Origin of the sequence: Niallia laureatilytica (assembly GCF_046613985.1) — a bacterium.
Taxonomy (GTDB): domain Bacteria; phylum Bacillota; class Bacilli; order Bacillales; family Cytobacillaceae; genus Niallia.
The window spans coordinates 1-57,671 of sequence record NZ_JBKKHP010000012.1 but is presented as its reverse complement, the minus strand read 5'-3'; the positions used below and the strand labels follow the sequence as shown (position 1 = coordinate 57,671).

Sequence of the window (57,671 nt, the reverse complement as noted above, 5' to 3'; positions counted from 1 at the left end):
TTAACATGAGTACAGCAGCAAAAAGTGCAGCTTCTAAAGAAACGAATATTGGAATAACTGGAATGACTTGTGCAGCGTGCGCAACCCGAATTGAAAAAGGGTTAAACAAATTAGAAGGTGTTGAACAAGCAACAGTCAACCTAGCTCTAGAAAAATCAATAATAAAATATGATGCGTCAAAACTAAGTGAAGCAGATTTTGAAAAGAAGATAGAAGCACTTGGCTACGGTGTTGTTAAGCAAAAGGCAGAATTTAATATCACCGGCATGACTTGTGCAGCATGTGCAACGCGTATCGAAAAAGGGATTAATAAAATCCAAGGGGTTGCAAATGCGAACGTCAATTTAGCACTTGAAAAGGCAATGATTGAATTTAATCCTGCAGAAGTATCGGTTGGAGACATTATTACGAAAGTAGAGAAGCTAGGTTACGGTGCACTCCAGCAACAAGATGAAACAGAACAGGTTGATTACCGTGAAAAGCATATTAAAGATCAACAGCGTAAATTCATTATTTCAGCTTTAATATCGTTGCCATTGTTATGGACAATGGTCGCACATTTTTCGTTTACCTCGTTTCTATATGTACCAGACCTTTTAATGAATCCGTGGATTCAATTGATATTGGCAACGCCGGTTCAATTTATTATTGGCAAGCAGTTCTATGTTGGAGCTTATAAAGCGCTTCGTAATGGGAGTGCAAATATGGATGTGCTTGTTGTCATGGGTACATCAGCAGCGTATTTTTACAGTTTATATCAAGCAATTGTAACTGCTGGAACACATCACGGACCGCATTTATATTTTGAAACAAGTGCAGTATTAATAACACTTATCCTTTTAGGTAAATTATTTGAAGCAAAAGCAAAGGGCCGTTCATCCGAAGCAATTAAAAAATTAATGGGACTTCAAGCTAAAACAGCAATTGTTATACGAGATGGCTCTGAAAAAGAGATACCCGTAGAAGAAGTAGTGATTGGTGACATTGTCTTAGTGAAACCTGGTGAAAAAATCCCCGTTGATGGAGAGGTATTAGACGGGACAACGGCTGTCGATGAATCTATGTTAACAGGTGAAAGTCTGCCAGTGGATAAAAAAGCTGGGGATATGTTGTACGGTTCGACCATTAACAAAAATGGTTTCATTAAAATGACAGCAACAAAAGTTGGCCGTAACACGGCACTAGCCCAAATCATTAAAGTCGTCGAAAATGCACAAGGTTCAAAAGCGCCGATTCAACGTTTGGCTGATCAAATTTCAGGTATTTTCGTACCAATCGTAGTCGGAATTGCAATCATCACTTTCTTAGTCTGGTTTATTTGGGTACACCCAGGTGAGTTTACACCTGCACTAGAGGTATTAATTGCCGTACTTGTCATAGCTTGTCCATGTGCACTTGGCTTAGCTACACCAACTTCCATTATGGCAGGGTCAGGTCGAGCAGCAGAGCTTGGTATCTTATTCAAGGGTGGCGAGCATTTAGAACAAACACAAGGCATTGACACCGTTGTACTCGATAAAACAGGTACAGTTACTCATGGTAAACCAGTATTAACAGATGTTCTAATAGCAGACGGACAAGATGAAGATGAAATTTTAGGACTGATTGGTGCTGCTGAAAAGCAGTCAGAGCACCCATTAGCAGAAGCTATCGTACAAGGAATCAAGGATAAAGGCATAGCCCTTGGTAAGGTTCAATCATTCGAAGCTATACCAGGTTTTGGCGTTCAAGCAACTGTATCTGGTCAAGGTGTTGTCATAGGCACACGGAAACTCATGCAGCAATATGGGATTGATATACAATCCGTTCTACCAGCAATGGAGAAACTAGAGAAGAACGGTAAAACAGCGATGCTTGTTGGAATTAATGGGCAATATGCAGGCTTAGTTGCTGTGGCCGATACAATTAAAGATACATCCAGAGAGGCTGTTCAACGCTTAAAGCAAATAGGCATTACAGTCATTATGATGACAGGAGACAACGAGCGTACAGCACAAGCAATTGGTAAGGAGGTCGGTGTTGACGCTGTTATTGCCGAAGTACTTCCAGAAGGTAAAGCTGAGGAAGTGAAAAAACTACAAAAACAAGGCAAGAAGGTTGCAATGGTCGGAGACGGAATTAATGACGCGCCAGCATTAGCCACTGCTGATATAGGGATGGCTATTGGTACAGGTACTGATGTTGCCATGGAAGCAGCAGATATTACCCTTATTCGTGGTGACCTCAACAGCATTGCGGATGCAATAGTAATGAGTAAAAAAACGATGCGTAATATTAAACAAAACTTATTCTGGGCTTTTGCGTATAACACTATTGGAATTCCCATTGCTGCTGTTGGATTACTGGCACCTTGGGTTGCAGGTGCTGCGATGGCGTTTAGCTCTGTGAGTGTGGTTTTGAATGCATTGCGGTTACAACGAGTTAAGTTGGATAAATAAAAAAGTTGTGATTCTTCTTTATGATATACAGCAGTTTAGGGGTTACGTTCTTTAGAGCGGAATATCAATATGAATGAAGATATTCCGTTGTCTTTATAAACCTTATAATCATATAATTGTGTAAAAAGGATGCGTACCATGCCTATAAATTCTTTTGAAAACTACCCGATGAGCTGGAAACCATCAATCGATAAGAGAGACAAGCCTATCTACCAAACACTGGCAAGACAATTAGAACAGGACGTATTGGACGGAGTGTTACTTCCTGGAACGAAACTGCCTCCACAGCGGGAACTGGCCGATTATTTAGATTTAAACTTAAGTACTATTTCCAAAGCTTTTAAAGTATGTGAGCTTAAAGGACTGGTAAGTGCGTCTGTGGGAAGCGGCACATTTGTATCATATGATGCGTTATCCAATGCCTATTTATTAGAAGATACAAAGCCGAAGCATTTAATTGAAATGGGAGCAACCTTACCAGATGATGCTTCTTACGAGCCGCTGATGCTCCAGCTTAAGACGATGCTGCAAGAATCTGACTATGAAAGATGGTTCGGTTATGGAAGAGCAGGCGAAAGCTTATGGCAGAAGGATGCTGCTGTAAAGCTGATGAGAAGAGGTGGGTTTGAAACAACGGTAGATCATATCTTATTTGCCAATGGCGGTCAAAATGCGATAGCTGCTGCATTGGCAAGTTTGTGCAAGCCTGGTGACCGGATTGGTGTGGATCACCATACATATCCGGGCTTAAAAACAGTTGCAGCAATGCTTAGTGTGCAAATAGTGCCAATTAGATCGGAGTACTATCAACTAAGCCCAGAATCGTTTGAACATGCGTGTAAAAATGAAAATATTAAAGGGATTTATATCATTCCTGATTATCATAATCCGACTGCTTCTTTTATGTCTGTTGAAAACCGGGAAAAGATTGCAGCAATAGCCAAAAAGTACAACCAGTTTGTAATAGAAGATGCATCTTACCATCTGCTCAGCAACAACCCGCTGCCTGCTGTAGCATCTTTTGCTCCAGATCAGGTCATCTACATTTCTAGTCTATCTAAATCATTTGCTCCAGGACTTCGATTGGCTTATGTTGCAGTGCCAAAGCAGTTCAAAGAGCCATTATCTAAGGCGCTTTATAATTTAAATATAACGGTGTCACCGCTGTTAGCAGAATTGACGGCAAGAATGATAGTATCTAATCAATTTGAAACTTTGGTTGAGAGCCACCGCGAGCAAAACATTCGCAGGAACAAACTCGCAGATGAATATTTGTCTGACTATACTTGTGTTGGTGACGAAACAGGCATCTTTCGTTGGCTGCTGTTACCAGGGAAGCTAACTGGAGCTGAATTCGAAGCATTAGCCGCACAGAATGGAGTACAAGTATATGCGGCTGAACGCTTTGTTGTTGGCAATAGTTGCCCTGACAGAGCAGTAAGAATTTCAGTCTGTGCCCCTGAATCAATGGAAGAGCTAAAATTAGGCTTGGTTATTTTGAAGCGGTTGTTAGAAACTCCTATATAAATATTGTTCGCCATACAATTATGTTATTGTATGGCTTTTTTAGGGCGTGTTATGATGACTTAAAATCAAGGTATGAATTCATTTGAAAGGCAGGTTAGTTCATGTGACGGATGTTCAATCAGACAAGCTGCAAAGTTACATAACTTCATCAGAAAACTTAAAGTCATTATACAAACGCACTTTAATTATTGTAAGCATTTCGCAAATTTTTGGCGGTGCAGGACTGGCTGCAGGTGTTACGGTAGGAGCACTTCTTGCTCAGCAAATGCTTGGTACAGACGCCTTTGCTGGATTGCCAACGGCTTTATTTACGTTAGGATCCGCAGGAGCAGCATTATTTGTCGGGAGACTATCTCAACGTTTTGGGCGCCGAACCGGTCTTACAGCGGGTTTTATTATTGGCGGGCTTGGAGCAATCGGGGTTATTATTTCAGCTATATTAAATAGCATTATTTTATTATTCCTCTCTCTGCTTATATATGGTGCAGGAACAGCAACGAATTTGCAAGCCAGATATGCAGGAACCGATTTAGCAAATAGTAAACAGCGCGCAAAAGCGGTTAGTATTACCATGGTATTTACAACATTTGGTGCAGTTGCGGGGCCCAATTTAGTAAACGTGATGGGAGATTTCGCCTTATCTAATGGTATTCCGTCACTTGCTGGTCCTTTCATTTTAGCAGCCGTCGCATATATTTTAGCAGGACTAGTTCTGTTTATAATGCTCCGTCCTGATCCATTGCTAACAGCAAGAACAATAGATGCTACTAACCAAATATCTAAAGATAATGTCCAACTAACAGCAGAAAATACAGAGAATAAACGAGGAATTATTGTTGGTGCAACAATTATGGTACTTACGCAAATTGTTATGATTGCGATTATGACGATGACACCAGTTCATATGAAGCATAATGGTCATGGGCTTGGTTCTGTAGGTTTAGTTATCGGGTTTCATATTGGGGCCATGTATCTGCCCTCCCTGATTACAGGTGTCCTTGTTGATAAATTAGGCCGACCTGTAATGGCGATGGCTTCTGGTATTACGCTGCTTTTGGCAGGTTTAATTTCAGCATTTGCACCAGGAGATTCTATGGTTTTATTAGTTATTGCTCTTTGCTTACTTGGGTTAGGATGGAATTTTGGATTAATAAGCGGGACAGCTTTGATTATTGACTCGACTAAAACTTCCACAAGAGCAAAAACGCAAGGTGCAGTTGATGTTTTGATTGCCTTGTCAGGAGCTGCTGGCGGAGCAATGTCTGGAATGATTGTAGCTGGTTCCAATTATGCAACATTATCATTTGCAGGAGGAATTTTATCCTTAGTTTTAATTCCAGTAGTAATCTGGGCTCTTAAAGAGAAAAAATAAACTTGTTTGAGATAGGTGTATAAGACAATGAATAATCCTCCCTTTATTATCAATAATAAAAAGGGGAGGGAATAGTGTGAAGGAAGAACAAAGACTGTTGTTGGAAGAAATTAGAAAAGCAGAAATTGCCCAAAGTGACCGATGGTTAAGCTATTGGCAACAGTACTCTAATATGGATACATGGCAATTTTGGGTGGTATTAATGATGTTTTTACTGCCACTTCTCGTATTAGTTCTTTTTATAGACCGAAAAAAGGTTTTTCAACTTGGCTTTTACGGATACGGTATTCATTTATTTTTTGCAATTATTGATTCTTTTGGAGTGATAAAAGGATTATGGATATATCCTTATAAGTTACTTCCTGGGTTGCCAGCAAGTATTGCCCTTGATTCCTCCTTTGTTCCTGTAACGTATATACTTCTATATCAATATATCCTTAATAATAAGAAGAATTATTATATTTGGATGTTAATGCTGTGCTTAGTTTTTGCCTTTTTTCTAAAACCATTAATGGTGGGGCTAGGTTTGTTCCGCTTCGGTGGCAGAGAGAACTTCTTAATGCTTTTTTGGGGATATGTGGCTGTAGCACTAATACCTAAATGGATTACTGATTTTTTTATGTACTTACTAAACAATAATCGCTTTAGTTTACACAATAAATTGAGGAACTTAAAATAGAGCTGCTTATTTGCGGCTTGTTTTTTGTTGGATTAAAAGTAGGGCACAGACATCACAGCAAGTTAATTTTGGTCACCTAGGCTGGGACATAGGTATGTAAATCTGTATAAAAACCGAACTATTAATCATCTATTGATTAATAGTTCGGTTTTCGTGCTTTTAGTTTTAATACAATAATTAAAAAACTTAGAGGAATGGAGCGGAGGACACTCGACTCCTGCGGGAAATAGAGGATGCTTTAGACCCCGCAGGCGAAGAGACGAGGAGGCTCAAGCTTTGCCCGCTGGAAAGCGAGTGGACGAGAGCGCAATGAACGAACTTATTTTAAAGCCATATTCTATTTAGTCACAAACTTCATTTTTCAAATTTAGATGTAATTTTATTAGTCGTGTATAGATAGGTTATCTTTTGTTTTGTCCAACCTCTTTATAGTTGTCTTTAAATGGTCAAATCAGTAAGAGCAGTAACCAGCTCAAGCTTATAATAAATGCTGGAATAAACCGGTCACATAGGATAGCCCTTTTACACTGAAAGATTTAAACCAATTAACTTTACCTGGTTTTAAATCGGGATCTTTTATATAAGATTCGTCCTGCGCAACCTTTAAGCTCTTTTTAACATACTGATTCATTTCCTTCTCCAGATTGCTGGTGAACTCAACGCTATCAATAACTACCATCGATTCAGTATTTAAGAAGGCCGACCTTGAGTCCATATTGAATGCACCAATGGCACTTAATTGATCGTCAAATATAAATGTTTTAGCATGGATAGAGTCAGGCCCCTGATATTCATATATATTTACGCCTCTTTTTACCATTCCGTTAATATGCTTAATATGCCCTGAATAGGCTACTACATTGGCTGTCGAAGCTAATGAATTCGTTAATATGGTAGTCTTTTCTGCGGGAATATCTATCTTCTCCATATAAGGAAGCATAGGCTTTGTCGGAATAACATACGGGCTTTGAATAACTAAGGACTTTTTAGAATTTTTCATGAGATTCGTTAAGTCATACCAAACCCAAGGTTCTTTATTAAATCTTTGGATAGGGTTATGGATAAAAGTTACTTTTTTAGTAGCTACCGACATTTCTAACCAATCATAATAGTTATTGAATAATTTTTTATCTGTATTACGCAAATCGTCTAGTTTTTTCTTTAGCTGCTGATCGGCTTCTTTAGCTTTTTTTTGTTGACGGGAAGAAAGCTTATGATAAGGATATTTTGTGATAGGATGGTCCCAGACCTCATTAAAATATCCTTCCATTGAGTTCAGAACACTGCCCTCTTTTGTCTCCGTATTTGTATTAATAATCAAAACATCGCGGTCATTTGTTGGGGCCTTTTCACCTTCCTGAACGAAATAACGATTGCCTATATTTCTGCCCCCAATAACGGCATATTTATTATCGATAATAAGTAGTTTATCATGTAAGCGATTATTCCATGTCCAAGGGAGAAAAGGCTTGAATGGTTCATAAAATTTAACTTCAATATTAGGGTGATTAACTAAGGCAAATAAATCATCTTTTAGACTGAATCTAAGACCATGGGAAATCCCATCTAAAAGAATCCTTACCTTGACACCCCGATCTGCAGCATCTAAAATCATCCCTAATATTAAATCGGTAATATATCCTTTATGAATCGCATAATAGGCGACATCTATTGTTTCTTTTGCATTTTCCATTAAGTTAACACGAGCGTAGCCTGAAAACGTCTTTTCTTCCAACAAAATCACACGATCCTGTGACGTCTCCGTTCCATAAAATCTTTCCACTTTATTTTGTTCCTTATAGGAGTTATTTACTTGCGGAGGTTTTTCTTTAAAGATGACAATGCCGAATACGATAATATAAAGCAAATAAAAAATAAGAATAATCATTACGCCACTCCTAATCTTTTTTATGGAATTTCTCTCCTTTCAAGGCCGTAACTAATGATTATAGTTTGTGCAACATTTTTTAGAATATGAAATAACAAATAGAAAAACATTGAAGGACATGTGCTTTCTGATAAGGGGCTGAAGAATGAACGGTTCGTGTTGGTTGGAATTAAAGCCATAAAAAAAATACCGCCAGCGACGGTATTATTTTATTCGATTAATTATGTCATCGTATTTTGTCAAAATTACAGCTTTCGTTTTTGGATCTTGAATTTCTAACAAACCGTTTTCATAGTCAAAAAAAACAAAATGGATTTTACCCTGATAGATTACTTTTTGACCGAATTCTATATGACATCATCCTCAATATTATTCAAAAAAACAATATTTGATTAATACAGAAAGAGATGCGTAACTGTAAGAAATAATATCATTTTAAAGTAGTTTCAGAATAGCACAGTTCGAATTAGTATGTATATTTAAGTGCTTTAAACAGTGCTGGAAAGTTTTGGGTGATTTTTTCAGGGAATAAATAGATATCTTTGTTTCAATTTGATAAAAGAGGGTAGAAGGTTAAGTAAATCTGTAAAAAAAAGGGGAGTTACTATGAATAAAAGCTATATACTCCTTGATATCGAAAAATTAAATAAAGAGCTATGTAATAATAGGGCAAGATCGTTAAAAATAATAAAAAGACTCCAGAAAGATCCAACTAATTTAATGTTAAAAAGAAGGTTGAAGCGTCTAAAATTAGATAATGAAAATGTATACCAGAAACAGAAGGATTTATGGGCTCTTTATAAGCGGACATAATTCTTCACATATTTCCGCAAATAATTTTATTTTTACATAGTAGGAAGTATATCCATAAAAATTTGAAGTTTTTTTGCAGGTAAATAGTAGTATCTAATGAACAAATAATTTGTTTTCTAAATAAAGGGCGATGAGTCAGTATTGACTTCATCGCCCTTTAAATTTGTCCTTGAAGTAGGTTAAGCTAGGTTCTTATTTTATCCCACTGCAAAAATAAAAGGAGAACAATACATCATTTCACTAAATGGCCAAATCCATTGGAATGCTAAGGAGTGGTTGTCTAAAAAAATAGAATAAACAATTCATAGGAGTTGAAAATAAGAAGACCCTAGAATTGAAGAAAGGACGTTCTCTGTATGGTTTTTAATCCTCCAGATAAAATAAAAAAATTAATTGACGCAAAATATATAGTATTAGAGCATGCCCATGATGATTTAAGAGAAATTTGGATAGATCATATTTTATTTTCCTTCGGTTGGTGGACTTCATTATTGATGACAATCATTCCATGGATAGTATGGTTTGTCTTTAGAAAAAAGGAAAGCAGCACTAGGTTACTGTTAGGAGGACTTTGGGCTATGTTCATTTCTACATGGTTAGACTATGTGGGGGTAACAATGGGTTTGTGGAGATACTATAATAAGTTAGTCCCTTTAATGCCTGATTTTATACCATGGGATTTTGGATTAATGCCGATTACAGTCATGTTTTTTCTCCAAATTAAGCCTAAAGTCCATGCACTCATTAAAGCTTCTATTTTTGCTGGCATGACAGCATTCTTAGCAGAACCTTTATTTATAAAATTAGGTTATACAAAATATCCAGGGTGGAGTCCGGTTCTTTCCTTTCCTATTTTTATCATTATCTATTTAGTAGCTCATTTTTTGGTTCATAGTAAGGCTACTAAACCACTTAGATGAAGTGGAATTATTTTACCTGCTTGAAAGCAGCTGTCTTTACCTTCTTCGCCAAAACTACTTAAAAGAACTTTATTATGTCCGATATAGTTAGTAGTTATTACTAGAAAGGGGCATACAATGCATAACACACTACAATCTTTGGTTTATTTAGGACCAATAATGAAAGAAACAATTGGTCATACTACTGCGATTATGATCACTGATTTACAAAATATCATCTATTTTTCACCTTCAACTAGTCTTCCATTAAATATAAAAGTCGGGGACCCTGCTTTTGTTCCAGGAAATGAGCTTTTAATGCGTGCATTAAAGGAAGGGAAAGTAGAACAATACGTCCCAAAAGAAGCATATGGTATTCCATTTTTCTCCACTGTAACACCGATAAAGGATCCGGAAACAGGGGAAGTTATCGGGTTGTTCTCTATATCTAAGACATTAGAAATTGAGGAAAAGCTGGATCGAGAGTTAAGTGAGTTAAATGCTATCATTAGCAGACTTCATGAAAAAGTCCAAATAGTTGCTGCTCAATCAGAAGAATTATCAGCTACAAGTAATGAAATTACATCACAAGCAGTTAAAGCCAATGATAATACACAGCAAATCGGAAAATTAGTGACTATCATTGAAGGAATTTCTACACAAACAAACCTGTTAGGACTAAACGCGGCAATTGAAGCAGCTAGATCTGGAGAGGCAGGCAAAGGCTTTGGAGTAGTTGCAACAGAAATAAGAAAACTTTCTGAACACACAAAACAAGCAGTTGGAACAATTGGCGGATCTTTATCAGAGATCAAAAGTAGTATAGAGAATTTAAAAGTAAGCATCGAGGAAGTAAGTGCCTCATCTGAAGAGCAGTCCACTGTAATGGTAGATTTCTTAGAGGAAATGCAAAAATTAGATAAACAAAGCAACGATGTGTTTGCATATATGAAAGAATTAGTTAAATAGTCAGTTTACCTTAAAAGCGAAACGAAACTAATCAATATCTTTATTTCAAAATATTACAATTTAGTGGATTATCTTTAATGTTGGACACTAGTTAAATTTTGCGGTAATTGAAATAAAAAGGACATTTTTCCAAGCAGGATTAATGTCCTTTTTTTATGAGTGATATTTATGGATAGTCTCTAGGCTAGATTTGGTTAGCAGGTATATAACCTGCTTTACTTAACTGGTTATCCCATGTTATGGTAAAGATAATAAAAATTATATTATTTGGGGTCCTACCAGACTTTTATTAGTCACCTTCCCTTTATAATGGGAAAGGGGGACACTAAATGTCTTTAGACCATACAAAAGAGATGCTGAATACATTAAGGCAGTATCATACATCTGAGATTAACATGATTTTCAATGGCAATGATGGCGCGCCAATACTTGTGATAAGTTATATAGATGGTTGTTATGAACTAAAAAGTTTAAATACCTCCGTTATAGAAATTTGTGACGATATAGAATCGGCAATTCGTTCCATTAATAAATTAATGAATGTCATATAATAAAACTAAATGATATGCTCCCTTAGCGGTAAAATCTGTTTGCGTTAGGTGGAGTTTTTTTGTGCAATTGTTTTTAAAAAACACCTTATTTAGAAACAAATAGACATTAAAAATGAAGGGTTGCCCATTATGATGTTATTTCAAGTATAATAAAAGGATATGCATGTTTCGCATATACTATCTCTTCAGAGAGAATCCTATACATAAATCAAATAATACAAAAAATGAGGTTATTTTTATGAGTGAAAAAGGTTTTGACCACTTTAATTTAAGTGATGAAATAACAAGGGCATTATCTGTTTTAAAATACGAGACTCCTACAGAAGTTCAGACGAAAGTCATCCCGTTAGCGTTGGAGAATCTCGATCTTGTCGTAAAATCGCAAACAGGTAGCGGCAAGACAGCATCCTTTGGTATACCAATTTGTGAAATGGTTAAATGGGAGGAAAAACTGCCTCAGGCGTTAATTCTTACACCGACTCGGGAGCTTGCTGCTCAAGTTCGTGAGGATATCACGAATATAGGAAGATTTAAACGAATTAAAGCAACGGCCGTTTACGGAAAAGAACCTTTTTCTAAGCAAAAAGAGGAACTAAAGCAAAAAACGCATGTAGTGGTTGGGACACCAGGACGTGTCATGGATCATATTGAAAGAGGAACGCTAGTACTGGATCAGGTGAAATATCTGATTATTGATGAAACAGATGAAATGCTAAATATGGGTTTTATTGACGATGTAGAAACAATTATAAACAAGCTACCTTTAGATAGAGTTACAATGGTATTCTCGGCCACATTGCCTAAAGATGTGGAAAGTCTTTGTCATAAATATATGAAAAACCCTGTTAATATTGAGATTGCTTCTCAAGGGGTTACAACAAGTACGATTGAACACCATGTAATGGAAGTCAAGGAAGCTGATAAGCTTTCCATGCTAAAAGCAGTAACCGTTATAGAAAATCCAGATAGCTGTATTATTTTCTGCAATACGAAAGAACATGTAGATACTGTGTTTGCTGAGTTAGAAGAATCCAATTATTCGTGTGAAAAAATCCATGGAGGATTAGAGCAAGAAGATCGTTTTGCTGTGATGGATGGTTTTAAGATGGGGAATTTTCGTTATCTTGTTGCTACTGACGTCGCTGCAAGAGGAATTGATGTGGATAATGTAACACTAGTCATTAATTATGACGTACCAATGGAAAAAGAGAGCTATGTTCACCGAACAGGAAGAACTGGTCGTGCCGGCAATAAAGGTAAAGCAATTACGTTCACAACATCTTACGGGAGCAAATACTTAAAAGCAATTGAAAGATATATTGGCTTTGAGTTGCTTGAAATGGAAGCTCCAACAACACAGGAAGTGGCTAAAGGCCAGGCTGCCTTTGAAGAAAAAATCAGCGGACGCCGTGTCGTTAGAAATAATAAAACAGCCAGAATAAATCAAGGCATCACTAAACTTCATTTCAACGGAGGTAAAAAGAAAAAGATTCGTCCAGTAGATTTTGTTGGTACAATCGCCAAAATTCCAGGTGTAACAGCAGATGATATTGGAATTATCACTATCCATGAAAGTATGTCATATGTTGACATTCTTAACGGTAAGGGGGCACTGGTCCTACAAGCAATGGAGAATGCAACTATTAAAGGTAAAAAGCTGAGGGTCAGCAAAGCAATTAAATAACATTCCGTATTAATAAGCATAAGAAATAGACGTTAAATAGAAGTTAGAAAAAAAGCAAGCAACAATAAATGAAGAAGCCTATACTCCTCTGAGTATAGGCTTTTCAACGTTTACGTTAATCTGTTGCTAATCTAGAATACAGATTTTTAATCAATAAATGTCTCTTTTGATTTTTCGGATTTTCTTAATGTACCTTCAAATTGAAAATTCAACTTTTCTAAAAGTCTAATTGAATTAGTATTTGCAGGTTCCACTTTTTAAATAAACTAGGTGAGTCTGAGACACTCATTTTTTTAATAGTAATCTGTCTGTTCGTAGCTCTGTAATCAATATTTTTACCGCCATATGTGTGTAATGCAGGGGAAGATATTGATATCTGCGCATAGTTCTTCCTTCAACTAATATCTTAATATACAATTAATGGGATTTTATCATATTAGTTCAATCTAGGCGAGAAACAAGAACCAAATACAGGGATAAATTTACAGAAGACCAAGATTCCTCATTTTGGTATAATAATTCCATTAATTCAAATAATTTTGGATGGTGAACAATGGAAGATCGGTTGGGAAAGAAAGATGACTATGTGACAGACGAAGAAAGATTTCGTGTGTTAGTAGAGCATGTAAGTGATTGGATATGGGAAGTAAATGAAAATGGTATTTATACGTATGCTAGTCCGCAGATTAAGGATATATTAGGATATTCGCCTTCAGAGGTAATCGGCAAAACGCCCTTTGATTTAATGGAGCCAATGGAAGCGAAGCGTATTGCACCAGTTTTTGAATACCATCTAGCCAATACTTTGCCTATTAAAAGCTTAGAAAACATTAATCTTCATCGTGATGGACATGAAGTAATATTAGAAACTAGTGGTTCTCCCATAATAAATTTAGAAGGAAAATGTATCGGTTATAGAGGAATAGACAGAGATATTACGTTAAGAAAACAGGCTGAGCGCAGGCAGCAGCAGCTATTAGATATTATCGAGGCTTCTCCGGACTTTATTGCAACCTTAGACAAGAATGGCAATAGTCTGTATTATAATCCTGCTGCCCGAAGAATGCTTGGAGACAATAGCGGAAGTGGGGAAGCAAATCAAAGCTGGTTGACGGATGTTATTAAGCTAGAGGGGATACCTACTGCGATAGAAAAGGGCCATTGGAAAGGAGAAACAACAATCCTTCAAGAGGATGGAGAAGCAATACCTGTTTCTCAAATAATTGTGGCACATAAATCTGAACACGGTGAGGTTGAGTTCTTATCTACCATTGCCCACGATATTACGGAAAGAAAGGAACTTGAAAAAGTAGTATATCACCAAGCTCATTATGATTCCTTAACTAATTTGCCAAATAGGAGATTACTCCACTATAAATTATCACAATTAATTGAAAACCCAGCAGATCATGAAAGATTTGCGGTGTTGTTTATGGATTTAGATAATTTTAAGGAAATTAATGATAATCTCGGTCATGAAATAGGAGATCAATTACTTATAATGATGGCAGCTCTCCTAAAAAACTGTGTGGAGGAAACGGACTTTGTTTGCCGATATGGCGGAGATGAGTTTATCATCATGCTGGAAAATATCCGCACCGAAGAGGAAGCGAAAGTAAAAGCAGGGCGGATCTTAGAAGCATTAACAGAACCTTTTCAACTAGACGGATATTCATTAAATGTGACTGGAAGCATTGGTATTAGTATGTATCCGAATGATGGTTCAGATTTTGCGGCATTGATTAAAAAAGCAGACAATGCGATGTATCGGATAAAACGAACCGGAAAGAACAATTTTTTAAGAGACAATTAAAAAAGCCATTAGCAGTTGAGCAAGCTTTATGTTAATGAAAATATCATAAATTAAACGTCAAAGCCATAGTGCTGCACTCCAAAAGTTAGAGTTAAAATCTAACTTTTGGGGTGTCTTTTTATGGCTAAATATAGTGGGAATTTCATATATATTTACTAGAAAAGAGCACAATTTAACTTCACAAGGCTTTTTTTATGTATGTTTTAGTTATTTCATCGATGCTGGTCTACAAGGATTTGATTTCCGTCTGGATCTTCAATGAAAAAATGTGCTGGTCCATTCGTTGCTTCATCTGCTTCATTCTGAAAGTTTATTCCTTCCGCCTTAAGCTGTTTTTGAATGTCCCGAATATCTGTAAACGCTTCAAGGTTTTCAGCATTTTCATTCCAGCCTGGATTAAAGGTTAGGATGTTTTTATCAAACATTCCTTGAAATAACCCAATAATGCAGTTTCCATTTTTCAAAACCAGCCAATTTTGAGTTATGTCACCACCAAATGATTGAAACCCTAGTTTTTCATAGAAGGACTTAGATACAGCAATGTCTTTTACGTTTAAGCTTACAGAAAATGCACCTAGTTTCATTTGTTCTTCTCCTCTTTTTAAAAAATTTGGAAAAAACTTTATCTTATTTTACTATAAAACAGTGCTTGAAAACCAGCGACTATCGAAGTTAGCAGATGTAGGAGGAATGATTAATGGAGTCGTCTCAATGGCTGCAAGGAGGTCCTTTCCTTGAAGTCAGTTTCTTGTTGGAAATTAAAAAAGAAAAGAAGCAAACGATACAAGATATAATAAATGAATTATCTAAGCTGTCAGTTAAGGTGGACATTGTAGATCAAAATATAGATGAAATAATTAATGCTTTTGAAAGTGGTTATGCCTTTAATGAAGAAGACCCACAAATGGTAAAATTACACTCATTAAGATTAAATTTATATGTATATTTATCAAGGAAACGAAAGTCAACCTTACAAATAGACCAGGTTTCATCAAATGCGCTTTTGGTTAATTTTTGGTTTTATGGAGCTGAATATGATGCACCAGAATGGGATCAAATAGGTATTAAAAAAGAGGAGTGTCCATGCTTTACAGAATTTCTTCAAAGTTTGTATTTACAATATGATTTTAAAATGGGTGGCATTGCATTTGAACAAGATGTACTTGAGTTATTTAGGATTGACGAAGCATACCCTAACGAATGCTATCGTTATGAGAACTTGTCTCCTTATAATTTTCTTAAAGAGCCATCTGGTTTTATCAAGATAATTTGGAATGTTAAATGAGAAAAAAGGCTGATAAGAGATGGAACAGAAGCAGTCAGCCTGGGCCTGAATTGAGCGGCTAACGGACTATCCAGCAACATATTTATCTTGAAAATTAACTTAACAATTATTAGGGAATATCTAGATTATTCTGAAACTAAAACCCTTGTTGAACGTATTTATTAATACCAAAATTGCTTTATAAGGGGGAACCTAATGAATCGGATAATGTCTGCTTTATCGTTAGTTTTTTTACTGATTATATCCGGCTGCAGCAGTAGTTCCGATGCTTTTACTTTCACTGGGGAGTCAGACAATTGGACTGCAGAATTAAAGGTTACGCAAACAACCGATGATAATGAAAAACAGCATATGACCCTCCAGTATAAGGGAGAAAATGCAAAAAATATGGAGGGATTTTCGTATACAGTAGAAACAAACGCAGGTGGATTTAGTGCTGGTGATGTAGTACTGGGGGAAAATGGTGTTTATGAAGATACTGCTGAAGCTAATACGACAAACGCCAAAGTTAATAAAAATTCCGAGGTAAAAGTGATTGTTGAATGGGATAATCACACGGAAAACATGATTTTAAAGAAAGAATAGTCTTATGGATAACATTTTGTTAGGATACAAGCTGAACGACAGCTTGTATCCTTTTTGTGTAATCATTTCTACATTTTGTTATCCTTATATCGCACTAAATCCTTCGCCAAAGACATCTCTGACATCATGAATCGTAATAAAAGCTTCGTTATCTATTTGTTTAATAATCTTCTTTAATTTAATAATCTCTTGATTGCTAATCACTATATACAGAACTTCTTTATTTTCTTTCGTGTAATATCCATGTCCAGAAATGACGGTAATCCCGCGCTCCATTCTAGTGCTAACCTCATAAGCTATAGCATTAGAATGAGCAGAAATGATAGTAACCGCTTTTTGCCGGTTAGCTCCTTCAATAATGAATTCCATCGTTTTCGTTCCCACATAAAGCATGACAACCGTCAGCATAACCCCTTCGATACCAATAATAAAATAGGAGAAGAACACGACTATTAAATCTAAAATTAATAAGCTATAGCTTACACTCCAGCCTAAATATTTGTTGATGATTTTCGCTAGTATAGTAGTACCAGCAGTAGTGCCTCCCACTCTGATGATTAAGCCAAGACCTACACCAGTAAGCACACCACCAAACAGAGCATGGACCATAATTTCCCCAGTTGGAATAGACCATGATTCAGTCATATGTAAAAACAATGAATTAAAACAAACAGCAATAATAGTATAAATAGCAGTCTGTTTACTGAAGAATTTCAGTCCAACTGCGATTATGACAGCATTTAACAAGAAACTTACAATACTGGGTGACCAATTAAATAAATAATAACTAATAATCGTAAGCCCAGTTACCCCACCTTCTCCTAAATCATTTGGGATGACAAATACATTTACTGCGATAGCAAAAAGAAGTGCTCCTAGCGCAAGGAAAAGGATATCTATTAAGTATTTCTTCATGACGTTTCTCCTTATCTATATAGTTAAAATTATATTGTAAGAGTAAATTATACCAGACGAAGAGGAGGAATCTAATCATTATAGGAAAAAATAATCCAGGTATAAAGAGTTTGGTTATAAAACTATTTGACAATGAGGATGAAAAACAAAAACTATGTTATTGATCTAAATGCTGATGAATACTTTATGAGTATAAGAAGTAGCTTCACTGAGTTTTTTTATCTTGCTTGCTTCAGTTTATTGGAATTGGCGGCTAGACTCGTGGGACAAAATGATAAAATCGATGACTAGAAAACTTTTGCTAGGGGGCATTCATCCAAGAAGAACTAATGCCCCTTTTTGGCTTTGACAATAACTTGCCAGATTAGATTTTATAGTTAAAGCGTGTTGAGTATAAGCACCACACTCTAATCATTTAGATTATGGTGAAAATACATTTTTGGTTTTGTTCAGAGCCGAGGCTGCCTTTGGCCAGCCTGTATAAAATGCAAGATGAGTAATTAACCCGATTATTTCATTTTCAGAGATGTTGTTTTCCTTTGCTAAATTGATATGAAATGGTAGTTGCTCTATATTACCTGCTGTAACTAAAGAAGAAAGTGTAATCAGACTTCTATCTCGCAAAGATAAGTCATTCCTCATCCATAAATCACCGAAAAGCACATTTTCAGTAAAATCTACAAAGGCAGGAGCTAAATCTCCTAACTCACTGCTAATATTTGATTTTATTTGGTTATTATTTAAGTGATTTTCATTTGTTATTGTAGTAGGAGAACACTGATTCATAACCATTTGTGCCTCGCCCATGCCAAAAGACCAATTTTCCAATGGAGTCTCATTAAGAATAATAAAAACATTTCCTTTAGTGACAATATTGTTTTGAAAAAGACTTTCAGTCATTGTATTGTATAAATTCTTTTTTTGTTCAATAGTTCTGCCTATTCCACAAGTGATTTGTATATACAAAAGTTTTTTTGTTCTTTTTTCATTGATTAAATAGTCGGTATTGAAATGGAACTGTTCATTTTTGTGTGAATGAAATACTTGAAAAAAATCATCAGGTGGTACATTAAATTCTTTTATTAGAGAGTTCTTGATTTGTGTACTTATAAATTGTAAATCTGTTTCACTATATTGCTCTTCGTGATAGCTAATATTAATAAATGGCATGTAATTCCCTCCTTCAAGTTTCTACTATCATTGTAATTTATCTTTCTTCATCTATATAATTGAATTAATTGATTAAACTAGTTCAATATTATCGATGAAGGAGAAAAAAATGGATTTAAAAGAACTCATCACCTTTCAAACGATACTAAGAGAAGGGACCTTTTCTAAAGCTGCAGAATCGCTCCACTATGCCCAATCAACCATTACGAATCAAATTAAAAGATTAGAAAAGGAATTAGGAATTGTTCTTTTTCATAGAGGGTGGGAAGCAGAATTAACACCTGCTGGAAAAATATTTGCTGAGGAAGTGGATGATTTAATCAACCATTGGAAATTTGTTGTTGAACAGGCAAAAGCAATACAAAAAGAAGAAGTTGGAACTATTAATATAGGAATAATCGAGTCCATAACAAATATAGTACCCCATATACTAGCACTATTTAGTAAGGAAAAGCCTAATATTGCATGCAATTTTATTGTAGGTAATACCAATTCTTTAGCAACTGCTCTGGAAAAAAACGAAGTAGACTTTGCTATATGCGCAGAAATACCTGGACAATTTCCATATATGTTTGAACCTTTATATGAGGAGCAGCTAGCCTTTATCGTTTCAAAGGAACACCTTTTAGCTAAAAACAGTAGAAAACATAGTTTAAAAGAGCTCTGTGATTATCCAATAGTAACTGGAGGAAAGAACTGTATTTATCAATTAAAGTTAGAAAAAGAACTTCTAAGCATTTCTAATAAGCCCTTTTGTTATACAGTAAGTCAGTTATCGGCAATCCCGACGTTTGTTACATTAATAGATAGATCAATAGGTGTAATTGTCTCCTCCATCCCTATTCCAGACAATTGTATTAAATTAGATGTAGAGATAAGCAATTCAGATATTACCATAGGTATCATGAGAAATATGAGAAATGATACTATTACTTCTGCGAAACAATTGCTTTTAAAATATTTAAGAAATGGTCTAAAAAAATAATACGGCGTATAAGCTTTGAAGTGCATTTTTAGATAACATGAGAAGGTTCGCTTAATTAAACGAGTGCATTGATTAATGCTTCTTTTTTCAGTCACTAACTTGGCAGATTAGCTATAGGAAATTTAAAAGGAACTAAACTGTGAGTAATACGTATAAGTAGTAAAAGGAATATTCGTTGTTTCCTTTTTTATCGATTGTTGGGAATTATAGTAAAGGGGTTGAAACTATCTGATGGAGTTTTTAATTAAAGGACTTTATGGCATTGGAGAAGCTATTGCAATTTTTGCTATGTCAGCTTGGAATAAGGTCAACAAAGTAGAAAATAATTAATTATTCATGTGGAAAATAACTGAAAAGCCAAAAGCCTCTCTAATATGGAGAGTCTTTTGGTTTTATAGCAATTATGGAAAGAAAGTTCTTTGGTAACAAATTGATGAAGGATAGCTGAATGATAAAAAACAAATCGCAATTAGTAGGAGTTCACCAAATGGAGTAAGCGATTTTTAATTGTTGACTGAACGTTACAAAATATATATACTGTGTTTAATATTACTTTTTATGTAAGGAGACAACATGAGTAAAAGTGGAAGACCTCGTGAATTTAATAAGCCTGAGGTACTTGATGCAGCAATGAATGTTTTTTGGTTAAAAGGGTATGAAGCATGTTCCACGGAGGATTTATGCAGCAGTACAGGGCTTGGTCGAGGAAGCTTATATAATACGTTTGGAAGTAAGCATGAATTGTATGAGCAAACGCTCCAACGTTATCATGAGCACTGGATTCAGGTGCAGACAGCTATCCTGGAACGTCCTGTCCCTGTAAAAGAAAGATTGCGCGGTTTGTTGGAATGGGCCGTGGAAAAAGACTTTGAGGATTCAAGTAAAGGTTGTTTTTTAATTAATGCCACGATGGAGCGTGGTCGAACAGACTCCATTGTAGAAATTTGGTCAAATCGTCATGTAGAACGTTTGGAAAGTGTTCTACATTCTGTGATTGAGGAAGGAATACAGTCCGAAGAGATTACATCTGGTAGATCAGCATTAGAGTTATCAAGAACATTTATATGCAGTTACTATGGTCTCCGAACTCTCAATGTCACTACACGAAATCGTGATATGGCGGAACAAATCGTTGAGGGTACTATGGCAAGCATCTATTAATTGAGTTTGCCACTTTTTTTGTCATATTTTTGTACTGATTGTTCAAAAAGTAAGTGAAACTGCAAAAAATTCCAGAATTAAAGGAGAACTAAAAAAATGAACCAAACTATTGAAACAATCCTAAACCATGTGTCTGTTCGTTCTTTTACTGAGCAAGCTTTAACGGAGGAGCAAATTAGACAATTAGTTACTGCTGCACAAGCAGCATCATCTGCAAGCTTTCAGCAAGCATATTCCATAATCGGTGTAACGGATCCAGAACTTAAACAAAAGATAGCAGAACATGCTGGAAATCAACCTTTTATATCAGAAGGTGGACATTTTTTCGTATTTTGTGCGGATGTAAATCGTCATAAACAAATGGCAGAAGAACTAGATATGGATATTTCAGAGACAATCGAGGGAATAGATGCTGCCTTGGTAGGGGCTATAGATGCTACTTTAGCAGCTCAAAACTTGGTTATTGCTGCAGAATCTATGGGGTTAGGTGTTTGTTATATTGGTGGAGTTAGAGACGGAATCATAAAAATATCGGAGTTACTTGATATTCCTGAGTATGTCTTCCCCGTCTTTGGGCTTGTCGTTGGCTACCCAAATGAACGAAATGATACAAAACCGAGGATTCCATTTGAAGGCATTTATCATACAAATCGTTATAACAGCGATACTAAAAAGATATTAAAACAGTATGATGAAACGACTAAATTGTACTATGCAAATCGTTCAGAAAGTAAATCAAATCGTACATGGTCTAAAACAGCAATTGGAAGCTTTGCTCGTCATCCAAGATCTTTTATGAAAGATTTCCTAAATAGGAAAGGATGGGCAAAACGTTAATGCTTTATTTATGGTGATAAATTCCTTTTTAATAGAAGCAGTTGCCTATGGCAGCTGCTTTTTTATGTTATTAAAAGGGCAACATTCCTGTAATAAATGGATAGAACCCTTCTTGTGTCACAAACGTGGCAGCATTCCTGTAATAAATGAAAACATAGCTTATGGAAGAAACAGGGCAGTTTAGCTGAAAAAGAAATTCTGTTTTATAGCTAAAAGTAGACGATCTGAGTAGAATGGTCAAATAAAATTATACTAAAGGGAAAATTTATATTATACTTATTGTTTTGGTATATAATGGATATGTAAAAGAACTATAATTTGGAGGTTTTATGTTTTTAGTTTCTAAGTCCATGGATATACTTGTGGAAAGCCAGTAATCATACTGAAACTCTTATAAAAAAATTAAAGGGGAATACAAAAATAAAATTTTTCCCCTGAAATTGATGTATTAGATTTTGTAGTTTTTATGAACCAAACCTCATTTGACATTAGGATGTTTCTATGGATTGGGAAAATAATGAAGTATAAAATATAAACGAGGAAAATTAAATAAATCTACTCCGGTTGATGCTAAATATACTTATGAAGAGTATTCTAAAAGAAAGTTAAAAAACTCTGAATTGGAGATAAAACTAAATGCTAAAAAGAACTTTTTCATTAAGCCTTATTCTAATTATCTTAGGTTTAACACTAGTCGGTTGTGATAAGACTACATCAGAGGGTATTAGAAACAATCAACAAGAAGAAGTTTCATCATCAGAAACTAACAAAAATATTTCTGCAGACGATCTTACTGGTGATAATATTGCATGGGAACCATTAAAAATTGAAAAAAGAAATAATGGGTTGAATTTTAAAATAAATATAGGCATAAGAGATAGCTATATTGAGAAGTTATCGAAGATGAATAGTACATGGTATGTAACAATCTCTGAAAAATCTTCAAAATTAGTCGATATACTTGACCCTAAAAGTCCGCCAATACCTGTTAGTATAAATCTAGATTCACCTTCAAAAAAGGATGTTAATAAAAGTTTTTATTCCATAAACCTTAATAGTGGGTTAGTTGAAAACTTATCTGATGATCAACTTAATCAAGCATTAGAACCAGCAAATTATAAACTAGATATACTAAATGAAAAACAAGAAGTTGTTGCTAAATTTTTTGATATTAATAAGGCATGGTCTTTTAATAATTAATATTAATTTTTGCATAGTAAAAAGCGCCCTCAAATTGAGTGGGGCTTTTTATTTTGCGATTACATTTATTAACAGACATTTCTAATGTGTTGTAACATACTAAGGATTAATGGAGATATTGAATAAAAACATAACTTAAAACTGAATTTTATTTATGGCTTAACCTTTCTTTATGTAAAAACCTGGACAGCATAAGAACTTAAGTAATAGTTTGTGAATAGTTACTATTAAATAATAGAGGGCTTTGATTCAATAAGGATTTATACCCTGTTGTTAAAGTCTTATGGAACTATAATGGCAGCATTCCTGTAATATATGAAAAACTAGCTTATGGGAGAAACAGGGCAGTTTTGTTGAAGAAGAGGATTCTTATATCGTTTATAGAATATAAAATTTTATATCACTAAATAAAGGAGAAAAGGATGGATAATAAAAAGGCAACAACTAAAAAAGGTATAGGCAAAATTATAGATGAAGGTTTAACAGAAGAAGAGATATTTAAAGAATTACATGGAATGACTCTTAAGGAGATTAAAGCAAGAGAAGAAAAAGAATTTAAAGCTAAAACTGGAATGACTTACGATGAGTGGTATGTAAATGAAGTGAAAATGACTACACCTATTGAAATGCTTAAAGATTCCAATGGTACTATTAAAGAAGAGGATTTAAATTTGATCAAGGACTTGGAAGCATTAGGACTAAATAATGAAGTAATAATCGTTTTACTACAGTATGTTATGGCGTTTAGTAAAATTGGATTGTTGCATCCGATTGTTAAAGAAATGGGGGAAAGGTGGAAAGAAAATAATATATTAACTGTAGAACAGGCAATAAAATTTGTAAGTGAAGTACAGATACAGGAAAAAGAAAAATAAATGAGTTTCTCCTAAAGGGATGATATTTAAATAATAAAGCTAATAAAAAATTGAAATTATCGTAGGTGTTGATCCAAAAAGGATTAATGCTTTTTTATAAATACCTCAGGCACTAACAGGGCAGCATTCCTGTAATAAAATTAAATAAAAAAGTATTGGTAGGGATTTAATTGGAATTTTGGAATTATAATTTAAGAGACGACCCATATAAATTACAAATCATTAATAAAAAAGATATCGAACTAGCTGAAAAGGCTTTCAATATTAAATTACCTCAGGCTTACATTGATCTACTGAAGGAACAAAATGGCGGCTGTTTAGAAAAAAATCGTTTACCGGTAAATTTTAAAAATGATTGGGCAGAAGACCATATACTTTTTGATTATTTATTAGGAATTAAGAAAGAAAAAGGTATCATGGAATCAAATTATTTACTCGAAGAGTGGGGAGTTAAAGAGAAAAATCTTATTCTAATCAGTGGAGATGGTCATTACTTTGTAGCCCTTGATTATAGAACTAATGAAGAGAACCCAACAGTCGTGTACATAGATACGACAGAAGATAAGATAACTAAAATCTATGAAGATTTTTCATCAATGGTGAATAATTTATACGAAGAAGATGAAGAGAATCCGGAAGACGCAGAAGAATGGGAAGAATTAAGAAAACACCTACAAGATTCTAAAAGAAGATCCATTGAACTAATGGAAAGTGTGGATACTGATGAAATAGTAGAAGGTATTCATATGCACTTTGATGCAAATGCAGGTTTTATACAAGAGAATGATATATTTATAGAAAAACTTATAAAATTTATCCAGCATTCTAATGAGGATATACGCTTAGCTGCTGCTGAATGTTTATGGCGTTCCATAAGTAGTGGTAATATAAAAGACAACAAATTAATTAATTTAGTAATGGATATATTCAAAAATGAAAACCATTCAGATATTAAGTATTTTTATAATGATATAATAGAAAACCAGGCAAAATAAAGGAATCAGCTGCTATTTGGTGGCTGATTTTTTATGTATTGTGTAACTAAAAAAAAAGAACTAAAAAGGGGAGTTTGTGAATAAATGTACTTAAACAAACGGGGGCTTTAGCAAAAGGATGGAATTTAAAATAATTTTACGCATTCATATGAATTAATAAAATTTGAAATAAATTCAACTAAGGGATTTCTTTAAAATACTGCATGCTCAAACCTAACAAATGTAATCTAAAGAGTGCAATAAGTAATAGATAATGATGAAGAAGGTTCTATTGAAAAATTAAACTCTTTTATTTAATAGATTCCCATTACATCTAAAGGGTCTTAATAGGTTATTATAGTGGAGAAGGTATTAAATGTGATGAATAGATATCTTTTTACTATTACTATAATAAATGAATCAAGAGAAGATTTATACCTTGTGTTGGTTAGGAATATTTGTACGCAAACTGAAATAACCGTTTAATTTAATAGATAAGGTAATTACTTTTCGGCAAATAATGAACCTGATAGGAGGGGTAGAATGAAGAAAATCATGATTATAGAAGATAATAATGACTTGCGGTCACTTTTAGCTCAACATATAGAGAAATTTGGATTTAAAACAATAAAATTAGAACAGTTTGATAGTATATTAGAAAGATTTATTAAAGAAGAACCTGAATTAGTTTTATTGGATATTAATTTACCTACCTTTGATGGTTATTATTGGTGTAGGCAGATCCGTAAATATTCTACCTGTCCCATCATTTTTATTTCTGCACGGGAAGGTACAATGGATCAAATAATGGCTTTAGAAAATGGCGGAGACGACTATATCACAAAGCCCTTTTCCTATGATTTGGTTATTGCAAAAATCAATAGCCACTTGCGTCGTGTGTATGGAGAATATGCTCAAAGTGCTGGTGAACGAACCATAAGCTTTCATGGTCTAGCTTTTTTACCAGAAAGAATGGAGCTTCGTTTTAAGTCTCATTCCGTTGAGATATCTAAAAAGGAGGCACTCCTATTCGAAGTATTGCTAGAAAGAGGAGAAAAGATAACTAGTCGTGATCGATTAATGGACAAGATGTGGAATACAGATATTTATGTAGATGAAAATACGTTAAATGTATATATCACACGAGTGAGAAAACGACTTTCTGAGTTTGGTATTAATCATGCAATTGAAACAGTTCGTGGATCAGGCTATAGACTAAGATGTACTTGGGAGGAAATAGAATGAAATTATTTCTTCGTTCTCATCTACCTTTACTCCTTGTTACATTGTTACAAGGAGTTTTTATATTTTTTTATTATTGGTTTTTAGGATTTCAAGACAAGGCTCACTTATTGTATGTTTTTATGATACAGATTCTCTCAATCGTTTTTTATCTTCTATATAGGTGGGTACAGGATGTCCGAGTTTATCGATGGCTAAAAGAAGATCAAAGTAATGTACTTAATGTTCCATATTTAGGAAAAGGTGAATTATCTGAAGCCCTTTATGAAAGACATAATAAAATTACACAAGCTTATAATAACCAGATTCAACATGTTCAAGCAGATTTAGAGGAGAGAGTTACTTTTATCAATCAATGGGTCCATCAAATGAAAACTCCATTATCCGTTATCCACCTAATGATTCAAGATAATGATGAAGAGTTATTTCAAAGTATTCGAAAAGAAGTATACCGTTTAGAGGATGGTTTAAAAACAGTACTATATTCATCAAGACTATCCATGTTTGAAAAGGACTATACTATTGAAACAATCCTACTTCAAGACTTTTTAAATGAGATAATTATAGATAATAAACGCTTATTTATTCAAAATAAAATAGTCCCTAAAAAGCAAATCCCAGATAATAATTTATATGTGGTTACGGATAAGAAGTGGCTACATTTCGCTATAGGTCAAATTATCTCAAATGCAGTAAAATATTCAACTAATAAAAGTGATACCATTCACTTTCTGGTGGGAAAACAAGACGAAAATATTATTTTAGAGATAAGAGACTTTGGCATTGAATTCCTTCTGAAGATATAAAGAGGGTTTTCAATCCTTACTTCACTGGGGTAAATGGCCGATTATATCATGAGTCAACAGGAATGGGGTTATATTTAGTACAAGAAATTATGAGCAAGCTACAACATGAGATTAAACTTCATTCCGAAGTGGGAAAAGGAACATCATTCAAGATATATTTTTAAAGTCTTACTACAGGTAGGACTTTTTTTATTTGGATATAAGTGTACTTTCTTTGCTTTCTTACAAAAATGTAAGGTTAATTTAAGATATCTCTATTTCTGAAAATACATATTATTATTAGAATAAATACATAAATAAACAATAGAGGAGACACCTTCTAATGACAACTGTTTTACAAGTAAATAATATTAACAAAGTTTATAATGGAAAATCTAATTTTCAGGCATTAACAAATGTTTCATTTAGTGTGGATAATGGGGAATTCATTGGGATTATGGGACCATCGGGTTCAGGTAAAACAACTTTATTAAATTTAGTCTCTACGATTGACCGTCCAACATCTGGAGAAATCCTAATTAACGGTGAAATACCACATAATTTAAAGAAAGATAAACTAGCAAGATTCCGGCGAAAAGAACTAGGATTTGTATTTCAAGACTTTAATTTACTTGATACATTAACTATTGAAGAAAATATCATGTTACCTTTAACTTTGGAAAGAACTGATTCAAAGGAAATAAACAGAAGAATAGGAAATATATCAAAAAAGCTTGGGATTGATAACATATTGAATAAACGTACGTATGAAGTGTCTGGTGGACAAAAGCAACGTGCCGCAATGGCGAGGGCTATTATTCATCAACCTTCTTTGCTGCTGGCTGACGAGCCAACTGGGAATTTAGATTCTAAGTCATCAAAAGATGTAATGCAGACGATGCAGACCATAAATAAAAAAGAAAAAACAACGATGTTAATGGTAACACATGATTCCTATGCAGCTAGTTTTTGTCATCGTGTAATCTTTATCAAAGACGGAAAACTGTATAACGAAATTTATAGAGGCGATAATCAAAAATTATTCTTTCAACAAATTCTGGATGTCCTATCCATGTTAGGAGGAGATTCAAATGACTTTTCCGCAGTTCGCTTATAAAAACATTACTCGTAACTTACGATCATACCTAGCTTTTTATTTAAGTAGTTCATTTGCTGTAATGATTTTCTTCATGTTTGCAATGTTTATTTTTCATCCTGCATTAGAGAAAGGGTATATGAATAGCATTGCAAAAAAAGGGATGGTATTTGCGGAGTGGGTCATTTTTGGATTCTCTATATTTTTCATCCTTTATTCAGCAAGTGCTTTTTTAAAGACAAGAAAGAAGGAATTTGGAATTCTATCCATACAGGGAGGATCTCCTAAACAACTTCGTTTGCTTATTACATGTGAGAACATTTTCATTGGAATGGTTTCTATTCTGACTGGAATTCTCGGTGGAACGGTCCTAGCAAAAATGTTTTTTACGGCTGGAACATATATAGTCGAGATGGAGGCCCTGCCGCTATACCTTCCATGGAAGGCATTTGTTTTAACGTTTGGAGTATTTTTACTTCTGTTTACTTTCATTTCACAGTTTACATTGTTTATAATTCGTTCCGAAAACACGATTTCCTTATTGAAAGGGACAGAAAAACCCAAAAAAGAGCTAAAGCCTTCCTTGATACTATCACTTTTAGGCGTTTTATTTTTGGGAACAGGATATGGAATGGCGTTGATAGCAAAGACTGATATGATGACTGGTGCGATTATTCTTATTTTGACTGTAATAGGTACTTACTTGTTTTATAGTCAATTGAGTGTTTGGATCCTAAAGCTACTTAAAAGGAATAAGAAGTTTTACAGAAAGGGAACAAACCTACTTTGGATTTCGGATTTAATGTACCACGTTAGAGACAACGCGCGTTTATTCTTTATCGTTAGTATTGTTTCCGCTGTAGCTTTTACCTCTACAGGAACTTTAGCTACTATGAAATCAATAATTCCTAAACAAGTGTCTCCTTTTGAAATGGAACTAATATCTTATCCAACGAATAAGGATGAAAAAAATCAGCTGGATTTTATTCAGAATCAATTTAATGAAAAGAGTATTAACTACTCACAGCAAAAAGTAGAAGGCATAGATATCTATCAGTATGAAAATATTCAAAAAGAAACGTTTTATCGTTTGTTAGTGATTTCTCAAAAAGATGCATCTTCATTTTTTCCAGGATTTGAAAAAGTAAATCTTGAAAAAGGAGAAGGGATTTACTATGGTTCTTATGCAGGAAATCAAGAGCAGTTTCAGCGTAATAAATCTAGCATAAAATTACTTGATCAAAATATGAGCATTGTATTACAGTCCATTGAAAGACCTATTTCTTCTCTTGCTCAAATTCTAGTTATTAATGAGGAAAGCTATGATCATTTGAAACAAAGTAGCGACACACTATCCATTTATGGATTCCAGATTCCAAATTGGAAAGACACGCTAGATATGAGCCAAGCAATAGATAGTTATATAGTAGGGGAAACATATAACCCAAATGCTGAGTATACCTCAAGGGCTATTGATTATTATGCAAATGTCCAAATACCGAGCTTAAGTTTATTCATTGGATTATTTATTGCTATAATATTTGTTCTTGCAGCAGGAAGCTTTTTATATTTTAGATTATATACGGACTTGTACGAGGATAGAAAAAAATATAAATCACTAGCAAAAATAGGGCTTAGTGAAAAAGAAATGGTAAGAAACGCAAGTCTTCAAATAGGTATTCTCTTTTTCTTGCCATTTTTACTTGCTGTTATAGACACAGCATTTGCACTACATGTACTACAAAGAGAAGGTGGATTTCCTAAGATTTTACATAATGGTGTTATTACAATATTAGGATTTTTTGGGTTACAGCTACTATACTTTCTTGCTATTCGTTCTAGTTACATTAAAAATTTAAAGGAATATGTATATCGATAAAAAAATCCTCAACTTATTTTTTAAATAATAGATTATTAATCTATATGTATTATGTGCTTTAACTAGTGCGTACGGTACATTCAGTAATTACTTGTTAATCTCTTGCCTGAGAGCCTTTATTTATTAATATTAATTAGTTTATTTTGAGTATAATATATAAGAAATATTTTAATAAAGAAATGGGGATAAATAATGAATATAAATCTACTTACCTTTATTTCGTCAATTCAAAATCAAAACAATAATGGAACAGTAATGATGAAAAAATTTGACTCGGATTTCCGTCCTGTGAGAGGGGATATTATAGAAGATCCTGGTTTTCAACCGGAATTTCATAATGGATATGAGGTAGTTAAAGTAACAATTAATTATGAATTGAATGAATGCTTGGTCTCATTACAACCACTTGTATCAAACAGGGAAGAAATAAAAATTGAGAACTATATACAAAATCTTAAGAAGCATGGTTGGAGAGTTGTTTCAAAGGAAGAAATGTTGTATGGACTGTAAAAGACTAATAATAAACTAAGGTAATGGTTTCACTTTAATATTAACTTAGCAGCATCAGTTCCTTACTAAGGGGAGAAATTAAATGAAAAAATGGATCTTTTATGCTGTCGTACTCTTTGGAAATATCCTTCTGTATCAGTTGTCAAATTTTCGTCCTGGTACAGAATGGATATATGCTTTATTAGTTTTAATTTTATTTGCAACTTCTATTAAAGGTTGGAAAAAATCTACTTCGAGTGGATTGGGACTAATCGTTCTAATTGCCTTTAGCTTATTTATGATTAACTCTATTTTATATTTGCTAATGCCAGCAATCTTTACAATTCTTTTTAGTTTTTTGTTGGGTCTAGTACTGATTCCATTTTATTCTAATCACCGAGAGGTAATAATAATAGCATGGTGGATGGTTATATCAAATATACTTGTTACTCTAGCATTACCAAATGAGCTGGTTCTCTGGTTTACTTTAGTAACAGCGGGAATTGGAGTCCTAATAGGATATCGTATTAGGTCCAGGCTTTTTATGGTATTTTTTACTGCTTGTTTTATCTTTTCAGCATGTTTTTTGTTTCTTATTTATATCTGAAAATGTCTTAATTCTTCTCCTACTAAATGTAATTTGCTGCTATTTATACGATGGAGGTCCCAGTATATACAAAATAAATGCTTGTGGCTAACCTTTTATAGATTGCTTTTAAGATTAAAGTTGTATTATCCAAACTGGTATCTGAGCTACTTATCAGTGTTAAATCTTTAAACTATGTTTTCTAGCTTTTATTTTCAAATCCATGTTTCGTTGAATAATTAAAAATAAATACTACTGAAGAGGGAAAATCAACTTAATTTTTATATCTTAAGGTATAAATTGTTCAAATAAGGATATTTTTTTCATTGATACACAACATAATAAATGATTAATTATTGGTCTTGAGGAGTTTAAATTATGAAGTGGTCAAAATATATAATTCTTATTTGTCTAGGTACCTTATTAACAGGATGTTGGGACAGAAGGGAACTGGCGAAAACCTCCATTGTAACAGGGATGGCTGTAGATAAAGGGGAATCATTCAAATATAAATTAACAATTGAAACTACGGAAGCAAGAGAAATGAATGTCAAAACAGCGACAGGTTTTGCCCCTTCAAGTGTTGCTTCGTTGGAGGGTAACACAATTGGAGAACTGGTAGCAAAATTTAATATCATAAATGCTACTATCCCTATCTATTCTCATATGAGGGTATTGGCTATTAGTGAAGAAGTGGTTAAAGTAGGCATGTTAGAATTTATGGACTTTTTTGATCGTAATAGACAGATAAGAGATGATTTTGCCATTGTAATCGCAAAAGGTGGAAGTGCTGGCGATGTGTTAAAGGTAACAAATATGTATAGAAAGAGTGCTGCTTTGAAATTATTTACCCAATTAACTACTATGCAAAAGGACTGGGGTGGGACTCCCGATGTAAAATTAAATGATTTTACTCGCATCTATAATTCCGAGGGCCAAGCTCCTGTACTTCCTGCTGTAAAGGTAGTGGGAGATCCTAAAAAAGGAGGAAGTGTTGAAAACCTGAAAAGTGAAGTACCTGAAAGTGAAGTAGATGTAACTTCTTTGGGGGTTATCAAGAATAATAAGCTAGCAGGATATGCATCACTTTTTGAGGTTCGAGACATGCTTTTTGTACAAGGAAAGATAAAGACTACAACATTGACTGCAAAATGTGAAGGTGAAAAAAAGTTTGGATATCGTATTACTCATTCAAAAACTAAAATTACTGCTAAAGAGAAAAATGGAATTCCTCACTTTTATATAAAAATTAAAACAGAAGGTTCTTTAGATGGGACAGACTGTTTCCGGAATATAGGGGAACCCTATTCCTTTGAAAAATATGAAGAAAGTATTAACAATAAAATGGAAAAAGAGATAGGTACCTTTGTTAAAAAAACAAAAGAGGAATATAATGCAGATATTTTTGGATTAGGAGATATATTAAGAGAGCAGGATTATCAACATTTTAAGAAATATAAAGATACTTGGGATGATGGATATGCTAAATCGAAAGTACATATTTCTTTCAATTCAGAAATTAAAAGAAGTGGTTTAAGAAAAGACCGCTTAATTATGAAGTAAATTGAAAATAGATAAATAAATAATCCTTTATTTATCCACTAAATGTCTGAAATAATAGCTAAATCGTTAGAATGGACGTCAATTTTCTAAATAAAACTGTATCAAGTAGAAAAAGGGTGTCTTAATGAGTATAAATATACCTTATCCCTAACGAAGGTAGCGATAAAATTGTTAAGTAAACAATTCATTTTGGTTAATATGTCTTTTTAGCCAAATGGTTAATTTACTACTCCAGATTCCTATACTAGCCGTATTCTAATAACAAATATCCAGAACGGTCAAATTCATTAAATAAAAATGCTACCGAAGGGGATTGCCTATAAAAAGCAAAAAGTCTAAATAGTAGAGTAGAAAAGCACGAAGGAAACGGGAAAAATTAAATAGTTTATGTTCCTTCTTTTATCTTAAGTCGGAATTAAACCAAGGACTAGGATAGGAAGGAATCTGGCTTATAATAACTTCCCCTCCTGTGGGACTGCAAATATCAGTAACTCTTTTATATTCCTGTTATGTTTATGGAGTGTTAGAATTCTATTCTTATAATTGTTATTCATATTAATTTTATTTCAAGCATCTTTTAAAATGGTTGTCGCGCTCTTAAAAAAGAAAGATTACCGAGAATCTCTTTTAATATAGAAATTTATTCACAATATTACGCACTTCTATTTTGCAATACACACTTAATTAACCTCAAAGGAAGATACTATGAATTGTACTCATCCTCCGAGTCAGAAAAAGAAAATTTACAGCTAATTAGTAACTAAAAGAATATGAATTATATTTATAATGATACTAATTTATCATGTAAATCTCTAACCAGGCAGTGGGAGTGGGAAGAATGACTGTAGGATATTAAAGTACTTAATTTTTATATTAGCTATCAAGCCGGGCAAATAATTTGTTCCATAATAATAAAGCATGTTTTGAATAAATCTCAAAACATGCTTTTAATATTTTATAAATGTATCGCCTAAGAAGAAAATATTTCTAAGATGACAATGCTACAGGATTACATACTTTTCATAATGGGCAAATTTTGCGAATACCTCGATTTGATTTCATTCTGACTTCATATATGTAGAGGGAGATACCTTTCTTTCTCCATTATAGCTTGCTTAAAAGCTCCTTGGAATTAATTAGTGCCTCTTTATATACTCTTTCAGGGAAATTTGTTATCCTCAGTAATTCAATTGCATTTTTTGTCTTAGACGGACCTACTTTAATTGAATAATCAAAGATTATTTCGTCATTAATTATATGCTCTCTAAAATGGAAATTGGTATATTTTGTTGATAACTTGTCGGTAAGTTCTAAATCATGGGTTGCTGCCATAATCCTTGTTTCGTTATAATCACTTAAATAATTTAAAACAGACTCTGCAGCGGCAACTCTTTCAACTGTATTTGTACCTTTAAAAATTTCATCTACAAATAGATACATCAATGTATCTTTACTATCATTTCGTATATCAAATATTCTCTTTAATGCTGATATTTCACTTAAGAAATAACTTTGTCCTTTTTCAATATCATCGGACATTGCCATTGAAGAATAGACCAAACCTCTGGTTAAGGTAATTTCTTTACTGGTACTCGTATTTAATGCCTGTGACAAGATAATGTTAAGGGCAATTGTTTTAATAAAAGTAGACTTACCTGAAGCGTTTGAACCGGTAAGGAGAATATCTTTATTAAATTGAAAGTCATTTCCAACTGGATCGCTTAACAAGGGATGATATCCATCCTGAATGATTAAGGAACCATTATTAGAGTATTTTGGTAAGCTGTAGAAAGGAAGTGTTTTTCTCCATAATCCTACGGAATAGCAACAGTCAATTTCACCGGTTTTTCTCCATGCGACTTCATAAATATCTTTATTAGTGCTTAAAATCTTTATTATGTAATGGAATACAAAATAGTCAATTAAAAAGATAGATTTAACTAATGTAAATAGTTGAAGCACCAAATTACTTGCTGTGGGATCATCTTTTAATAATAACACACTAATATAAGGGGCTCTCTTTAACTTATTCGTTCGCTTTAAAAAATCTGTATCATTATTTAATTTTGCTAGTTTCCTGGATGTAAGAATAATATTCAAACAATAGAATACACTATCAAATTCTTCTTCATTTTTTCCACGAGTAATATAAAACAGGAATGAATTAATTAATACACTAATAAAAGTAACTATTAATCCAATAGGAAGTGAAAAAAACATTAATATAACTCCTATAATTGGAAGAACACTAAGTAGAAAATATATTTTATTAACTTTATAGTTAGGTTTTTCAAAAATGTATTTTGAAGAATTCGCATGTGTTGATTTTCCTAATGCGGATAAAATCAATGACAACTTAATCCTATATTGTCTATCTTCAGTAATTTTTTTTATTAATTCTTCATCGAACCAATATTCCTCATGTGCTCTTTTTAATCTGTAGAACAATAATTCCTCCCCAACAGATGTAAAAGTAAAATTAATTTTTTTAAATATTTTATTCATATTTAAATCATTCCAGGTGATTTCATCCACACAATAACTATCATTGGAGCTAACTTTTGAATTTTCATAAAAATATTTAAAGGTTTCATGATAATTTGGCATAACATCTAATATAGAATTTCTATCCCATAATGTTAAAACTAGTTTTCTTCTTTTATAGGAATAATACGTGTTAACTAAAATAGTTACTCCTGTAACAGCAATCAATAAATAAAGATAAAACATAAAATCCTCCTAATCTTTCATATAGACTCTATTATTATAATAACAGAAAGGACTTAATTCTTCCAAAAATGTTTTTTTTTACAATTTTTTTGTATAAATTTGCAATTTATTGTTGAAATTTCCAAATTGAAGGTATATACTGGTAATTGTTAGGAGGTGTTACATATGAATAGAGAATTGATTGAAAAATTACGTAATCCTGAATTGCGTGACGGCTCATTTAGCCACCCATCTGGTGATGCTATGGTTAATTTTAATATTAACGAAGTCGATATTAATGCTGAAACATGGCAAACTGTTATTTATAGCTCTACTACTTGTGCCGAACTTATTGCGGCTACTATCGTTTTCACTTAATTTAAACCAGGAGGTAGGCCCCTTTTTATCTATTAGAATCTCTATCTGATATAAAAGGGAGCCTTCTCTTTTTTATTTAATAAATTTTTTGAGAAAAACCATATATTAACTATATCTATTTAAAATTAAAGGAGGATTAAAAATTTGTTATTAAAAGAAATAAAACAGAACATTCAAAATGGGAAACACTTTGATATTTTAGGAGAAATATTGGATAATTACGATTTTTCTGAGGCGAAGAAGCAAGAAAACATTTATGATTTTTTAGGCCCCTTTGTTAACTATTCATGTAGTTTTGTACAAGATATTTCACTCCAATACAAATCCAATATCAATGACATACAAGAACAATTCAAACAAAACTTGGCAAAGGAATTAATGAATCCAGTTGTAAGAAGCTTGGTTCTTGAGCTCCAAATAAAAAAACTTGAGTATACTGGTGATGAAGAGGATTCATCAAAGAGATTACTGCTTTTTTTGTATGACTTGTCTAAAGACAAAAATAGTTATGCAAATTTTTTTAATTTATATGAACAACTATTAATCTTATTATTATTGAGAATGACGTACTTTATAGAAAACTTCCTAAATATTATTAGGAATCTTAATAAGGATTTTGATTTAATAAATGAGAAGTTGGGGATTAATAAAGAAGATAGCCTAACATCAATTAATTTATTTTTAGGAGATTCACATAACAACGGAAAAGTAGTTTCGGAAGTAGATTTTAAAAATAAATCCATTATATATAAACCGAGAAATAATGACGTTTCAACAGCATTTGATAATCTATTAATTTGGTTATCTAAGAACTCTGCGTATACACATTATTCTCCTACTAGAATTAATAAAAGAAATCACGCATGGGAAGAAAAAGTAAGCTATGCTACGTGTGAAACGGAAGAAGAGATTTCTGAATACTATACTAATTTTGGATACATCGCTGGGGTGGCCTTCCTCTTGAATGGATCTGATTATCATTATGAAAATTTAATTGCCCATAAACAACATCCTGTTCTAATTGACAACGAAACATTGTTGCAACCCAATTTACATGGATATCCTTACGATATTCTGTCTACTGGTTTGTTTCCTAATAATAATAGCAAAGTGAACATTAATGGTTTAACAGGTGATAATGGTCTTACAAATAAGGTTAACGAAGTTCTAATAAATTTAGATAACGACAATATTTGTTTCTCTAAAGAGTACTATACATTACCTAGTCAATATAATATTCCGCAAATTAATTCAGAAAAAGTAACTTTAAATACGAAGTACAAAAAAAATATCGTAGATGCTATTAGAGACTTAAATAATATTTTGGTCCAGCATAAAGATTTCTTACTTAGTGAAGAGTCCCCATTAAATGATTTTAAAAGGTTAAAAATTCGAGTTATTTTTAGGCCAACAATGAAATATCACGAAATAATGGTTAAATCAACACATCCTGATTATATTAAGAGCTATGAAACTCAAAAAGATTTTATAAGTAATAACTTACAGATTTTTGAGGGTGATATTAAAAATAATGAAATTTTATCTATTTTGAACTTTGACATTCCATACTTTTATACTTATGCAGACGAAAATATTATTTATGTTAATAATGATGTAAAAACAAGTTATGAGCTATTACAAACGCCTTACAGTGTCTTGATAGATAAAATAAAAACACTAAAATTAAGAGACTTTGATCATCAAGTATTACTTCTTGAAGAAATATTAGGATTAGATAAGCATGGACAAAAATGAGTTTATAAGTAAATCATGGGATATTAGGATGGTTACTCATGAATATCAAACACTCAAAATAGAAAAGGGTATATCTCAAATAAAAGTAGGTATTATTGATAGTGGTGTTGATAGGAGTCATCCAGGTTTAAACAATGTGAATAAATGTATATCTTTAATTGATTCAGAGCCAGAAGTGGATTTGGCTGGTCATGGAACTATGATTGCTGGCCAAATATCTGGAAATGGAATAATTCCTGGAATTGCCCCAGAAATTGAAATAATAAGCTATAAAATTACGAATCATAAGAATCAATCTAAGATACCATTTTTCATAGAAGCTTTAGAATCTGCTTTAAACGATGGATTATCCGTATTAAACATGAGCTTTGGATTTTATTTAGAGAGTGATTTAGAACAAAATAGCCAAATAGAAAAATTAGAAATGTTATTTGACGAATTATATAAGAGAGATGTTATCTGTATTTCTTCATCTGGATACAAAGGTGAAGATAGCCGCCACTATCCAAGTTCGTTTGAGAACGTATTATCATGCCAAGGATTAAATAAGAGTGGAGAAAAAGTTAACTCTAATATTTCTGCAGACTTTTGTTTACCTACAGGGGATTATGATGTAAACCCTATATTTGATTCGAATTCAACGAAAGAGATAGAGTTTGTACCTGTATATTTACCTATAGAATTAAGTCATAATATCTCAAAACATACTGGGTTACCTTTAGGATACTCATTTATGAGTGGAGAAAGTTTCTCTGCTGCTAAGTTAACTGGTATCGTAGCAGTTCTAAGATCCTGTTATTACCGAAAATTTCATAAAATATTAGACAATAGGAGTACAATACGCCTATTAGAAGAAAACTCAAAAATAATTAATGGATCTTATTATCCTGATTTACTCAAGATATTAAATTATATTAATTCAATATCTTGAGTAACATCAAGATTCATTTTTGTAGCGTAATTACTAACCGAATGATGTCTTGATCCCTTGTTTTTATTATCTTGAAATTAAATCCATCTAAGATATCTTTGACGATATTGTCATCGTATATATATTTAACTGATACACCAAGTTTTTCATTAATACCATTTTTTATATAAATATTATTAAATAATTTGTTTTCTTGGATATAATTTGCTGAATATATTTTTTTATCGTTATCTTTAAATTTGTATATTTTACCATTTTTGGTTTTTAAAGATTCACTATCCAAAATATCAAATACCAATTTTAGAGTTGTTAATGGCATATTCTGTACATAATGGGTAAGAAAATTTCTAATGTCACTCGGTGAAAAAAGAGAGATACTTGTTGCTGGAATAATTATTTGATCATATATCGGTTTTTCATTTTTTATAAAATCTTGAAGTGTAATATTCAATATACGCTTACGTATGTCATTAGAAATTATCTTAGATAGCATCTCTTGGGAGGGCTCTATTCCATATATATTTATCCCTTTTTCTAGTAAAGGAATCAATATTCTTCCGTTTCCTGCACCAATTTCAAGGGTTTTCTTTTCTTTATCTAGATTGTTCAGATAAAAGAGAAGCTCATCAGAATAATCAGGCTCTTGGTTGTAATATGAGACGATGTCCTTATCACTATAGAAATCTTTAACTACTGTTGTGTTGCTTTCGTATTTTTTTTGGAAAATATCAAAAAACATCTTTTAACTCCAATCTTTTTTTTATAATTATAACATTACTTTTTTTTACTTAAAAGGATATAATTGGAAATAAAATAAATAATGTGGGGGTATGTAACTTGAGAATAGGACTTTGTTACTTACATGAAACAAAAAAAGGGATATTAGTTCAAAGGGATTTAGAGATGAACAATTTAAATCAACAATATGATCTTTGTCTATTAGACTTTGAAAATTGGGAGGACTTTTTAGATTACTGTGAATTTCAGGACTACACTTCCTTTGTTTTTATTGCTAATGGTGAAAGAATAATTGAAATTGCTAAATTACTTAACACTACATATAATGAACAAATTTTTAGCGTGTATGATAAAGATTTAGTTTTAAGATATGGGGAAATGTTGAATCTAGAAAGCAATTTAAAGGTAGAACAAATTGATAATAGTTATGATGAAGAGTCATATTTGAGAGCAGGAAGTTATTCATTTATCACGGGAATATACGAAACCAATATTCCTAATAATGTTTTAAAACATATTTACTTAAAGGATAGTAAGCTAATTAATAAAATTACATTAGAATTCTTTTTAAAATCTTCTATTAATACAGCAATAGTTACTAGTGATATTTCTGGTGAAAGTACTGTCTATCCATTTATTTATTTAAATGAATCTTACTTAGATTTAAACAAATATGAATCAATTGATAAAGAAAGTTTGAAAGATAATATTTTATTATTTATTAATAAAGGAATTATTAATTCCTATAAGGCAGAAGGTATTTTAGACTTTGGTAGCTTACTAGGATTAGATCGTAATAATAGAATATTTCTATCAAATGAAGGGGTTTTTTCAGACTTTAAGATGTCAGAGAGATTATTGGATTTGGATTCACTAAATTTAAATAATTTAAAAAACAGACAATCCATAAATCGAGAATCGGAATTTACATTATCAGAAGCAACAACATTTAATTTAATAGCTACTTTAGGCTCTTATATGAATTTAGGACAATTAAATGTAATTACACCATATAATTTTGGTTTCTTACCACCTACAAAAGTACAAAACAATAAATATATTGGCTTTTTTAATGAAAATAATTATTTTTTATATGATCTTACTTCAAGAAAATTATTTAGAGTAGATAATAATTTTCTTGTAATCCTTGAATTTTATATTAAAAATCAACTAGATTCTAAATTGTTGGACGATCTTAATTTTAGTAAAGAAACGATTAACCAATTTATTTTAACACTAGAGAACTATACTAGAGAAAGGGTTTTACGATGAACAGTTATTTTGTTACCAGTAATGATATAAAGAATGGTCCTTCATCTAATCTAAATATTACCCATGCAGATGGTGATTATTTATATACTCCTTCAAAGAAATATTTAGATTTACGCAGTGGTCTGTGGAATGTAAGTTTAGGTTATAACAAAGAGCTTACTAATCGAATGAAAGCAAGATTTGATAATATACTAGATAATCAAATCCCTTATATTGATATAAATTCATATGATACGCCTGATTATAATTTGTATGCTTCATCATTATTAAGTTTTATGAATGATGGAGTGGAGAGAAGTGACTTTAAATCTGTTACTTTTACTAATAGTGGTTCAGAGGGAGTCGAAATAGGCGTAAAGATTTCCCAAGATTTTGCGAAGCATGTTAAAAAAGAAGGTAATAAAATAATTGTTTTTAAAAACAGTTACCACGGAACCTTTTTCGGCTCTATGTCTGTAAGTCATAAGTTTTTTGGACTTGAACATGCTTATGAAACAGCAAATAACGTTATTATTGTGGATCCACCCATTAACGAACAGGGCTTAAATAATATTCTTAATACTATAGAAACAAACCACTTAAATATTTCTAGTTTTATTATTGAACCAATATTAGGATCTGGAGGTAGTATTTCTATAGCTAGTGAATATTTAGAGGAGATAGTTTCTTTTTGTAAGAAATATGAAGTTTTAACTATCTTTGATGAGGTGAGTACAGGTTTTTATAGAACAGGCAATAGATTTGCACATACTAGCTTAAAAAATAAACCAAATGTGGTTATATTAAGCAAATCTATAAATAATGGAGCTTTACCATTTGGAGCGGTCATAATTGATGATTATACATACAGATGTTTAGAAAAACAAAATATTAACCATTTTTCTACACAAAGTGGAAACGTTTTAGGTATTTCATCAGCTATTACGACTTTAGAGTACTATATAGAAAATGAACAACAAATAAAACATAATGTCCAGGAGATAGAGAAGTTAGTTTACCTGTATTCTAGTAAATATTCAGTTGAGATAACCGGAAAAGGAGCTATGTTCTCCATCCCAATAAATGATCTTGATAAAGTAATTAGAATAAGAGAAACTTTAAAAAATATGGGTATCCTTGTATATATTTATGAGAATATTGACAATACATCTGGTATTACAATCCATCCTAATTTACTTATTAGCCAGAAAAAGTTAGAAATGGCTTTAAATATACTATTTAGAAAAGTTGCTGAGAGTTTATGAAGAGAATCGTAATAATTGGTTCTAATGGAACCTTAGCTAGAAATTATGTAGATAATTATCCTGATAATTATCTACTGCTAGACAAGTCTAATACAACTTATTTAAATACAGATGTAGAAGGTAATGAATTTAAGTTTGATGCTAATAACTCTAAAGATTTAGAGGATTTAGCTGAATATTGCCAAAAAAAATCATTAAAAATTACTGGTATTATATTTTTCCAAGGGATAAATTTAATGAACGATTTTTTTTCTGTAACTTCAAATGAATGGGATTTAACCTTTAATTCCAATTTGAAATCATCCCTGTTTATCTTGAAATATCTTTTTCCTCATTTTTATAAAAAGTGTTCCATAGTAGTTATTGCTTCCCAGAATGGTGTTGTAGCCCATGAGCAGAGAATAGATTATGGAACTTCAAAAGCTGCATTGATACATTTAATTAAAAATCTATCTATTGAGTTTTCTAAACTAGATAATATGGATGTAAAACTAAATGCAATATCACCCGGATATGTGTATTCAGAAAGAGGAAAAAAGTATCTAGATTCGTATAAAGGAGAAAAATTAAGGAGTAAGATTCCATATAAACGTTTTGTATTACCAGAAGATATTGCACACACAATTTCCTTTTTAATGTCTTCAAAAAGTGATGCTATTAGAGGTCAAAATATTATTGTAGATTATGGCTACACATTACCTTAATAACTAATGTGCATTTTCAGATAAAATTAATCTAGCATTAAGATTTGTTTTCAAGGCTAATATCCTCAATAGAAATACTCAATTGCCAACTTTACGAAACAATAAAAAAATCCATTTTTAATATTGCAGGTCGTATATCAAAAAGAAAAGCCTAGTAAGGCTTTTCTTTTTGATTTTATTTGGTGTTCTTCAACTTACATCTTGAAGAACAAAATAGCAAAGAAAGTAATGTAGTATCCGATAAAAATAGCTTTTGATTTTAAAAATAAATATACAAATTTATAAGAGAGAAACAAAGGCATCCAATGTATATTGTTTGCTTAGTGATAATCTAGTATAGGTTGTTATTAGATACATTAGTAGCATATTTATAATTATTAACTAGTTTCCCGGTCTATTAAAAAAAAAGTTGGGTAACCTATTCAGTTGATTATATAGAATGGGAAAAGCACTCTTATTTTTATAAGGGTGCTTTTTTTTTTATATTTTAAGGGGATTTAATGAAATAATTCCACCTTACATTATGATATGGAGAAACAACATTTCCACCAGCTGTTCATAAAGTGCAGTCAGATGTAGTTGTATTAAGATTGAAAGCTATTAAGCTCTAGAACAAGTTAGCAAGGAAAAAATCAATAATATCAAGATAATTATTTAAAACTTTTTGCCTATACAATCTACCTAATCTCTATTTTACAATTAAAGGATGTGGATAATGGTAACAAACTGGATGTAATAGTTATTATATCCTTAGAAAAGAGAGGCAGAAAAATGAAGATACTAAACGCATCTAGTTTGCGTGATACAATGGAACAAAGAGCGCAGCATTACGATAAGCTTAGCAATCAGTTTGCCGCTTTGCGGAAAGCTTTTCAAGAGATTATTGATTTAGACGATTTCGAAGGAAGAGGTGCTGAAGCGATTAAAGCTTTTTACCAAGGTCAAATAGAAGTTATATAAGCGTGGCAGAGGCTGTTTGACAGACAAGTCGCTTTTTTCGAAAGCGTTAGCAGAAAGCTCAGCGAAAAGGATTTAGGAGGCAGCACAAAAGTAGATACAGCCTTCCTTTCAGAAGACCTTGTCCAAAAGGAACGCCAGGCAGATGAGATGATTACCGAGCAACGAAGCGCCTTGGAAACTATCTTTCGGGATATAGATGATCTTATTTCATTAGATGCTTTTTCCCGCAGGTCCTTCGACGATTTAATGATGGACGCAAGCAAGAAGCGGACAAAAACTATCGAGGCAGTTGAAGATATAGACCAAGAGCTCAAAGAGGAGTATCTTTCTTCTCAAGGGGAAGAAGTCTATGCTATCCAGTTATTAGGTGCCTTAGTAGGCGCAACAAAACAAGGAAGCAGCATCTCCCCAATCCATTTCGATGTAGACACCTATCACTCCAGTGATGTCTACAAGCTAAAAGGAGAAGCAGAAGCTGCCACTTTAGGCTACATTACATATAAAAAAGAAGAGCAAGAAGCAAGAGAAATAGCGGAACAGCCTACATCAGAGAAAGTGTGGGGCGGTATAAAAAGCTTCGTCGGCGAATTCACCGGCTATTATGATTACAAGCGGGCAGTCGAAGGAGTTGATCCCGTCACGGGTGAAAAGATGTCAGGTTCTCAAAAGGTCACCTCCGCAGTCATGGCGGCAGCAGGCTTTATTCCAATAGTTGGTTGGGCAGGAAGAGCCATTAAAGGAGGCAAAGGCATCTATTCAGCAGCAAAAGGAATCAGTGCTGCTGAACAGGCAATGAGTACCTACAAAAATGTTCAAGCATTCTCGTCCCTTGAAAAAACCGAAATGGGAATCTACGGCCTCCTATCCGCCAATGGTCTGTCCGAATACGTGACAGGCAAAGATATGTTCGGAAACGAAATTACAGAAGAACAACGGCAAGCAAGTCTATCTCAGAGCATCTTTGCTGGTATGCCTTTCGTTCCAGGTATAGCAAAGAACGCAACTCAAATCGGGCAAGAAGCTTTCAACGTGACTGCCCAGATTACAAGGCAAGGTAGAGATGAGACTAAAGGTTGGATGGATGAACTTGGACAAAGTCTTGGGAGCTATCCTAAACTAATGACAGCCAACGGAATTGCTCCTATGAGTGATTTTATGAAGACTGTAAACAAAGAGGAAGTAAAATCAGTTAGCCATGAAAAGGAAGAAATACTTAGTATGCTTTCTGGCCGTAATTATAATAGTGAGGAAATAAGTAAGTATAATAATAAAACGATGGAACATATATTTCATGGGGAAATTAATAGGCGTGACAAAGCAGTAGGATATCACCATGAAAGTATGATGGGTGGTAAAATAATACCTGAAACAGAAACATTACCAGATATTAATGGGGTTTATAGAGCTAATGTAGAAATTAGTGGTATTAGAAAAATTGCAAAATCTAGTTTTTTCCCAAAAGATTGGGATCGTGTACAAGTTTTAGAAGCTATTAGTGAAGCTTTCGAAAATAAACGGCAGATTGGCAATAATAAATATTCTGGCACAAGTAGCTCTGGTATTACAATTGAGATGTATTTAAATAGTGACGGTTCAATAGCAACCGCATATCCAATTTATAGAGGAGTTTAACATGAAATATTTAAATAGTTTTTACAGAGATCATCTTAATATGCTCAGAATAAAATTAACAGAGGATGTTCAATTATTTTCAGATTTTATAGAAGATATTTCGACAGTACAGGAAATAGATGAGTACATTGAAGAAATTGATAAAGTTTTAAATGGAGTATATGAAGATTTTGAAATTCAATTAAATGCAACGGGGGTTATAATCAAAAAAGATGTTACCACTGTTGAACATTTTTTTAGTAATAGTGATGAAAATAGAAATGAAATGGAAACCGATCAGTTTAAAGAACTACTTTTATTATGGAAAGCTAAACTACCTGAGAGGTTTTTATAGTTATTATTGAATTAGAATAAGTGATAAGGTATATTTCATTGGAGATTCTAGACATCTGTGGACATCCTTTGGTGCGTACATACCTATTTATCCAACTTTTTAAATTGAACCGAAGGTTGGCTAGTTTCTTGCGCTCATTTTCTTCGTAAATAGCTTGATTGTCTTTTCTCTCTAATCAAATCTTTGAAGTGAAACAAGTTAGATAGCAATATTGAGAAAAACTGCGTAATTAAGAGATAAGTGTTTGTTTATTGAGGGAGTTTAGTGTAATAAGAAATATAGTATTATTAAGAGAATTAGGATGCTATTCGAAAGTGAGTGAGTTAGAGTTATGGGATATAGCTACATTGAATTTCTGAAAAATCTAAAGATGGGTCGAGAAATTCATTTTATTTATAAGGAAGAAAATTACTACATAGGCGAATTGAATTTTTGGAGATTTTACGATGAAGCTAGCGAAATAGAAGGAGAAGATTTTAACGATTTACTTCAAAAGGTTAAATTAGATGGAAAAAGCATAATGGAGTTATGGGATAGAATTGAGATTGAAACTATTTTTTAAAATCTGCCTGGCTAGTCTAAAAACTAAACTATTTATTATAAGGTACTAAACTGGCAGAAACCCAATAGAAGTTGAATTAATCAGGAGAAGTGAACTATGAAAAAACATTGTTGTGAAGATATGGATTATCATGCAAATTTTAAGTGTGATATTCATGATGATCCCTTTGAATGTCCAGATAAAATAATCATTTATGATAAACAAGACAATGATTACGGATTGGTAATTCATGATGGGGGTTCTTCTAGTATAAGCATAAATTTTTGTCCGTGGTGTAGTACAAAATTATAGTTTTTATGTTTATTAACAAAGCTTCCTATAAGCGGTTTTGTTGTTTTTATTTCTAAGGAAGCATTTTTAAATGAAAAAACTAACTTATGGAAGAAACAGGGCAGATAGTGACATAAGGTTACAGACTAATTTGTTGGTATAATTAAAAAAATGAATATTTTAGAAGGTGCTTGATAATGTTTTTTAAAAAGAAAAGTTTTATGTATGTGCTGTTTGTGGTTATGACAGATTACGAGGTCCTTTATATAACAAAGATTGGCAACCTGATGTAAGCCTAATTTGTGGCTGCTGCGGGTTTCATCCTGGATATGACGATGTTGAATTAGGATATTCATTTGAGACTTATCGTAAAGAATGGATACAAAATGAAAAGGAATGGTTTAGAGAAGAAGAAAAACCAGAAAATTGGGATCTATATAATTTATCGATAGAGTAATGGAAGGGTATTTATGTAAAAAGAGCTTTATTTCCTGTATGGATAAAGGTCTCTTTAGTATTGAAAGGGTTGAATATAATGGAAATTTGGGATGGCGAATCAAAACAATACAGATTGAATGATTTGTCAGAAGAAGATATACATTTGGCAGAAGAGCAGTTTGGTGTTAAATTACCTGATGATTATTTAAAATTATTAAAAAAACAAAACGGTGGAACACTTATATATAATGCACTGCCTATAGCTTTAAATAGGTGGGATGGAGATGACTTCTTAGAAATAGATAATCTTCGTGGAATAAAAAGGGATAATGCAAACAGATTATTTCAAACAGGAGTGGGGAATTAGTAAGAGTAATATTATTTTAATCAGCGGGGATGGTCATACTTGGATTGCCCTCGACTATAATCATGGTGATAAACCAAAAGTTATATTTATAGAGTCTGATGAGGATAAAATTACTCCGATTTATCATTCTTTTAAAGAAATGCTGGACCACTTATACATACATGAGCATGATGAAGAGGAAGGCTTAAGAACAACTCCACTTCCAACAATTGAGGATGCTAGAAAGTTAATTAATAGTAACGAAATGGATGATATTATAGACGGTATTCATTTATTTGATTCATTTATATATGATAAAAGTATTCATGAGGAATATTTTCGATATTTATTGAATTTTATAAAAAGTGGAAATGAAGATTTAAAAGATCGTGCAGTAGAAGCGGTATGGAGAGCAGTAACTGCACAATACGTAATAGATAAATCTTTAATTCAGAAAGTTATTGTTGAGATTAAAAATGATAAAGATCCGACCATTCAATATTTTCTTGAAGAAATAGAAGAAACTGTAAAATTTATTTGATGTTAAGGGCTTTACTTAAATAGAAAATGCAATAGATGATGAATTCGGGACGATTAAGGCTTTAACTTGGCTTGGCAGGCTTAATACATAAGGAAAACATGTTTGTAAAGTGATAAGAATTTAGTTCTTTTTAAATAAGCAGCCAATTGGCTGCTTATTTAATTATTTAAACCTTTTCAAACCCCATTATGGACATGCCAAAAAGACATCCTTCACAAAGATGTATTGTATCATTTATATCTTCTTTATTATCAAATGGTGCACAAAGCTTTAACTGCTCACAACTATCACAAGTTATTTTGGTATCGAAATAGGTATATAATCTTTGTTCATAAGACAACTATTCATCACTTCATCTCTAAGTATTATTTAAAATAAAATAATAACATATATATAATAGTATGTAATGAAATTAATCAGCGATCAGTAGTCATGGAAAAAATACTTAAAGATTGAAATTAAACTAAAAATATAGTCTCGAATTTAGAATTATTTTTTTATGTTACTAAAAGGGCAGGTTACTTTAAGTAGATATATTCACAAAGTACCTATAACATTAAATATTAGAGGTATTTGAAACAATAGGTGTTATTATTCCGTATACTTCTTATAGAAGGAGAGGTTCTAAGATGAAATTTATATTTTTAGTAATTATATGTATATTATTAGTTTTTTTAATTGATAAGATCATAAAAAAGTTGCTTAGAATTAATACTGAAAAAATATCTGAAACACCTGGTAAAAATATAGATCGTTGGGGAAGAGGAATTATACTAGTTGCCTTTTTAATAGCATTACCAATTGTCTCTACTAAGGATAGTGGTGTCACTATATGGTTTTGGACAATATATCTTGTTTTTTTATTGGGTTTTCAAGCGATATTAGAATGGAGATATTTAAAAAATTCAAAACAATACGTTGGTACTCTAATTTTACTTTTTATAGGTCTAATATTATTTTTTAACGCTGAGTCAATATTCAGCTTATTTTATTAAATTATTATCATATAAAAATAAGAATATAAATACGGCTATTATATAACAAACTACGCTTATGTAAGAAACGGTGCAGATTAGCAGAAGAAGGCTATTTCTCTATTTCTGAAACCATATAAAAATTCTTACTCTAAGATTTAAAAGGGAGTTGTAGGTAGGGGAATATGACAAATTATTATTATTTAGCGTCAGATCAAAAAATGGGATTGGGTAATGGATCAATCGATTTTTCAAAAACTGAATCACATTTAATAGTTGGATTTGACTATCCAGTTCAAATAGAAATTTATAATGGTCTAAATAAAGACTGGGAGTTACTTGAATTACTACAGTATATTCTTAATCATACCGCCAATTATAAAAATTGCACTGTCCAAGTAGCAAATTTAATAAATCCAGAACAAATAGATCTAAGGATACAGAAAAAGCATAGTTTGTTATTACACGAGCTTGTTGATTACAAACAACTTTTGTTGCAAGAAGGACATTTGTTAACCATAAAGAAAGACTCTTCCTTATTCCGTTAAAGGGGCAGCATTCCTGTAATAAAATAAGCTAGCTTATGGTAGAAACTTGGCAGTTTAGCGAAATAAGGAACTTTAAACATAATTGTTCGTAGTAATTATATATACAAAATTTTGGAGGGACATAAATGTTTAAAGCAAAGCCTGAATGCTCTTATTGCAATAAAGAAATAAAAGGAAATGAAGTCGTTTTTGTAAAGATGCGGTATCCAGAGAAAAAAGGTATGACTGAAATCAAGGCTTATTTACAAAATGAAGGAAAATTAATTTGTGAAGAATGCTTTAACCAGAAATCTAACTAAAAAACATTTCTTTCTTCTACTAAAGGGGCAGCATTCCTGTAATAATAACTGAAAAAATAGCTTATGGAAGAAAAAGGGCAACATTCCTGTAATAAGTGAAACCTTGCTTATAGTAGAAAAATGGCAGGTTAGCTTAATAACATAATTGCAACCGTAAGTTGACAAAGTGCATCTCCATAAATATGGAACTCAGAGCGATGTTTTAATAAAATTTAACTATAAAAGAAAGGAGTTTTATATATGACTTTTAGTGAAAAAATTTTTAAACTTAGAAAAGAAAAAGGCTTATCTCAAGAAGCCTTGGCAGAGAAGTTAAACACTACGAGGCAGGCTATAAGTAAATGGGAAAATGGTCAAGGTTTTCCAGAAACCGAAAAATTACTTATGCTTGGAAATATTTTTGAAGTGTCAATTGATTACTTGTTAAAAGATACCGTTGAACAAAGTAAAGAAAATGAAAAAGGATATTATGTAAGCAAAGAGATGACAGAAGGTTATCTGCTATCACAACGTAAAATGTCTAAATATTTCGCCATAGGATTTAGTCTCCTTATTTCTTCCACTATACCTTACTTCATTTTTAAACAAGATCCAGTAATTTTAACTATCCTAATTAGTATTATTGCTGTTCTTGGAATTGGAACGATTACAGCAGGTTTTATAGAAGAAGATCGATATACTGTTCTTAAGAAAGAAGCTTTAATATTTGATCACAATTTTCTTGAAGAATTAAAAATCAGATACGAAGATATTAAGAAAAAGTATGCTGTAATAATGTTAGTTGGAGTATGTTCTATTGTAGCTGGTGGGATATCCTTTTTATTAGTAAGGAAAGAAATAGTTGCTTCAGACGTTTTAATGCCTTACTATCCACTCTTTATAGCTTTAATTGTTGTTGGTGTCTACATCTTAATTCGCACATTATCTACAATAGATGCATATAGAATATTGGTGAAAAATGAGGAACATATTAATCGCGTAAGTAATACGCTTATGAAAAAAGTAAGTAAGAAATTAGATAACTTTTAACATTAAAGTATACGGTTGTTTAACTTAGGGGTATTAAAATCGAAAAGAGTTAATGCCCTTTTATGTTGAACTTTTTATGGAAGAAACGGGGCAGCATTCCTGTAAAGAATGAAATTAATGGCTTTCTTATTTCATTAAGGAAAATCATCATTGTGAAAAAATGTACTTAAACTAACGGGGGCGATAGTGCAATATGGAGGTATTAAAAGTAATCTAATCTTACTACACGTAATAGGGGGAAGTAGGTGTTGAATCGACTCAGTCTTTAATTGGCACGTTATCAAAAAAAACTCAATACCTCTCTATTGGAGACACTTAAAAGTTCACTGAACTCATTAAGCGTCTCTTTTTTACTTTTGCTACATCGAGATATACATTGATAGGGAATACTTCTTAATAGGACTTAATTTAAGCAATAGGAAATCTTTAAATTTAAGCTGCTAGAGCAATAAAATACTATACCATTGACGCACTAAAGATAAACCCTATAAAATGTATGGAAAAAAGTGACCGTTGCAACGGTCATTTTCCAGCGAATTGTTTTTTAAATTGTGTGTTAATATCAAATCAAGGAGGCAAGGAGATGAGTTCTAAAAGCAACTATGAACAAGAACTGTTACTGTTTCTTTCCCAAAATCAAGGATATGTTACATCGAAGGAACTCCTTGAAGTACTAAATGTATCTCAAAAAACGGTATATCGTTTAATAAATAAAATTAATAATGAGTACGAGGATGGCCCTTTAATCATATCTGAAAGAGGGAGAGGATATAAGCTAGACTACGAAAAATTTATTAGTTCTCAAAAAAGTAATGATAAAGATAAAGAAAAGCAATTTACGCCTAGTGAGAGACGTAAACGAATTATGGAAGAACTATTGTTGTCTTCGCCCAAACCTATAAATGTTTATCATTTATTTAGTCACTATTATGTAGGAGATTCTGTGACTTTTAATGACGAGCAAATAATGAGTGAAGAGCTTAAAAAATATAATTTGGTTCTAGAGAGAAAAAATCGAACATTAGCCATACTTGGGGAAGAAGTTAATATTCGAAAAGCGATTAAAGATATTATTGAAATCTTTAATATTATCGATATTGATGATTTAAAGAGGAATCCAAAACTTAACTTCAATCAGTATGATGTGTTATTTATATTAGATCAATTAAGAAAAATTGAAGAAGATTTAAATATAACCATTCCTTACCCGTATAATGTAAACATTTTCTCACATTTATATATACTACTTAGCCGAACAAGAATAGTTCCGACTAGAATGTTCGCGGATGAGATTTCTAAAGAAGAAATGGAAAACATGGAGCGAGATATTTTGTATCCGGTTGCTAAAGTGATTGTCCATAATATCGAGAAATATTTGAACAGTCCTTTGCCTGATATTGAGGTCTATTTTCTTTATCAGTATTTAGTGTCATCGAGAATGCAGGGATCTCATGCTATTACTTCCACTTTTTCATCAGAAGTGATTCAAGTAACGAAAGAGTATATGGAAGGAATGAGTATTAACTTAGGAATGGATATAGACAGTCAATCTATATTTATCGATTTAGCCAACCATATTAAACCGATGCTTAACCGGTTAGAGCATAAGATTCGGGTTAAGAACAGTTTGTTAAGTCAGATTAAGGTAACGTATGAAGAAGTATTTATGGGTGTAAAGAAGGTTTCGGAATTACTGAGTGAGAAATTCAACCTACCAGCCATAAACGAAGATGAGATTGGGTTTATCACCCTTTATTTTGCAAAGGCAATTGAAACGGGTCAACATCAACGTCCGATAAAAACACTCATTATGTGTACAACAGGAATAGGAACTTCCGAGCTTTTAAAAGCAAAGGTTTCTAAGAAATTTCCAGAGATAGAAATTGTTGATGTGGTAGCATCACGAAATACTCAAATGCTAAAAGAGAAATATGCTGATGCTGAGTTGATACTGAGTACAGTTCATATTAAGGAAGATGTACCAATTCCTTATCTCTTAGTGAGTGCGATGTTTACAATTGATGATCAGAAGAGACTTCAGGGAAAGATAGAGGAAGTTTATCATGGAAATTAATTCACTCTATCAAATTCATTTTAATTGTGAGTTACAAACAAAAGAAGAAGTACACGCTTTTATTGCTGAAATAGTAGGTCAAGATAATCCTATGTCAAAGGATGAAGTAATCCATCATTTAAATGAAAGAGAAAAAGTGGGCAGTACATTAATTGCTGAGCATATTATGTTGCCCCATATCGAAAGCGACCAATTAGAGAAAAGTCAAATTTTATTTATCCGTTTAGCAAATCCAATTGAAGCTTGGGATTGCCAAACAAAAAATATTTGTCTAGTGATTGTAATTTTACTAAAGAAAAATGAAAGCGTTAATATGAAGAAGAGAATAGCCTTATTTACTAGATCTCTTGCAGATGAGGAATATCTAGACCGATTATTAAACAGTCATGAAAAAGAAGAATTTATAAATAAAATTATAAAATATTAGGAGGAATTATCATGAAAATAGTAGGAGTTGCAGCTTGCACAGTAGGAATTGCACACACATATATCGCACAGGAGAAATTAGAGAATGCTGGTAAGAAGGCTGGCCATGAAATCCATATTGAAACACAAGGAACGATCGGGACAGAGAATGAATTGAGCCAACAACAAATTGCGGAAGCAGACATCGTTATTTTAGCAACAGATGTTAAGATTGCGGGAAGAGAACGATTCGACGGGAAAAGAATTATCCAAGTTACAACAGAAATAGCGGTTAAATCACCAAATAAATTAATTGAAAAAGCAGCAGAGGTTGTCAACCAACAGAAATAATGAAAAAAGGAGAGATAATCATGGAAGTGAAAAATATTGTAGATTTAAATACAATCAAAACGAACATGAGTGTTAAGAGTAAGGAAGAAGCTATTCAGGAATTAGCTCAGGTCTTGCTTGAAAACGGATACATCAAAGATATTGAAGAGTTTACAAAGGATATCTATGCTAGGGAAGCGATAGGACAAACTGGAATCGGAAATTATATTGCTATTCCTCATGGAAAAAGTGATTCTGTAGAAAAGATAGGAGTAGCGATTGGGATTACTCAAGAAGAAATTGCTTGGGAAACTCTCGATGGTAAGGGCGTAAAGGGAATAATTCTGTTTGCGGTTGGAAATGATGATGGAGCACAAAATCATCTGAAATTACTATCATTATTTGCTAGAAAGCTAGGAAATGACGAAGTAATCGAGAAGATGCTACAGTCTAAAAACGCTGAAGATGTAAAAGAAGCTTTATGTAGCTAAGTAATCTTATAGAAACAGATTTATTGAAGAGGTCTTTAGTTGAAAGGAGAGTTAGTAATGAGTGGATTAAAAAAATTAAATCTTAAAGGCCATTTATTGACAGCAATCTCATACTTGATTCCAATTGTTTGTGGAGCAGGTTTCTTAATCGCAATTGGTATGGCTTTTGGAGGAACTAGTCAAGGTTCTTTAGTACAAGGAGAGTTTTCCTTATGGGATGCTTTAGCAACAATGGGTGGAGCAGGCTTAGGTTTATTACCTGTCGTTATCTCAACTGGTATTTCTTATTCTATTGCTGGTAAACCAGGAATTGCGCCAGGTTTCATTATTGGATTAAGTGCTAATGCAATTGGTGCTGGCTTTATTGGTGGTATCTTAGGAGGATTTTTATCTGGTTATCTTGCAGTAGCTATTATTAAGCATTTTAAAGTTCCTAGTTGGGCTAAAGGATTAATGCCGACGTTAATTGTTCCATTTTTCACCTCTATTATTGGTGGACTAATCATGGTTTACATTATTGGAATTCCAGTTGCTGCTCTTACATCATTATTAACAGATGGATTAAACAGCTTAGGAACTTCATCCCTACTAGTATTTGGTGGAATTGTTGGTCTATTGAGTGGAGTTGACTTTGGCGGACCAATTAACAAAACAGTATTTGCCTTCGTTCTGACTATGCAAGCAGAAGGCATTAATGGACCTATCACAGCTTTACAATTAGTAAATACAGCAACGCCAATCGGATTTGGATTAGCTTACTTTATTGCAAAAATCTTCAAGAAAAACATTTATACACGATCAGAAGTGGAAACATTGAAATCAGCAGTGCCAATGGGTGTTGTTAACATTGTGGAAGGTGTAATTCCAATTGTTATGAATGATATTGTTCGTACTGTAACCGCTGTAGCCATAGGTGGAGCAGCTGGTGGAGCAGTAACGATGGTGTTAGGAGCTGATGCAACGGTACCATTCGGTGGCGTATTTATGCTACCAACGATGTCCAATCCATGGGCTGGTGTTGCAGCTATCTTAGTAAACGTTGTTGTAACAGGAGTTGCGTTGGCTTTAATTAAGAAAAAGGTTAACGAAGATGAGGAAATAGAAGTAGAGGAAGAAGATATCGATTTAGATGATATTCAAATTCTATAAAAAAATGTAAGCGTGTTAAATAAAGGCTAATACAAAAATTTAGGAATAATAATTTGGTCCATTCAAACTCAATTATTATTCCTAAAGAAACTAGAGATCTACGGAGGATTAATAGAGTATGAAAAAAGTAGAATTTTCACCATCACTAATGACAATGGATTTAGATAAGTTTAAAGAGCAGATCACGTTTTTAAACGATCATGTAGATTCTTATCATATTGATATTATGGATGGGCATTATGTTCCTAATATTACATTATCTCCATGGTTTGTCCAAGAAGTGCGAAAAATAAGTGATTTACCGATGTCTGCCCATCTAATGGTAACGAATCCAAGCTTCTGGGTTCAACAATTAGTGGATCTAAAGTGTGAATGGATTTGTATGCATGCAGAAGTACTAGATGGTCTTGCTTTCCGATTGATTGATCAAATACATGATGCTGGACTAAAAGCAGGGGTAGTATTAAATCCAGAAACTCCTATTGAAACAATTTTCCCTTATATTGATTTAGTAGATAAAATTACTATTATGACAGTAGACCCAGGATTCGCTGGACAACGCTTTATTGAAAGCACTCTAGATAAAATTGTAGCTTTAAGAGAATTACGTGATGAAAAAGGCTATCAATATGTTATTGAAATGGATGGATCATCTAGTCGAAAAACATTTAAAAGAATTGATGCAGCCGATCCTGATATTTATATCATAGGTCGTAGCGGTCTATTTGGATTAGATGAAGATATTAAAAAGTCATGGGAAATAATGTGTAAAGATTATGAGGATATGACTGGCAAAGTAGTAGAATAAAAGTTTACAGAGGCTGGGAGAGAATCCCCGCCTCTTTTTTTATTCCCATTTATTAACCCCCTTTATGAAATACTTAATAGTCTAAAGTGTCTCATATAATTATGTTGACTCTCGAATGATAAGATTAGTAGGTAGTCTAATAACTTCCCTCTCTAAATTAACATTTCCTAATAAGCAATCGAGCAATTTTAACAATGCTTTTTGACCTAATTCAATGATTGGGGTATCAATTGTTGTTATAGTTGGAGTCACTACTTGGCAAATCATTTGATTATCAAAGCCTATAACGGCTAAGTCCTTGGGAATATTAAACCCTGATATAGTTGCTTTTTTGATAAGTCCAGCTGCCACTTGATCATTACCTGTAAAGATAGCAGTTGGACTATCTTTTAAGTTATGAATCTGTTCAAAGAGATGGAAACCATCCTCTATATTAAATACACCGCCAAATACCCAATCGTGTTTTTGAGGTAGATTGTAATCAGCTAAGGCTTTTAAGTAACCCTCTTTTCTTTGGCATTGAGCTTCGCTATATGGTGTGTCATAGCAAAACCCAATCTTTTCATGTCCCATTTCAATTAAATGTACTACAGCTTTATAAGTTGCTTCAAATTCATCATATCCAATTATGGGTATATCAGCACATTGGTGATACTCATTACATAACAAAATAGGTCCGTATTTTAAAAATGGTTCTATTTTACACCAATCGTTTTCTAACGCTCCTAGAATAACCCCGTCTATTTCTTTATGCTTCAATAATTCTAGCAATTCTAGTTCAGATGTTTGGTTATAAAATGTTTGAAAAACAACTGCTTTATAATTATTAGTTAATGCTTGCAGGGAAACACCTTTAATTAATTGTGCAAAAAAGGGATGGTCAATACTCGGTACGGATAATGCAATTGTTCGAGTTTCGTTTTTCCTGAATTGCCGAGCTATTGAATTAGGAATATAGTCCATTTCGTTGATAACTTTTAAAATCATGTCTCTTTTCTCTTTAGAAACATAGGGGTGATTATTCAAAACACGAGATACAGTGGTTTTTGATACATTACATAACTTAGCTATTTCATCAATTGTAGGCATATACTACCATCCTTTGAAAAAATGTTGACATGTTATCGATTTCAGAAATTAGGATAAAATTGCAATGGATTTCCACATAACCAATTTGGGGGAGGTACTGCTTGCGAAAAAAAGCTTACGATTTCAGGTAAAGGTAAGAAAGCTTGATACTGTTTATTATTTTAAGGTAACGTACATGAATTTTTTATAGAAGACCGCATTGTGAATGAGCAGTGAAACAATTATATAAATAACAATGAAGTACAAAATTGCAGAATATTTATCTATATATTTACAGAAAAGGGATGTGAATGCAACTAAAAGCAAATTATCACACATGCGAAACACCCCATTGGTCAAGGACAAACACATCACAGGACTCGCTCATAGCCAGATTTTAAATTTGCCGTTGTATCCAACATTTACTATAGAAGAAAGACATGTTATGGAGGGATTGTTTAGTGTTATTAAAAAAGACGTTGGAGTATAAAACTCTTTCACCTGTTGAACAACCAAAATATATTATATTTTGTGATTTTGATGAAACTTACTTTCCTCATAAGATTGATAAAGAGAAGCAGCAGGATATTTATGAGCTAGAAGATTATTTAGAACAAAAAAGTAAAAGCGGAGACATACAAATCGGCTGGGTTACTGGGAGTAGTATAGAATCTATTCTCGATAAGATGAAAAGAGGTAAATTTAGATACTTTCCTCATTTTATAGCAAGTGATCTTGGGACAGAAATAACGTATTTCTCTGAACATAATTTTGGTGAGCAAGATATTAACTGGAATAGCCGAATAAATCAAGATTTTAGCAAAGAGAAGATGGAAAGAATGGTTAAACATCTACGAGAGAATCATAATATCTTTTTAAATCCACAAACTCAATTAGGTATTTCTCGTTATAAGCATAATTTTTATTACCAAGAGCAAGATGAAATAAATGATAAAAATAACTTGTTAGCTATTGAATTAATTTGTAAGGAACATGGGGTTTCTGTAAATATAAATCGTTGCAATCCTCTAGCTGGTGATCCCGAGGATAGCTATGATGTAGATTTTATTCCTATAGGTACAGGTAAAGATGAAATCGTGCGATTTATGTTAGAAAAATACAAGTTAGGACCAGAAAATGCGATTGCATTTGGAGATAGCGGAAATGATATTAAAATGTTACATGCAGTGGAATATGGATATTTACTTCAAAATGCAACACAAGAGGCTAAAAATGCTTTCCCTAATATATCAGAAGATGAATACTCTAAAGGAATCAAAATGACTTTAAACAAAATTATCGGATAAAGAAGAGTGAAATAAAAAGTAGGGATTTCCGGTTCAGGTAGGGTGGATAGTATGAAAATAAGCTATTTATTAGGGAGATTACCGTGAAATAATAATGATAAAAACCCCATCATTA

The 57,671-nt window shown here is 32.7% G+C and carries 55 protein-coding genes and 4 pseudogenes; 51 read left to right on the top strand and 8 right to left on the bottom strand.

All coding sequences use genetic code 11. The features are described 5' to 3' along the window. Positions 1 to 5 precede the first annotated feature (5 nt). The 4 genes from ACLIJJ_RS22255 to ACLIJJ_RS22240 all read left to right on the top strand — a co-directional run bounded on the left by ACLIJJ_RS22255 (position 6) and on the right by ACLIJJ_RS22240 (position 6,016). Entirely contained in the window at positions 6 to 2,438 is a 2,433-nt protein-coding gene (locus tag ACLIJJ_RS22255; RefSeq protein ID WP_411411713.1) for a heavy metal translocating P-type ATPase, read from the top strand. A 138-nt stretch (positions 2,439 to 2,576) separates the two neighbouring features. Next, the gene (locus ACLIJJ_RS22250) at positions 2,577 to 3,965 is read left to right on the top strand and encodes an aminotransferase-like domain-containing protein (RefSeq protein ID WP_237943446.1); all 1,389 of its coding nucleotides are present in this window, start codon (positions 2,577 to 2,579) and stop codon (positions 3,963 to 3,965) included. An 82-nt stretch (positions 3,966 to 4,047) separates the two neighbouring features. Further along, positions 4,048 to 5,337, top strand: a complete 1,290-nt coding sequence (locus ACLIJJ_RS22245; protein ID WP_411411712.1) for an MFS transporter — start codon at positions 4,048 to 4,050, stop codon at positions 5,335 to 5,337. Positions 5,338 to 5,413: 76 nt separating this feature from the next. Then, positions 5,414 to 6,016 (top strand): CBO0543 family protein, encoded by a 603-nt coding sequence (locus tag ACLIJJ_RS22240; protein WP_411411711.1) that lies wholly within the window; start codon positions 5,414 to 5,416, stop codon positions 6,014 to 6,016. 478 nt (positions 6,017 to 6,494) lie between these two features. Here the strand turns inward: ACLIJJ_RS22240 and ACLIJJ_RS22235 are convergent, their stop codons facing one another. Continuing rightward, positions 6,495 to 7,904 (bottom strand): phospholipase D-like domain-containing protein, encoded by a 1,410-nt coding sequence (locus ACLIJJ_RS22235; protein ID WP_251648153.1) that lies wholly within the window; start codon positions 7,902 to 7,904, stop codon positions 6,495 to 6,497. 606 nt (positions 7,905 to 8,510) lie between these two features. Between ACLIJJ_RS22235 and ACLIJJ_RS22230 the strand changes: the two genes are divergently transcribed. From ACLIJJ_RS22230 to ACLIJJ_RS22210, 5 genes and pseudogenes are all read left to right on the top strand, one after another. Then, positions 8,511 to 8,717, top strand: a complete 207-nt coding sequence (locus ACLIJJ_RS22230) for a hypothetical protein (protein ID WP_233317043.1) — start codon at positions 8,511 to 8,513, stop codon at positions 8,715 to 8,717. Between the two features lie 356 nt (positions 8,718 to 9,073). Further along, positions 9,074 to 9,637 (top strand): CBO0543 family protein, encoded by a 564-nt coding sequence (locus tag ACLIJJ_RS22225; protein ID WP_233317044.1) that lies wholly within the window; start codon positions 9,074 to 9,076, stop codon positions 9,635 to 9,637. Positions 9,638 to 10,267: 630 nt separating this feature from the next. Then, positions 10,268 to 10,585 (top strand): annotated as a pseudogene (locus tag ACLIJJ_RS22220) (methyl-accepting chemotaxis protein); the annotation flags it as partial. A 329-nt stretch (positions 10,586 to 10,914) separates the two neighbouring features. After that, complete coding sequence (locus ACLIJJ_RS22215; RefSeq protein ID WP_411411710.1) at positions 10,915 to 11,136, top strand: hypothetical protein; 222 nt, start codon at positions 10,915 to 10,917, stop codon at positions 11,134 to 11,136. A gap of 238 nt (positions 11,137 to 11,374) precedes the next feature. Beyond that, positions 11,375 to 12,820 (top strand): DEAD/DEAH box helicase, encoded by a 1,446-nt coding sequence (locus ACLIJJ_RS22210; RefSeq protein WP_411411709.1) that lies wholly within the window; start codon positions 11,375 to 11,377, stop codon positions 12,818 to 12,820. A gap of 115 nt (positions 12,821 to 12,935) precedes the next feature. On the opposite strand, the pseudogene ACLIJJ_RS22205 reads toward ACLIJJ_RS22210, so the two are convergent. Then, a pseudogene (locus tag ACLIJJ_RS22205) lies at positions 12,936 to 13,077 on the bottom strand (GNAT family N-acetyltransferase); the annotation flags it as partial. Positions 13,078 to 13,373: 296 nt separating this feature from the next. Here ACLIJJ_RS22205 and ACLIJJ_RS22200 point away from each other — a divergent pair. Beyond that, positions 13,374 to 14,633, top strand: a complete 1,260-nt coding sequence (locus tag ACLIJJ_RS22200) for a sensor domain-containing protein (protein WP_411411708.1) — start codon at positions 13,374 to 13,376, stop codon at positions 14,631 to 14,633. A gap of 212 nt (positions 14,634 to 14,845) precedes the next feature. On the opposite strand, the gene ACLIJJ_RS22195 is transcribed toward ACLIJJ_RS22200, so the two are convergent. Beyond that, on the bottom strand, positions 14,846 to 15,217 hold the full coding sequence (locus tag ACLIJJ_RS22195; RefSeq protein ID WP_233317047.1) for a VOC family protein: 372 nt from the start codon (positions 15,215 to 15,217) through the stop codon (positions 14,846 to 14,848). Between the two features lie 113 nt (positions 15,218 to 15,330). On the opposite strand from ACLIJJ_RS22195, the gene ACLIJJ_RS22190 reads away from it, so the two are divergent. Beyond that, positions 15,331 to 15,918: a hypothetical protein gene (locus tag ACLIJJ_RS22190; protein ID WP_411411707.1), complete on the top strand. Its 588-nt coding sequence runs from the start codon at positions 15,331 to 15,333 to the stop codon at positions 15,916 to 15,918. 195 nt (positions 15,919 to 16,113) lie between these two features. Next, positions 16,114 to 16,503, top strand: a complete 390-nt coding sequence (locus ACLIJJ_RS22185; RefSeq protein WP_251648429.1) for a hypothetical protein — start codon at positions 16,114 to 16,116, stop codon at positions 16,501 to 16,503. 84 nt (positions 16,504 to 16,587) lie between these two features. Here ACLIJJ_RS22185 and ACLIJJ_RS22180 read toward each other — a convergent pair whose 3' ends face one another. Both ACLIJJ_RS22180 and ACLIJJ_RS22175 read right to left on the bottom strand, forming a co-directional pair. Beyond that, positions 16,588 to 17,418, bottom strand: coding sequence for a YitT family protein (locus ACLIJJ_RS22180; RefSeq protein WP_233317050.1), 831 nt, complete (start codon positions 17,416 to 17,418; stop codon positions 16,588 to 16,590). A 420-nt stretch (positions 17,419 to 17,838) separates the two neighbouring features. Beyond that, positions 17,839 to 18,588, bottom strand: coding sequence for a tautomerase family protein (locus ACLIJJ_RS22175; RefSeq protein WP_311315991.1), 750 nt, complete (start codon positions 18,586 to 18,588; stop codon positions 17,839 to 17,841). A 109-nt stretch (positions 18,589 to 18,697) separates the two neighbouring features. On the opposite strand from ACLIJJ_RS22175, the gene ACLIJJ_RS22170 reads away from it, so the two are divergent. The 14 genes from ACLIJJ_RS22170 to ACLIJJ_RS22105 all read left to right on the top strand — a co-directional run bounded on the left by ACLIJJ_RS22170 (position 18,698) and on the right by ACLIJJ_RS22105 (position 32,260). After that, positions 18,698 to 19,573, top strand: coding sequence for a LysR family transcriptional regulator (locus tag ACLIJJ_RS22170; RefSeq protein ID WP_411411706.1), 876 nt, complete (start codon positions 18,698 to 18,700; stop codon positions 19,571 to 19,573). A 573-nt stretch (positions 19,574 to 20,146) separates the two neighbouring features. Continuing rightward, entirely contained in the window at positions 20,147 to 20,734 is a 588-nt protein-coding gene (locus tag ACLIJJ_RS22165) for a TetR/AcrR family transcriptional regulator (protein ID WP_233317052.1), read from the top strand. A gap of 96 nt (positions 20,735 to 20,830) precedes the next feature. Beyond that, positions 20,831 to 21,571, top strand: coding sequence for an oxygen-insensitive NADPH nitroreductase (gene nfsA, locus ACLIJJ_RS22160; protein WP_411411705.1), 741 nt, complete (start codon positions 20,831 to 20,833; stop codon positions 21,569 to 21,571). Positions 21,572 to 22,207: 636 nt separating this feature from the next. Further along, entirely contained in the window at positions 22,208 to 22,771 is a 564-nt protein-coding gene (locus ACLIJJ_RS22155; protein WP_411411704.1) for a hypothetical protein, read from the top strand. A gap of 422 nt (positions 22,772 to 23,193) precedes the next feature. Continuing rightward, positions 23,194 to 23,646 carry a replication initiation and membrane attachment family protein gene (locus ACLIJJ_RS22150; protein ID WP_411411703.1) on the top strand — a complete coding sequence of 151 codons (453 nt, stop codon included), beginning with the start codon at positions 23,194 to 23,196 and terminating at the stop codon, positions 23,644 to 23,646. A 170-nt stretch (positions 23,647 to 23,816) separates the two neighbouring features. Further along, positions 23,817 to 24,641 (top strand): SMI1/KNR4 family protein, encoded by an 825-nt coding sequence (locus ACLIJJ_RS22145; RefSeq protein ID WP_411411702.1) that lies wholly within the window; start codon positions 23,817 to 23,819, stop codon positions 24,639 to 24,641. A gap of 522 nt (positions 24,642 to 25,163) precedes the next feature. Continuing rightward, positions 25,164 to 25,865: a response regulator gene (locus ACLIJJ_RS22140; RefSeq protein ID WP_411411701.1), complete on the top strand. Its 702-nt coding sequence runs from the start codon at positions 25,164 to 25,166 to the stop codon at positions 25,863 to 25,865. Further along, positions 25,862 to 26,668, top strand: a complete 807-nt coding sequence (locus tag ACLIJJ_RS22135) for a sensor histidine kinase (protein WP_411411700.1) — start codon at positions 25,862 to 25,864, stop codon at positions 26,666 to 26,668. Before ACLIJJ_RS22140 ends, ACLIJJ_RS22135 begins: the two co-directional genes overlap by 4 nt. Continuing rightward, positions 26,650 to 26,832 carry an ATP-binding protein gene (locus tag ACLIJJ_RS22130; protein WP_411411755.1) on the top strand — a complete coding sequence of 61 codons (183 nt, stop codon included), beginning with the start codon at positions 26,650 to 26,652 and terminating at the stop codon, positions 26,830 to 26,832. Before ACLIJJ_RS22135 ends, ACLIJJ_RS22130 begins: the two co-directional genes overlap by 19 nt. 158 nt (positions 26,833 to 26,990) lie before the next feature. Continuing rightward, a complete protein-coding gene (locus ACLIJJ_RS22125; protein ID WP_411411699.1) occupies positions 26,991 to 27,764 on the top strand; it encodes an ABC transporter ATP-binding protein in 774 nt (257 codons plus the stop codon). Further along, entirely contained in the window at positions 27,739 to 29,622 is a 1,884-nt protein-coding gene (locus ACLIJJ_RS22120; RefSeq protein WP_411411698.1) for an FtsX-like permease family protein, read from the top strand. The genes ACLIJJ_RS22125 and ACLIJJ_RS22120 overlap by 26 nt, the downstream gene beginning before the upstream one ends. A gap of 192 nt (positions 29,623 to 29,814) precedes the next feature. Then, entirely contained in the window at positions 29,815 to 30,132 is a 318-nt protein-coding gene (locus tag ACLIJJ_RS22115) for a hypothetical protein (protein WP_411411697.1), read from the top strand. Positions 30,133 to 30,214: 82 nt separating this feature from the next. After that, entirely contained in the window at positions 30,215 to 30,718 is a 504-nt protein-coding gene (locus ACLIJJ_RS22110) for a hypothetical protein (protein ID WP_411411696.1), read from the top strand. A 357-nt stretch (positions 30,719 to 31,075) separates the two neighbouring features. Continuing rightward, positions 31,076 to 32,260, top strand: coding sequence for a Ger(x)C family spore germination protein (locus ACLIJJ_RS22105; RefSeq protein WP_411411695.1), 1,185 nt, complete (start codon positions 31,076 to 31,078; stop codon positions 32,258 to 32,260). Positions 32,261 to 33,364: 1,104 nt separating this feature from the next. Here ACLIJJ_RS22105 and ACLIJJ_RS22100 read toward each other — a convergent pair. Beyond that, positions 33,365 to 34,990, bottom strand: coding sequence for a MutS-related protein (locus ACLIJJ_RS22100; protein WP_411411694.1), 1,626 nt, complete (start codon positions 34,988 to 34,990; stop codon positions 33,365 to 33,367). 165 nt (positions 34,991 to 35,155) lie between these two features. On the opposite strand from ACLIJJ_RS22100, the gene ACLIJJ_RS22095 reads away from it, so the two are divergent. The 3 genes from ACLIJJ_RS22095 (at position 35,156) to ACLIJJ_RS22085 (ending at position 38,033) form a co-directional block, all read left to right on the top strand. Continuing rightward, positions 35,156 to 35,347 carry a hypothetical protein gene (locus ACLIJJ_RS22095; protein ID WP_411411693.1) on the top strand — a complete coding sequence of 64 codons (192 nt, stop codon included), beginning with the start codon at positions 35,156 to 35,158 and terminating at the stop codon, positions 35,345 to 35,347. A gap of 144 nt (positions 35,348 to 35,491) precedes the next feature. Then, entirely contained in the window at positions 35,492 to 37,102 is a 1,611-nt protein-coding gene (gene lanM, locus ACLIJJ_RS22090; protein ID WP_411411692.1) for a type 2 lanthipeptide synthetase LanM, read from the top strand. Continuing rightward, on the top strand, positions 37,089 to 38,033 hold the full coding sequence (locus ACLIJJ_RS22085; protein ID WP_411411691.1) for a S8 family peptidase: 945 nt from the start codon (positions 37,089 to 37,091) through the stop codon (positions 38,031 to 38,033). The genes lanM and ACLIJJ_RS22085 overlap by 14 nt, the downstream gene beginning before the upstream one ends. 13 nt (positions 38,034 to 38,046) lie before the next feature. Here the strand turns inward: ACLIJJ_RS22085 and ACLIJJ_RS22080 are convergent, their stop codons facing one another. After that, complete coding sequence (locus tag ACLIJJ_RS22080; RefSeq protein WP_411411690.1) at positions 38,047 to 38,772, bottom strand: class I SAM-dependent methyltransferase; 726 nt, start codon at positions 38,770 to 38,772, stop codon at positions 38,047 to 38,049. A 98-nt stretch (positions 38,773 to 38,870) separates the two neighbouring features. Between ACLIJJ_RS22080 and ACLIJJ_RS22075 the strand changes: the two genes are divergently transcribed. From ACLIJJ_RS22075 to alsE, 20 genes and pseudogenes are all read left to right on the top strand, one after another. Next, positions 38,871 to 40,043 carry a hypothetical protein gene (locus ACLIJJ_RS22075; RefSeq protein ID WP_411411689.1) on the top strand — a complete coding sequence of 391 codons (1,173 nt, stop codon included), beginning with the start codon at positions 38,871 to 38,873 and terminating at the stop codon, positions 40,041 to 40,043. Then, on the top strand, positions 40,040 to 41,287 hold the full coding sequence (locus ACLIJJ_RS22070) for an aminotransferase class III-fold pyridoxal phosphate-dependent enzyme (RefSeq protein ID WP_411411688.1): 1,248 nt from the start codon (positions 40,040 to 40,042) through the stop codon (positions 41,285 to 41,287). Before ACLIJJ_RS22075 ends, ACLIJJ_RS22070 begins: the two co-directional genes overlap by 4 nt. Continuing rightward, positions 41,284 to 41,991, top strand: a complete 708-nt coding sequence (locus ACLIJJ_RS22065) for an SDR family oxidoreductase (RefSeq protein ID WP_411411687.1) — start codon at positions 41,284 to 41,286, stop codon at positions 41,989 to 41,991. The genes ACLIJJ_RS22070 and ACLIJJ_RS22065 overlap by 4 nt, the downstream gene beginning before the upstream one ends. A gap of 771 nt (positions 41,992 to 42,762) precedes the next feature. Next, positions 42,763 to 43,686, top strand: a pseudogene (locus tag ACLIJJ_RS22060) (T7SS effector LXG polymorphic toxin); the annotation flags it as partial. Between the two features lie 57 nt (positions 43,687 to 43,743). Beyond that, on the top strand, positions 43,744 to 44,583 hold the full coding sequence (locus ACLIJJ_RS22055) for an EndoU domain-containing protein (RefSeq protein WP_411411754.1): 840 nt from the start codon (positions 43,744 to 43,746) through the stop codon (positions 44,581 to 44,583). 1 nt (position 44,584) lies between these two features. Further along, positions 44,585 to 44,917: a tRNA-Val4 gene (locus tag ACLIJJ_RS22050; protein WP_411411686.1), complete on the top strand. Its 333-nt coding sequence runs from the start codon at positions 44,585 to 44,587 to the stop codon at positions 44,915 to 44,917. 370 nt (positions 44,918 to 45,287) lie between these two features. Next, entirely contained in the window at positions 45,288 to 45,479 is a 192-nt protein-coding gene (locus ACLIJJ_RS22045; protein ID WP_251648419.1) for a hypothetical protein, read from the top strand. A gap of 96 nt (positions 45,480 to 45,575) precedes the next feature. Beyond that, complete coding sequence (locus tag ACLIJJ_RS22040; RefSeq protein ID WP_396953855.1) at positions 45,576 to 45,770, top strand: DUF6980 family protein; 195 nt, start codon at positions 45,576 to 45,578, stop codon at positions 45,768 to 45,770. A gap of 514 nt (positions 45,771 to 46,284) precedes the next feature. Continuing rightward, complete coding sequence (locus ACLIJJ_RS22035) at positions 46,285 to 46,554, top strand: SMI1/KNR4 family protein (protein WP_251648421.1); 270 nt, start codon at positions 46,285 to 46,287, stop codon at positions 46,552 to 46,554. Further along, a complete protein-coding gene (locus tag ACLIJJ_RS22030; RefSeq protein ID WP_411230023.1) occupies positions 46,517 to 47,074 on the top strand; it encodes an SMI1/KNR4 family protein in 558 nt (185 codons plus the stop codon). Before ACLIJJ_RS22035 ends, ACLIJJ_RS22030 begins: the two co-directional genes overlap by 38 nt. A gap of 629 nt (positions 47,075 to 47,703) precedes the next feature. Continuing rightward, positions 47,704 to 48,069 carry a DUF4181 domain-containing protein gene (locus ACLIJJ_RS22025; protein WP_411411685.1) on the top strand — a complete coding sequence of 122 codons (366 nt, stop codon included), beginning with the start codon at positions 47,704 to 47,706 and terminating at the stop codon, positions 48,067 to 48,069. Positions 48,070 to 48,233: 164 nt separating this feature from the next. Further along, the gene (locus ACLIJJ_RS22020; RefSeq protein ID WP_411411684.1) at positions 48,234 to 48,596 is read left to right on the top strand and encodes a hypothetical protein; all 363 of its coding nucleotides are present in this window, start codon (positions 48,234 to 48,236) and stop codon (positions 48,594 to 48,596) included. A 125-nt stretch (positions 48,597 to 48,721) separates the two neighbouring features. Beyond that, on the top strand, positions 48,722 to 48,895 hold the full coding sequence (locus ACLIJJ_RS22015) for a Fe3+ hydroxamate ABC transporter substrate-binding protein (RefSeq protein ID WP_411411683.1): 174 nt from the start codon (positions 48,722 to 48,724) through the stop codon (positions 48,893 to 48,895). A 240-nt stretch (positions 48,896 to 49,135) separates the two neighbouring features. Then, positions 49,136 to 49,924, top strand: a complete 789-nt coding sequence (locus tag ACLIJJ_RS22010) for a helix-turn-helix domain-containing protein (protein ID WP_411411682.1) — start codon at positions 49,136 to 49,138, stop codon at positions 49,922 to 49,924. Between the two features lie 583 nt (positions 49,925 to 50,507). Continuing rightward, a complete protein-coding gene (locus ACLIJJ_RS22005; RefSeq protein ID WP_411411681.1) occupies positions 50,508 to 51,998 on the top strand; it encodes a BglG family transcription antiterminator in 1,491 nt (496 codons plus the stop codon). After that, positions 51,988 to 52,425, top strand: a complete 438-nt coding sequence (locus tag ACLIJJ_RS22000) for a PTS sugar transporter subunit IIA (RefSeq protein ID WP_233317067.1) — start codon at positions 51,988 to 51,990, stop codon at positions 52,423 to 52,425. The genes ACLIJJ_RS22005 and ACLIJJ_RS22000 overlap by 11 nt, the downstream gene beginning before the upstream one ends. A gap of 11 nt (positions 52,426 to 52,436) precedes the next feature. Next, entirely contained in the window at positions 52,437 to 52,754 is a 318-nt protein-coding gene (locus ACLIJJ_RS21995) for a PTS fructose transporter subunit IIB (protein ID WP_233317068.1), read from the top strand. Continuing rightward, on the top strand, positions 52,754 to 53,224 hold the full coding sequence (locus ACLIJJ_RS21990) for a PTS sugar transporter subunit IIA (protein ID WP_341080009.1): 471 nt from the start codon (positions 52,754 to 52,756) through the stop codon (positions 53,222 to 53,224). Before ACLIJJ_RS21995 ends, ACLIJJ_RS21990 begins: the two co-directional genes overlap by 1 nt. Positions 53,225 to 53,281: 57 nt before the next feature. Then, on the top strand, positions 53,282 to 54,373 hold the full coding sequence (locus ACLIJJ_RS21985) for a PTS fructose transporter subunit IIC (RefSeq protein WP_237943474.1): 1,092 nt from the start codon (positions 53,282 to 53,284) through the stop codon (positions 54,371 to 54,373). A gap of 118 nt (positions 54,374 to 54,491) precedes the next feature. Beyond that, entirely contained in the window at positions 54,492 to 55,181 is a 690-nt protein-coding gene (gene alsE / locus ACLIJJ_RS21980; RefSeq protein ID WP_233317071.1) for a D-allulose 6-phosphate 3-epimerase, read from the top strand. Positions 55,182 to 55,280: 99 nt separating this feature from the next. Here alsE and ACLIJJ_RS21975 read toward each other — a convergent pair whose 3' ends face one another. After that, positions 55,281 to 56,270 carry a LacI family DNA-binding transcriptional regulator gene (locus tag ACLIJJ_RS21975; protein WP_411411680.1) on the bottom strand — a complete coding sequence of 330 codons (990 nt, stop codon included), beginning with the start codon at positions 56,268 to 56,270 and terminating at the stop codon, positions 55,281 to 55,283. 307 nt (positions 56,271 to 56,577) lie between these two features. Here ACLIJJ_RS21975 and ACLIJJ_RS21970 point away from each other — a divergent pair. Then, positions 56,578 to 56,739: pseudogene (locus ACLIJJ_RS21970) on the top strand (3-oxo-glucose-6-phosphate--glutamate aminotransferase); the annotation flags it as partial. After that, positions 56,711 to 57,556 (top strand): HAD-IIB family hydrolase, encoded by an 846-nt coding sequence (locus tag ACLIJJ_RS21965; protein ID WP_411411679.1) that lies wholly within the window; start codon positions 56,711 to 56,713, stop codon positions 57,554 to 57,556. The pseudogene ACLIJJ_RS21970 and the gene ACLIJJ_RS21965, both read left to right, overlap by 29 nt. The last annotated feature ends 115 nt before the right edge of the window (positions 57,557 to 57,671 follow it).

Coding starts and splice junctions, on each gene's coding strand:
- ACLIJJ_RS22255 (WP_411411713.1), top strand. CDS start 6: ATGAGTACAGCAGCAAAAAGTGCAGCTTCTAAAGAAACGAATATTGGA.
- ACLIJJ_RS22250 (WP_237943446.1), top strand. CDS start 2,577: ATGCCTATAAATTCTTTTGAAAACTACCCGATGAGCTGGAAACCATCA.
- ACLIJJ_RS22235 (WP_251648153.1), bottom strand. CDS start 7,904: ATGATTATTCTTATTTTTTATTTGCTTTATATTATCGTATTCGGCATT.
- ACLIJJ_RS22230 (WP_233317043.1), top strand. CDS start 8,511: ATGAATAAAAGCTATATACTCCTTGATATCGAAAAATTAAATAAAGAG.
- ACLIJJ_RS22225 (WP_233317044.1), top strand. CDS start 9,074: ATGGTTTTTAATCCTCCAGATAAAATAAAAAAATTAATTGACGCAAAA.
- ACLIJJ_RS22215 (WP_411411710.1), top strand. CDS start 10,915: ATGTCTTTAGACCATACAAAAGAGATGCTGAATACATTAAGGCAGTAT.
- ACLIJJ_RS22210 (WP_411411709.1), top strand. CDS start 11,375: ATGAGTGAAAAAGGTTTTGACCACTTTAATTTAAGTGATGAAATAACA.
- ACLIJJ_RS22200 (WP_411411708.1), top strand. CDS start 13,374: ATGGAAGATCGGTTGGGAAAGAAAGATGACTATGTGACAGACGAAGAA.
- ACLIJJ_RS22195 (WP_233317047.1), bottom strand. CDS start 15,217: ATGAAACTAGGTGCATTTTCTGTAAGCTTAAACGTAAAAGACATTGCT.
- ACLIJJ_RS22190 (WP_411411707.1), top strand. CDS start 15,331: ATGGAGTCGTCTCAATGGCTGCAAGGAGGTCCTTTCCTTGAAGTCAGT.
- ACLIJJ_RS22185 (WP_251648429.1), top strand. CDS start 16,114: ATGAATCGGATAATGTCTGCTTTATCGTTAGTTTTTTTACTGATTATA.
- ACLIJJ_RS22180 (WP_233317050.1), bottom strand. CDS start 17,418: ATGAAGAAATACTTAATAGATATCCTTTTCCTTGCGCTAGGAGCACTT.
- ACLIJJ_RS22175 (WP_311315991.1), bottom strand. CDS start 18,588: ATGCCATTTATTAATATTAGCTATCACGAAGAGCAATATAGTGAAACA.
- ACLIJJ_RS22170 (WP_411411706.1), top strand. CDS start 18,698: ATGGATTTAAAAGAACTCATCACCTTTCAAACGATACTAAGAGAAGGG.
- ACLIJJ_RS22165 (WP_233317052.1), top strand. CDS start 20,147: ATGAGTAAAAGTGGAAGACCTCGTGAATTTAATAAGCCTGAGGTACTT.
- nfsA (WP_411411705.1), top strand. CDS start 20,831: ATGAACCAAACTATTGAAACAATCCTAAACCATGTGTCTGTTCGTTCT.
- ACLIJJ_RS22155 (WP_411411704.1), top strand. CDS start 22,208: ATGCTAAAAAGAACTTTTTCATTAAGCCTTATTCTAATTATCTTAGGT.
- ACLIJJ_RS22150 (WP_411411703.1), top strand. CDS start 23,194: ATGGATAATAAAAAGGCAACAACTAAAAAAGGTATAGGCAAAATTATA.
- ACLIJJ_RS22140 (WP_411411701.1), top strand. CDS start 25,164: ATGAAGAAAATCATGATTATAGAAGATAATAATGACTTGCGGTCACTT.
- ACLIJJ_RS22135 (WP_411411700.1), top strand. CDS start 25,862: ATGAAATTATTTCTTCGTTCTCATCTACCTTTACTCCTTGTTACATTG.
- ACLIJJ_RS22125 (WP_411411699.1), top strand. CDS start 26,991: ATGACAACTGTTTTACAAGTAAATAATATTAACAAAGTTTATAATGGA.
- ACLIJJ_RS22120 (WP_411411698.1), top strand. CDS start 27,739: ATGACTTTTCCGCAGTTCGCTTATAAAAACATTACTCGTAACTTACGA.
- ACLIJJ_RS22115 (WP_411411697.1), top strand. CDS start 29,815: ATGAATATAAATCTACTTACCTTTATTTCGTCAATTCAAAATCAAAAC.
- ACLIJJ_RS22110 (WP_411411696.1), top strand. CDS start 30,215: ATGAAAAAATGGATCTTTTATGCTGTCGTACTCTTTGGAAATATCCTT.
- ACLIJJ_RS22105 (WP_411411695.1), top strand. CDS start 31,076: ATGAAGTGGTCAAAATATATAATTCTTATTTGTCTAGGTACCTTATTA.
- ACLIJJ_RS22100 (WP_411411694.1), bottom strand. CDS start 34,990: ATGTTTTATCTTTATTTATTGATTGCTGTTACAGGAGTAACTATTTTA.
- ACLIJJ_RS22095 (WP_411411693.1), top strand. CDS start 35,156: ATGAATAGAGAATTGATTGAAAAATTACGTAATCCTGAATTGCGTGAC.
- ACLIJJ_RS22085 (WP_411411691.1), top strand. CDS start 37,089: ATGGACAAAAATGAGTTTATAAGTAAATCATGGGATATTAGGATGGTT.
- ACLIJJ_RS22080 (WP_411411690.1), bottom strand. CDS start 38,772: ATGTTTTTTGATATTTTCCAAAAAAAATACGAAAGCAACACAACAGTA.
- ACLIJJ_RS22070 (WP_411411688.1), top strand. CDS start 40,040: ATGAACAGTTATTTTGTTACCAGTAATGATATAAAGAATGGTCCTTCA.
- ACLIJJ_RS22065 (WP_411411687.1), top strand. CDS start 41,284: ATGAAGAGAATCGTAATAATTGGTTCTAATGGAACCTTAGCTAGAAAT.
- ACLIJJ_RS22055 (WP_411411754.1), top strand. CDS start 43,744: ATGAGTACCTACAAAAATGTTCAAGCATTCTCGTCCCTTGAAAAAACC.
- ACLIJJ_RS22050 (WP_411411686.1), top strand. CDS start 44,585: ATGAAATATTTAAATAGTTTTTACAGAGATCATCTTAATATGCTCAGA.
- ACLIJJ_RS22045 (WP_251648419.1), top strand. CDS start 45,288: ATGGGTCGAGAAATTCATTTTATTTATAAGGAAGAAAATTACTACATA.
- ACLIJJ_RS22040 (WP_396953855.1), top strand. CDS start 45,576: ATGAAAAAACATTGTTGTGAAGATATGGATTATCATGCAAATTTTAAG.
- ACLIJJ_RS22035 (WP_251648421.1), top strand. CDS start 46,285: ATGGAAATTTGGGATGGCGAATCAAAACAATACAGATTGAATGATTTG.
- ACLIJJ_RS22030 (WP_411230023.1), top strand. CDS start 46,517: ATGCAAACAGATTATTTCAAACAGGAGTGGGGAATTAGTAAGAGTAAT.
- ACLIJJ_RS22025 (WP_411411685.1), top strand. CDS start 47,704: ATGAAATTTATATTTTTAGTAATTATATGTATATTATTAGTTTTTTTA.
- ACLIJJ_RS22020 (WP_411411684.1), top strand. CDS start 48,234: ATGACAAATTATTATTATTTAGCGTCAGATCAAAAAATGGGATTGGGT.
- ACLIJJ_RS22015 (WP_411411683.1), top strand. CDS start 48,722: ATGTTTAAAGCAAAGCCTGAATGCTCTTATTGCAATAAAGAAATAAAA.
- ACLIJJ_RS22010 (WP_411411682.1), top strand. CDS start 49,136: ATGACTTTTAGTGAAAAAATTTTTAAACTTAGAAAAGAAAAAGGCTTA.
- ACLIJJ_RS22005 (WP_411411681.1), top strand. CDS start 50,508: ATGAGTTCTAAAAGCAACTATGAACAAGAACTGTTACTGTTTCTTTCC.
- ACLIJJ_RS22000 (WP_233317067.1), top strand. CDS start 51,988: ATGGAAATTAATTCACTCTATCAAATTCATTTTAATTGTGAGTTACAA.
- ACLIJJ_RS21995 (WP_233317068.1), top strand. CDS start 52,437: ATGAAAATAGTAGGAGTTGCAGCTTGCACAGTAGGAATTGCACACACA.
- ACLIJJ_RS21990 (WP_341080009.1), top strand. CDS start 52,754: ATGAAAAAAGGAGAGATAATCATGGAAGTGAAAAATATTGTAGATTTA.
- ACLIJJ_RS21985 (WP_237943474.1), top strand. CDS start 53,282: ATGAGTGGATTAAAAAAATTAAATCTTAAAGGCCATTTATTGACAGCA.
- alsE (WP_233317071.1), top strand. CDS start 54,492: ATGAAAAAAGTAGAATTTTCACCATCACTAATGACAATGGATTTAGAT.
- ACLIJJ_RS21975 (WP_411411680.1), bottom strand. CDS start 56,270: ATGCCTACAATTGATGAAATAGCTAAGTTATGTAATGTATCAAAAACC.